The organism is Mesorhizobium neociceri (assembly GCF_013520985.1).
In the GTDB taxonomy this organism is placed as follows: domain Bacteria; phylum Pseudomonadota; class Alphaproteobacteria; order Rhizobiales; family Rhizobiaceae; genus Mesorhizobium; species Mesorhizobium neociceri.
Genome location: NZ_JACDTY010000015.1, coordinates 113,313 through 154,150 on the forward strand (window position 1 = coordinate 113,313; position 40,838 = coordinate 154,150).

Annotated in this window: 42 protein-coding genes and 2 pseudogenes; 20 read left to right on the forward strand and 24 right to left on the reverse strand. The window is 63.9% G+C overall.

The features are described 5' to 3' along the window. Nucleotides 1–553 precede the first annotated feature (553 nt). The 4 genes from H0241_RS25575 to H0241_RS25590 all read left to right on the forward strand — a co-directional run bounded on the left by H0241_RS25575 (nt 554) and on the right by H0241_RS25590 (nt 5,621). Entirely contained in the window at nt 554–2,095 is a 1,542-nt protein-coding gene (locus H0241_RS25575) for a DUF4153 domain-containing protein (RefSeq protein WP_181060615.1), read from the forward strand. Nucleotides 2,096–2,098: 3 nt separating this feature from the next. Beyond that, a complete protein-coding gene (locus tag H0241_RS25580; RefSeq protein ID WP_181060616.1) occupies nt 2,099–2,791 on the forward strand; it encodes a response regulator transcription factor in 693 nt (230 codons plus the stop codon). Next, the gene (locus tag H0241_RS25585; RefSeq protein WP_181060617.1) at nt 2,779–4,374 is read left to right on the forward strand and encodes a sensor histidine kinase; all 1,596 of its coding nucleotides are present in this window, start codon (nt 2,779–2,781) and stop codon (nt 4,372–4,374) included. The genes H0241_RS25580 and H0241_RS25585 overlap by 13 nt, the downstream gene beginning before the upstream one ends. 80 nt (nt 4,375–4,454) lie before the next feature. Further along, complete coding sequence (locus tag H0241_RS25590) at nt 4,455–5,621, forward strand: NAD(P)/FAD-dependent oxidoreductase (protein ID WP_181060618.1); 1,167 nt, start codon at nt 4,455–4,457, stop codon at nt 5,619–5,621. Nucleotides 5,622–5,831: 210 nt separating this feature from the next. On the opposite strand, the gene H0241_RS25595 is transcribed toward H0241_RS25590, so the two are convergent. The 4 genes and pseudogenes from H0241_RS25595 to H0241_RS25610 form a co-directional block, all read right to left on the reverse strand. Beyond that, nucleotides 5,832–6,323: an SRPBCC family protein gene (locus H0241_RS25595; RefSeq protein WP_235984473.1), complete on the reverse strand. Its 492-nt coding sequence runs from the start codon at nt 6,321–6,323 to the stop codon at nt 5,832–5,834. A gap of 42 nt (nt 6,324–6,365) precedes the next feature. Further along, the gene (locus H0241_RS25600; RefSeq protein WP_181060619.1) at nt 6,366–6,815 is read right to left on the reverse strand and encodes an SRPBCC family protein; all 450 of its coding nucleotides are present in this window, start codon (nt 6,813–6,815) and stop codon (nt 6,366–6,368) included. After that, nucleotides 6,812–7,126, reverse strand: a complete 315-nt coding sequence (locus H0241_RS25605; protein WP_210285077.1) for an ArsR/SmtB family transcription factor — start codon at nt 7,124–7,126, stop codon at nt 6,812–6,814. The genes H0241_RS25600 and H0241_RS25605 overlap by 4 nt, the downstream gene beginning before the upstream one ends. A 73-nt stretch (nt 7,127–7,199) precedes the next feature. Further along, nucleotides 7,200–7,626 (reverse strand): annotated as a pseudogene (locus H0241_RS25610) (GNAT family N-acetyltransferase). A gap of 168 nt (nt 7,627–7,794) precedes the next feature. Here H0241_RS25610 and leuD point away from each other — a divergent pair. From leuD to H0241_RS25640, 6 genes are all read left to right on the forward strand, one after another. Then, nucleotides 7,795–8,400, forward strand: coding sequence for a 3-isopropylmalate dehydratase small subunit (gene leuD / locus H0241_RS25615; RefSeq protein WP_181060621.1), 606 nt, complete (start codon nt 7,795–7,797; stop codon nt 8,398–8,400). Nucleotides 8,401–8,470: 70 nt separating this feature from the next. Next, nucleotides 8,471–9,424, forward strand: a complete 954-nt coding sequence (locus tag H0241_RS25620; protein ID WP_181060622.1) for a hypothetical protein — start codon at nt 8,471–8,473, stop codon at nt 9,422–9,424. 317 nt (nt 9,425–9,741) lie between these two features. Next, a complete protein-coding gene (locus H0241_RS25625) occupies nt 9,742–10,125 on the forward strand; it encodes a RidA family protein (protein WP_181060623.1) in 384 nt (127 codons plus the stop codon). Nucleotides 10,126–10,138: 13 nt separating this feature from the next. Continuing rightward, nucleotides 10,139–10,489 (forward strand): VOC family protein, encoded by a 351-nt coding sequence (locus H0241_RS25630; protein WP_181060624.1) that lies wholly within the window; start codon nt 10,139–10,141, stop codon nt 10,487–10,489. Nucleotides 10,490–10,575: 86 nt separating this feature from the next. Further along, nucleotides 10,576–11,679 carry a 3-isopropylmalate dehydrogenase gene (gene leuB / locus H0241_RS25635; RefSeq protein WP_181060625.1) on the forward strand — a complete coding sequence of 368 codons (1,104 nt, stop codon included), beginning with the start codon at nt 10,576–10,578 and terminating at the stop codon, nt 11,677–11,679. Then, nucleotides 11,672–12,166 carry a GNAT family N-acetyltransferase gene (locus H0241_RS25640; RefSeq protein ID WP_235984474.1) on the forward strand — a complete coding sequence of 165 codons (495 nt, stop codon included), beginning with the start codon at nt 11,672–11,674 and terminating at the stop codon, nt 12,164–12,166. Before leuB ends, H0241_RS25640 begins: the two co-directional genes overlap by 8 nt. Here the strand turns inward: H0241_RS25640 and H0241_RS25645 are convergent. The 3 genes from H0241_RS25645 to H0241_RS25655 form a co-directional block, all read right to left on the reverse strand. Continuing rightward, nucleotides 12,156–12,818, reverse strand: coding sequence for a DUF805 domain-containing protein (locus tag H0241_RS25645; protein ID WP_181060626.1), 663 nt, complete (start codon nt 12,816–12,818; stop codon nt 12,156–12,158). The genes H0241_RS25640 and H0241_RS25645 overlap by 11 nt on opposite strands. A 67-nt stretch (nt 12,819–12,885) precedes the next feature. Then, nucleotides 12,886–13,590: a DUF805 domain-containing protein gene (locus H0241_RS25650; protein WP_181060627.1), complete on the reverse strand. Its 705-nt coding sequence runs from the start codon at nt 13,588–13,590 to the stop codon at nt 12,886–12,888. 309 nt (nt 13,591–13,899) lie between these two features. Next, entirely contained in the window at nt 13,900–15,741 is a 1,842-nt protein-coding gene (locus H0241_RS25655) for a DEAD/DEAH box helicase (RefSeq protein WP_181060628.1), read from the reverse strand. 598 nt (nt 15,742–16,339) lie between these two features. On the opposite strand from H0241_RS25655, the gene H0241_RS25660 reads away from it, so the two are divergent. Together H0241_RS25660 and H0241_RS25665 are read left to right on the forward strand one after the other, a co-directional pair. Then, the gene (locus H0241_RS25660; protein WP_181060629.1) at nt 16,340–17,374 is read left to right on the forward strand and encodes an aspartate-semialdehyde dehydrogenase; all 1,035 of its coding nucleotides are present in this window, start codon (nt 16,340–16,342) and stop codon (nt 17,372–17,374) included. A 236-nt stretch (nt 17,375–17,610) separates the two neighbouring features. Further along, entirely contained in the window at nt 17,611–18,069 is a 459-nt protein-coding gene (locus H0241_RS25665; protein WP_181060630.1) for a GNAT family N-acetyltransferase, read from the forward strand. A 119-nt stretch (nt 18,070–18,188) separates the two neighbouring features. Here the strand turns inward: H0241_RS25665 and H0241_RS25670 are convergent. After that, a pseudogene (locus tag H0241_RS25670) lies at nt 18,189–18,587 on the reverse strand (ACT domain-containing protein); the annotation flags it as partial. A gap of 164 nt (nt 18,588–18,751) precedes the next feature. On the opposite strand from H0241_RS25670, the gene H0241_RS25675 reads away from it, so the two are divergent. From H0241_RS25675 to H0241_RS25690, 4 genes are all read left to right on the forward strand, one after another. After that, the gene (locus H0241_RS25675; protein WP_407941774.1) at nt 18,752–19,672 is read left to right on the forward strand and encodes a bestrophin family protein; all 921 of its coding nucleotides are present in this window, start codon (nt 18,752–18,754) and stop codon (nt 19,670–19,672) included. A 128-nt stretch (nt 19,673–19,800) separates the two neighbouring features. Continuing rightward, a complete protein-coding gene (locus H0241_RS25680) occupies nt 19,801–20,211 on the forward strand; it encodes a DoxX family protein (protein WP_181060632.1) in 411 nt (136 codons plus the stop codon). Nucleotides 20,212–20,231: 20 nt separating this feature from the next. Further along, complete coding sequence (locus tag H0241_RS25685) at nt 20,232–20,759, forward strand: SRPBCC family protein (protein WP_181060633.1); 528 nt, start codon at nt 20,232–20,234, stop codon at nt 20,757–20,759. A gap of 152 nt (nt 20,760–20,911) precedes the next feature. After that, nucleotides 20,912–21,175 (forward strand): YMGG-like glycine zipper-containing protein, encoded by a 264-nt coding sequence (locus H0241_RS25690; RefSeq protein WP_181060634.1) that lies wholly within the window; start codon nt 20,912–20,914, stop codon nt 21,173–21,175. Nucleotides 21,176–21,246: 71 nt separating this feature from the next. Here H0241_RS25690 and rpsP read toward each other — a convergent pair whose 3' ends face one another. From rpsP to H0241_RS25715, 5 genes are all read right to left on the reverse strand, one after another. Beyond that, nucleotides 21,247–21,648, reverse strand: coding sequence for a 30S ribosomal protein S16 (rpsP, locus tag H0241_RS25695; protein ID WP_112560130.1), 402 nt, complete (start codon nt 21,646–21,648; stop codon nt 21,247–21,249). 48 nt (nt 21,649–21,696) lie between these two features. Further along, complete coding sequence (locus tag H0241_RS25700) at nt 21,697–22,023, reverse strand: chorismate mutase (RefSeq protein WP_181060635.1); 327 nt, start codon at nt 22,021–22,023, stop codon at nt 21,697–21,699. A 7-nt stretch (nt 22,024–22,030) separates the two neighbouring features. Then, entirely contained in the window at nt 22,031–23,644 is a 1,614-nt protein-coding gene (gene ffh / locus H0241_RS25705) for a signal recognition particle protein (protein WP_181060636.1), read from the reverse strand. Nucleotides 23,645–24,026: 382 nt separating this feature from the next. Continuing rightward, complete coding sequence (locus H0241_RS25710; protein ID WP_181060637.1) at nt 24,027–24,986, reverse strand: CPBP family intramembrane glutamic endopeptidase; 960 nt, start codon at nt 24,984–24,986, stop codon at nt 24,027–24,029. Between the two features lie 245 nt (nt 24,987–25,231). Then, the gene (locus H0241_RS25715; RefSeq protein WP_181060638.1) at nt 25,232–25,702 is read right to left on the reverse strand and encodes a hypothetical protein; all 471 of its coding nucleotides are present in this window, start codon (nt 25,700–25,702) and stop codon (nt 25,232–25,234) included. Between the two features lie 254 nt (nt 25,703–25,956). Between H0241_RS25715 and H0241_RS25720 the strand changes: the two genes are divergently transcribed. After that, entirely contained in the window at nt 25,957–26,328 is a 372-nt protein-coding gene (locus H0241_RS25720) for a hypothetical protein (protein ID WP_181060639.1), read from the forward strand. Between the two features lie 88 nt (nt 26,329–26,416). Here the strand turns inward: H0241_RS25720 and H0241_RS25725 are convergent, their stop codons facing one another. The 9 genes from H0241_RS25725 to rplS form a co-directional block, all read right to left on the reverse strand. Further along, complete coding sequence (locus H0241_RS25725; protein ID WP_181060640.1) at nt 26,417–27,637, reverse strand: GGDEF domain-containing protein; 1,221 nt, start codon at nt 27,635–27,637, stop codon at nt 26,417–26,419. 65 nt (nt 27,638–27,702) lie between these two features. Next, complete coding sequence (locus H0241_RS25730) at nt 27,703–28,899, reverse strand: GGDEF domain-containing protein (RefSeq protein WP_181060641.1); 1,197 nt, start codon at nt 28,897–28,899, stop codon at nt 27,703–27,705. Between the two features lie 162 nt (nt 28,900–29,061). Continuing rightward, nucleotides 29,062–30,471, reverse strand: coding sequence for a 3-isopropylmalate dehydratase large subunit (leuC, locus tag H0241_RS25735; protein WP_181060642.1), 1,410 nt, complete (start codon nt 30,469–30,471; stop codon nt 29,062–29,064). 557 nt (nt 30,472–31,028) lie between these two features. Continuing rightward, the gene (locus H0241_RS25740) at nt 31,029–31,664 is read right to left on the reverse strand and encodes a class I SAM-dependent DNA methyltransferase (protein ID WP_181060643.1); all 636 of its coding nucleotides are present in this window, start codon (nt 31,662–31,664) and stop codon (nt 31,029–31,031) included. 59 nt (nt 31,665–31,723) lie between these two features. Then, nucleotides 31,724–32,533, reverse strand: coding sequence for an amino acid ABC transporter permease (locus H0241_RS25745; RefSeq protein ID WP_181060644.1), 810 nt, complete (start codon nt 32,531–32,533; stop codon nt 31,724–31,726). Between the two features lie 263 nt (nt 32,534–32,796). Beyond that, on the reverse strand, nt 32,797–33,597 hold the full coding sequence (locus H0241_RS25750) for a transporter substrate-binding domain-containing protein (protein ID WP_181060645.1): 801 nt from the start codon (nt 33,595–33,597) through the stop codon (nt 32,797–32,799). A 237-nt stretch (nt 33,598–33,834) separates the two neighbouring features. Then, nucleotides 33,835–34,332 (reverse strand): MarR family winged helix-turn-helix transcriptional regulator, encoded by a 498-nt coding sequence (locus tag H0241_RS25755; protein ID WP_181060646.1) that lies wholly within the window; start codon nt 34,330–34,332, stop codon nt 33,835–33,837. Next, nucleotides 34,329–34,757, reverse strand: a complete 429-nt coding sequence (locus H0241_RS25760) for an organic hydroperoxide resistance protein (RefSeq protein WP_181060647.1) — start codon at nt 34,755–34,757, stop codon at nt 34,329–34,331. Before H0241_RS25760 ends, H0241_RS25755 begins: the two co-directional genes overlap by 4 nt. A 156-nt stretch (nt 34,758–34,913) precedes the next feature. Then, on the reverse strand, nt 34,914–35,465 hold the full coding sequence (gene rplS / locus H0241_RS25765; RefSeq protein ID WP_142867183.1) for a 50S ribosomal protein L19: 552 nt from the start codon (nt 35,463–35,465) through the stop codon (nt 34,914–34,916). Nucleotides 35,466–35,791: 326 nt separating this feature from the next. Between rplS and H0241_RS25770 the strand changes: the two genes are divergently transcribed. Further along, nucleotides 35,792–36,544: a sulfite exporter TauE/SafE family protein gene (locus H0241_RS25770; protein WP_181060648.1), complete on the forward strand. Its 753-nt coding sequence runs from the start codon at nt 35,792–35,794 to the stop codon at nt 36,542–36,544. Here the strand turns inward: H0241_RS25770 and trmD are convergent. Both trmD and rimM read right to left on the reverse strand, forming a co-directional pair. Next, nucleotides 36,526–37,224, reverse strand: coding sequence for a tRNA (guanosine(37)-N1)-methyltransferase TrmD (gene trmD / locus H0241_RS25775; RefSeq protein WP_181060649.1), 699 nt, complete (start codon nt 37,222–37,224; stop codon nt 36,526–36,528). The genes H0241_RS25770 and trmD overlap by 19 nt on opposite strands. Beyond that, complete coding sequence (gene rimM / locus H0241_RS25780) at nt 37,221–37,820, reverse strand: ribosome maturation factor RimM (RefSeq protein WP_181060650.1); 600 nt, start codon at nt 37,818–37,820, stop codon at nt 37,221–37,223. The genes trmD and rimM overlap by 4 nt, the downstream gene beginning before the upstream one ends. A 118-nt stretch (nt 37,821–37,938) precedes the next feature. Between rimM and H0241_RS25785 the strand changes: the two genes are divergently transcribed. Both H0241_RS25785 and H0241_RS25790 read left to right on the forward strand, forming a co-directional pair. Then, nucleotides 37,939–38,877 carry a tyrosine recombinase XerC gene (locus H0241_RS25785; protein ID WP_181060651.1) on the forward strand — a complete coding sequence of 313 codons (939 nt, stop codon included), beginning with the start codon at nt 37,939–37,941 and terminating at the stop codon, nt 38,875–38,877. A 62-nt stretch (nt 38,878–38,939) separates the two neighbouring features. Then, complete coding sequence (locus H0241_RS25790) at nt 38,940–40,007, forward strand: TraB/GumN family protein (protein WP_181060652.1); 1,068 nt, start codon at nt 38,940–38,942, stop codon at nt 40,005–40,007. The last annotated feature ends 831 nt before the right edge of the window (nt 40,008–40,838 follow it).

Below are 40,838 nucleotides of genomic sequence, written 5' to 3' on the forward strand. Positions count from 1 at the left end.
TGCGCTGCCCCTTGTCTGCTCGTCCTCCTCCGCAGTTGCGGAAGGGCCCTTCCTCTCCCCCGTCGATCGGGGGAGAGGTGTCGAGCGAAGCTCGACGGAGTGGGGGTCGACCCTTGGGCGCAAAGCGAAGCGATGCTTGCGCTAGTGCCCTTCCTATGTCCGTTCGCGACGATTGCCAGGTGGTTCCCCACTCCGTCTCGGCTTCGCCGAGCCACCTCTCCCCCCTCCGGAGGGAGAGGAAGGGAGCGTGGCCGGGGCGGCGCCAACGTCCGGAAAGGATGGTAGGCTTGAAGCGCAGGTCCTGCACGAAAACTGCACATCTCTGCGGGAAACCTCCTCCGCTCCGCCCCGGCGCCTCCATGCGAGCCCGCGACAACAGCGGCATGCAACAGCGACGCACCCACCGTTGGTCCCTGCCTTATCGGCTGCGCAGCGAAAGCTGGTGGCTGGTCGACCCGCCCCGGCCCGAGGCCCGCCCTTGCCCGGAGGCAAGCCTGCTCCCTTTTATCCGCCCGCCCGCCGGCCGGATCCAGCCCATCAGGAAAGTCCGCGCATGACATCGACCTTCACGCCGACCTTTTGCAGTCGCTTCGGCGTCGCCGTCCTGCTCGCCGCGCTGGCGGATTTTTTCTTCTATGGCCAGCCCGCCGGGATCACTGTCCTTTTGTTTGCCATCGTGATTGCCGGTGCGGTCGTCGCTGTTCATCCTGCCGCCCTGAATTCCACCCGGCCCTGGCTCAAGCCTGCCGTCCTGTTCGTCGCGCTGCTGCCGCTGGCCGAGAATGTCAGCCCGCTGTCGGTCGCGGTCGCGCTTGCGGCGTTGGTCGTGTTTGCGCTGTCGCTAGCCGGGCGGCTGAGGCACGGCGTTGCCCGCATTGCCGGCCAGATCGCGCTGTTCCTGCTGGCGGCGCCGCTGCGCCTTATCGGTGACTTCTTCCGCTGGCGCCGAACGGTGCGACGGCTTGGCGGCCGCCGCATCCGCCTGACTGCTGTCATCGTCTGGGTCATGCCGGTGACGCTCGGCGCGGTGTTCCTGCTTTTGTTCGGCGCCGCCAATCCGGTCATCGATTACTGGCTGTCGCTGATCGACCTGATGAAGCTGCTCGACCTCATCCAGCTGGCGCGGATTGTCTTCTGGCTGTTCGTGCTCGCCAGTGTCTGGGCTTTGCTGCGACCCCGCCTGCCGCGCTTCCGGCCCCGCCTTCCGCGTCTGACACCGCCCGCAGCCGTGGCCGCACCGACTGCGGCAAAATCCGCCACAACGATCGAGGACATCGTCTTCGGCAAAGCCGCCATTCTGCGCGCGCTGATCGTCTTCAACGCCTTGTTTGCGCTGCAGACGGCGCTCGACGCCGCCTATCTCTGGGGCGGGGTCGCCCTGCCGGACGGGTTGAGCTACGCCGCCTATGCGCATCGCGGCGCCTATCCGCTGATCGCCACCGCGCTGCTGGCCGCCGGCTTCGTGCTGGCGGCGCTGCGGCCGGGCAGCGAAACATCAGGCGATCCGCTGATCCGCCGGCTGGTCTATGCCTGGGTGGCACAGAACATCGTGCTGGTCATCTCGTCGATCCTGCGGCTGGACCTCTATATCGGCGTCTATGCGCTGACCTACTGGCGCATCGCGGCTTTCGTCTGGATGGGGCTGGTGGCGGCCGGGCTTGCGCTGATCATTGCCCGCATCGCGCTCAGAAAATCCAACGAATGGCTGTTCTCCGCCAATCTTCTGACGCTATCGGCGACGCTTTATGCCTGCTCCTTCATCAATTTCGCAGCCCTGATTGCCAACTTCAATGTCGACCATTCTCTTGAGATGTCCGGCTCCGGCACCCCGCTCGATACCGAGTATCTGCGCTCGTTCGGCGCTGTCGCCCTGCCGGCATTGGACCGCTACTACATGCATCAGACCGGACATCTGACCACCTGGGTGGTCGACCTGCAAATGGCTGACGACTATCTCGCCGAACAGAAGCAGTGGCGCGCCTGGAGCTTTCGTGGCTGGCGGCTGGTCAAGGTTCTCGACAAAAGAGGTCCGCTCGTGCTTCCTCCTGCAGAACAACCTCTGCTGCCTGCCATACCATCCACACCGGACCGCTAGACCATGCCGCATCAGATTCTGGTCGCCGACGACGATCCGCACATTCGCGAAATCATCTGCTTTGCGCTGGAGAAGGCCGGGATGAAGACGCAGGCCGTGTCTGACGGCGCGGCCGCCCTGCAGGCGATCGAACGCCGCGAGCCCGATCTCGTCGTGCTCGACATCGGCATGCCGGAGATGGACGGGCTGGAGGTCTGCCGGCGGCTGAGACAACGCTCCGACGTGCCGGTGCTGTTCCTGTCCGCACGCGACGAAGAAATCGACCGCATCCTCGGGCTCGAAATGGGCGGCGACGACTATGTGACGAAGCCGTTCAGCCCGCGCGAACTGGTGGCGCGCGTCAACGTCATCCTGCGCCGCGCCCGCGCCGTGCCGGATCCCGCCGACGCGAGGGCCTTCGCGCATGGCAAGCTCAGCCTGGTGCCGGCCAGCCACGGCGCCAGTTTCGACGGCAAGGCACTGGCGCTGACGGCGATCGAATTCTCGATCCTGAAAGGGTTTCTGGCGCGGCCGGCGCATGTGCTGGGGCGCGACCTGGTGGTGGCCAGCGCCTATGCCGCCAACATCCATGTCGCCGACCGCACCGTCGACAGCCATATCCGCAACATCCGCGCCAAGCTGGCGGCGGCGGGCTGTCTCGATGCCATCGAGACCGTGCATGGCGTCGGTTTCCGGCTCGGCCGATGCGGCGCCTGAGCGACGCCAAATGGATCGGCACCAAATGGCGGCCAAGGCTGGCCACGGTGGTTCTCGCCATCCTCATCATGGTGCTGGCGCTGCCGCTGGTCGGCCTGTTCTTCTTCCGGCTTTATGAAAACCAGCTGATCCGCCAGACCGAGGGCGAGCTGATCGCGCAGGGCGCCGTCATTGCCGCCATTTATGCGCAGGATGTCCGCGACGCCGGCATTTCCCCGGACAAGCTCGGCGCGCCGGTTGAAGCAGAGAGCGACGATGCCAGCCGCAGCGACGACTCGCCTTACCAGCCGATCGAGCCGAGCCTCGACCTTGCCTCCGACTATCTGCTGCCGACCCGGCCCGCCGGCATCGCCGCCACCACCGATCCGGCCTTTGCGGTGATCGGCGCGCGGTTGTCGGGCATTCTCGACGCCACGCAGAAAACCACGCTGGCCGGCTTCCGGCTGCTCGATCCCAAGGGCGTTGTTATTGCCGGTCGCGATGAGATCGGACTGTCGCTCGGCGGTGTCGACGAGGTGCGAACAGCATTGTCCGGCCACTACGCCAGCGTGTTGAGACAAAGAATTCCCGACCAGCCGCCGCCGCCGCTCTATTCGGTCAGCCGCGGCACGAAGGTCCGCGTCTTCGTTGCCATGCCGGTCGCGGTCGACGGGCGGGTCGCCGGCGTGATCTATCTGTCGCGGACGCCGAACAACATCGTCAAACATCTCTATGGCGAACGCGGCAAGGTGACGCTCGCGGCCATCGCCATGCTCTTCGGCACGCTGCTGATCGCGCTGGTGTTCCTGCGCACCGTCAGCCGGCCGATCTACGCACTGATGGAGCGCACACGGCGCATCGCCGCCGGCGACCGCGACGCGATCCGGCCGCTCGACCATCACGGCACGCGCGAAATGGCCGAACTGTCCGCCGCCTTTCTCGACATGGCCGAAAAGCTGCAGGCGCGCTCCGACAGCATCCAGACCTTTGCCACGCATGTCTCGCATGAGCTCAAATCGCCGCTGACGGCGATCCAGGGCGCGGCCGAGCTGTTGCGCGATTCCGGCGAAGCGATGGACGCGGCCGAGCGAAAGCGGTTTTCCGGCAACATCGTCAACGACGCCGGAAGGCTTAACCTGCTGGTGCGGCGCCTGCTCGACCTGGCGCGGGCCGAGAACCTGGCGCCGAGCGGCGAAAGCACATCGCTCGATGCAGCGCTGGCCCTGCTGCCGGTGGATGGCCGGCTGGCGGTCGGCGTCGAAGCGGGTGGCACCATTAGCCTGCGCATCTCGGCCGAGAATGCGGCGATCGTGCTTGCCAATCTGATCGACAATTCGGCCAGGCACGGCGCGACGCAGGTTTTGCTGGCGGCGGCCACCATCGAGGGCAAGGTGACCATTGCCGTCAGCGACGATGGCGCCGGCATTTCGCCGAGCAACAGGGCCCGTATCTTCGAACCGTTTTTCACCACGCGGCGCGAATCCGGTGGCACCGGCATGGGCCTCGGCATCGTGCTGGCCCTCCTGAAAGCGCATGATGGCACGATCGCGCTGGTTGACTCCGGGCGCGGCACGCGCTTCGAGATTTCCTTACCGGCCGCGTGAGGTATGCGGGCGAAATGAATAGAGCATGATGTCGTCCGACTTCACACTTTTCGGCATCATGCTCAAATCGGAGAACAAGAGTGCGCTACGACATCGTCATCATCGGCGGAGCCATCGTCGGCTCCTCGGTCGCCTACTATCTGCGCGAGGAAGGCTTTTCCGGCTCGATCGCGCTGATCGAGCGCGATCCGCAATTCGCCCATGCGGCAACGACGCTGTCCTGCGCCTCCATCCGCCAGCAATTCTCGATCCCGGAAAACATCCGGCTGTCGCAGTTCACGCTGAAACTGTTCCGGCGGCTGAAGGAAACCTTTGGCGCGGATGCCGATATCGGCTTTCACGAGGGCGGCTATCTGATCCTGGCCGGCGAGGCCGGGCTGCCGATCCTAAAAGCCAACCACGAAGCGCAGATCGCCGAGGGCGCCGACATCGTGCTCGAGGACGCCGACCAGCTGGCGCGGCGGTTTTCGTGGCTGTCGACGGAAGGCATCAGCGCCGGCGCCTACGGCCGAACCGGCGAGGGCTGGTTCGACGCGCATGCCATGCTGATGCTGTTCCGCAAGGCGCTGCGCGCGAAAAAGATCGATTTCATCACCGCCGATGTCACCGGCATCGAGCGGCAGGGCGACCGCGTCACCGGCGTCACCCTCGACAATGGCGAAAAACTCGAGGCGGGCATCATCGTCAACGCCGCCGGGCCGAATGCCGGCAAGGTGGCAGCTATGGCCGGGCTAGCGCTGCCGGTCGAACCGCGCAAGCGAAACGTCTTTGTGTTCGAGGCGCGCGAAAAATATTCCGATATGCCACTGCTGGTCGACCCGAGCGGTATCTGGCTCAGGCCGGAAGGCTCGGTCTACATCACCGCTGGCGCCGAGCCGGAAGAGGGCGATGGTCCCGCTGATCCAGCCGATTTCGATGTCGACTGGCCGCTGTTCGAAGAGGTGATCTGGCCGGTGCTGGCAACCCGTATCCCCGCCTTCGAGGCGATCAAGGCGACACGCGCCTGGGCTGGCCATTATGACTACAACACGCTCGACCAGAATGCCGTCATCGGCCCGCATCCCGAGGTCGGCAATTTCATCTTCGCCAACGGATTTTCGGGCCACGGCCTGCAGCAGGCACCGGCGGTCGGCAAGGCGCTGGCGGAGTTGCTGGTGCATGGCGGCTACCGGACGGTGGATTGCTCGGCGTTTGGGTACAGCCGCGTGGCCGAGGGGCGGGCGTTCCGGGAATTGAACGTGATTTGAGCGCGGTCTTCCCTTCTCCCCCTGTGGGAGAAGGTGGATCGGCGCGCAGCGCCGAGACGGATGAGGGGTGTTGGAAGAAATGAGGCGTTGGCGACGCGGTCGTAATGCCAACTGTTGGATGAAGGTTTGCGCCAAGCTGGAGCACCCCTCATCCGACCGAGCTTCGCTCGGCCACCTTCTCCCACAAGGGGAGAAGGAAAGCACGCGCCTCTATGCCGCCGCCAGTTTTCCAGCCTCGACATACGCCTGCAGCCATCCCAGCACCCGTCCCCAATCCTCGGCATGTTCGGCCGCCGCCTCGCCCAGCCCGCCAAAGCCGCCATGGCAGATGGTGAGGCGTGTGCCTCCGGCTATCGGCTCCAGCAGGTAGGCCACCGTCGTCCGCCGCCGGCCAAGTGTCGGATGGTCCCAGTCATAGGCCCGCGTCTGCACGATCCGGCGCGGCGCCTGGATTTCGAGGAACTCGCCGCCGGCGGGATGGTCCTCGCCAGCAATGGTCCAGGCGACGACTTGCCACCGGCCGCCGATGCGCAAGTCAGCTGTCCAATCGACCATCCGGTAGCTTTCGGCGGAGCCCCACCAGCGCTCGACTTCATCCGTAATCAGCGCGTTGAAGACGCGCTCCGGTGGCGCGGCGATCTCGGCGCTTGCCATGACGGTCTCGCCATTGGTCATGCTTTGCGCCACCACTGGATCGTGCATCAGGGCAACCTCCCTAAGCGATTGTTTCGTTATCGAAACGAGTTAAGCCGCCTTTGATGCCGGGCGCGACAGGCCCTTGCCGGTTTCGAGCAGGCTCTTCAGGCTTGACAGCACCAGCGGCCAGCCATTGCCGACATGTTCCAGAAGACGGTGCGGACCGTCCGCGGCATGGGTGACGGCGAGCTTCATCATGTCGCCTTCCTGCTCGATGACGAAGGTGCAATGCGTGTAGCCATCGGCCTTCACGTCCGGCATGAATTCATTGCGCCATTTGATGACCAGACGCCTTGGCGGATCGACATCGACAATCTCGCCGCTGTCGGTGACGCGGCCGTCGGGATAGACCATCTTCCACGCCGAGCCTTTCTTCCAGTCGCTCTGCATCTGGGCGCCGAGGAAATATTGCAGGTGAAATTCCGGTTCGGTCAGCGCCTCCCAGAGCTTCTCTGGCGTGGTGCGGATATAGGTCACATAGACGAAGGCATTGCTCATGGCTCTTCCCTTTCAAGGCGCTTCTTCAAGTCGCTGAGGGCGGTCAGCCGTCCTCGTTCGAATTTGCCGATCCAGCGTTCGGCGATCTCGTTGATGGGAACGGAATTCAGGTAATGCTCCTTTTCCCGTCCGTTGCGGACGGTGGTGATGACGTTCGCCTCTTCCAGGATCGCCAGATGCTTGGTCACCGCCTGGCGTGTCATATCCGTCCGTTCGCACAGCGCGTTCAGCGTCTGCCCGTTCCTGTCATGGAGGCTATCCAGCAATTGCCGGCGTGTCGGGTCGGCGAGGGCGCGAAAGACGGCATCCATGCTCATCTGTTTAATATGCAACCAAATGGTTGCATGTCAAGAGGCGATGTCACAGCGAAGCGACCGCCTCACGTCAGCGCTTGCGGGAGAACCAGAAGGCATCGGCCATGCGCTTCATGCCGATGCGCTCGTAGAAGCCGACGGCGTCTGGCATCGAAATCAGGCTGATGGCGACCGACGGCCCAAGCTGCCGGCGCGCCTCGTCCATCAGGCCTTTGCCGATGCCAAGCCCTTGCGCCGATTGGCACACGGCGAGCTCTGAAATGTAGCACACCCCAGGAAAAGTCAGTGATGGCGCGGGCCACGCCAATCAGTGGTCGGCCTTCGACATTGAGCCGCGCCGTCAGCACCAGGTTCGCGCCGGAAAGCATCGCCTGCAGCCGGGCATCGTCTTCGACAGGGCGCGTATCGCCGAGCCCGGATTCCACCAGCACGCGGCGAAACTCGGCAATGCCGAGCCCAGGCTCGCTGGCATAGATGACATGTGATTGCTCGCTCATGTCAACCAGACTGCACCAGAGGGCAATGATTTCGAAGCTGTTTTTGCCCGAAAGCTCCTCGTCTTCGCATGGACCAAGGGCATGCACGAACAGTTGCCTTTTATTTGCCCGCAGCTTTGTGTAAACGGTGCGTCAGCAATCTCCCGCAACGAAATACGGGCAAAAGCCATGGACAAGTTCACCAAGCTCACCGGCGTCGCCGCACCGATGCCGATCGTCAATGTCGACACCGACATGATCATCCCCAAGGATTATCTCAAGACGATCAAGCGCACCGGGCTCGGCAGCGGCCTGTTCGCCGAAATGCGCTACTTGGATGACGGCTCGGAAAACCCCGACTTCGTGCTCAACAAGCCGGCCTACCGCAAGGCGCAGATCCTGGTCGCCGGCGACAATTTCGGCTGCGGCTCGTCGCGCGAACACGCGCCGTGGGCGTTGCTCGATTTCGGCATTCGCTGCGTCATCTCGACCTCGTTCGCCGATATTTTCTATAATAACTGCTTCAAGAACGGCATCTTGCCGATCACCGTCAGCCCGGAAGATCTGGAGAAGCTGATGGACGACGCCTCGCGCGGCTCCAACGCGACGGTGTCGGTCGACCTTGAGGCCAAGGAAATCCGCGGACCGGACGGCGGTGTGGTCACCTTCGACCTCGACGACTTCAAGCGCCACTGCCTCTTGAACGGCCTCGACGATATCGGCCTGACCATGGAAAAGGCCGGCGCCATCGCCTCGTTCGAGAAGAAGAACGCCGCTGAGCGCCCCTGGGCCTGACAAATACGATCTAGATGGATAGCCCTGCCGCTTCAGGCTGGGTTCGTGGGGGCTGAACGGAGGGACAGTCATGACACGCTCGCTTCTTGCCGGCACTTGCGCGCTGGCGTGGATGCTGATGCCGGTGGCGAGCTTTGCGCAAACGCAGACACCGGCCGCCACCGCCCAGAAGCCGGTCAACCAGCCGGCGGCCGACCAAGGCGCGACTGACCAGCAGGATCAAGACACCGGCAGCGACGACGCCGCAGCGGCCACCGATGACGACAGCCAGGCGCCAATCCCGTTCGAGGGTGGGCAGCTGACCATCACCCAGCAGGAACAGTATGGCGAGAAGGTTCTGGCCTATGACGGCAAGCAGCTGACCAGCAATTACGACGTGTTCTTCGACAAGGTCGTCAAGGTCGGCGGCGTCAACGTCGCGCTGGTCGACGTCGGCGATGGTGGCAACCAGTGCGGCCCGGCCACGGTCATCGTCTGGAAGCCGGAAGGCGGCGAGATCCAGAGCCTTACCGTCGAGCAGGACGAATGCGGCGCGCCGCCGGCGGCGGTGGCCGACAATGCCATCTATTTCGTGCCCTATCTCTTGCCGGGCGCTTCGCAGCAGGCGCTGCAGTGGTCGCCCACCGAAGGGCTGACGATTTCAGGCGATCTGACCTACGCACCGCAGCCCGGCACCGATTGGAAAGACATCGACCCCTCCAAGTACCAGAACGTCATCGATGCCTTCCACAACGAGGCTGTCTACAAGGCGGCGCAGACGCTGCTCGGCGACACCATGCCCGACATGGCGACCAGCCTTTTGGTCGGCGGCGGCACCGAAAAGACCGCGTCCGGCGCCTTCTATGCCAGCGGCTGCGTGCCGCATGATTGCGGCGGCAATGACGGCTTCATGGCGGTCGACCCGGCCAAGCACACGCTCTACTTCGCCCGTCGCGGCGACGATGGCCAGCCGCAGGCCTGGCCTGACGTGAAGACCTGGCCGGCGGATGTGAAGGAAGCAATGGACAAGGCGCAGGGGAATTAGGTTCGCGGACGCAGCGCATACGCGCCTTCTATTACGCTGCGATCCTTCGCGCCCCCCTCTGTCCTGCCGGACATCTCCCCCACTTGGGGGGAGATTGGCAGCTTCGGCGCCCCGCTCGCCTTGCGACGTTGGAGATTGGCGAAAGCCAGCGTGACGTCTGATCTCCCCCAAGTGGGGGAGATGGCCGGCAGGCCAGAGGGGGGCGCTGTCCCGCCAGCATCAAAGAGTCCTTTGCACCGTAAATCCGCGAACTTTGGCCTATGGCCAGATTGCCTCTTTCCTCGCAGGATGACGCCCTCAACACCGCGAGACGCCCCATGCGCAAACTCATCTCCACCGGTTCGCCCTTCGAAAAAACCGCCGGCTATTCGCGCGCGGTGGTGCAGGGCGACTGGTGTTTCGTGTCGGGAACGACCGGCTACGACTATGCGACGATGACCATGCCGGAGACGGTCGAGGCGCAGACGCGCAATTGCCTGGCCACCATCGCCAAGGCGCTCCAGGACGGCGGCTTCGAGATGGCCGATGTGGTGCGGGCGCACTACTACATCACCGACCAGGCCTTCGTGGATGTCGTCTTTCCGATCCTCGGCGAGGCCTTCGGCGACATCCGCCCGGCGGCGACGATGATTGTGTGCCAGCTCAACAAGCCGGAAATGAAGATCGAGATCGAAGTCACGGCGCTGCGGCGGTCGGTATGAGGAGGCCAAAGCCATGACGGTCCGCCGCATCGTCGCCAATATCGGGACACCGGACGCGGCAGCGGCGAAGCGCTTCTACCAGGACGTGCTTGGCCTCGACGTGCTGATGGATCAAGGCTGGATCGTCACCTACGGGTCCGACGAACGGATGCAGGTGCAGATCAGCTTCATGGCCCAGGGCGGCTCCGGCACGCCGGTGCCGGACCTCTCCATCGAGGTCGATGATGTCGACGCGGCGCTCGAGGGCATGAAGGCCGCCGGCTTCGCCGTCGAATACGGTCCGGCCGACGAGCCCTGGGGCGTGCGCCGCTTCTATGTGCGCGATCCGTTCGGCAGACTGGTCAACATTCTCTCGCATCGGTGATTGCGCTTCCCAACCGCAGGCTTGCGCACAGCCCGCTTGGCGTTTAGCAAGGCCGCGGTTTCTCCAAACAGCATTGGACGGTTCTGATGGCTTCGAAAAATCTTCTCCTGCTCGCCGGCGACGGCATTGGCCCCGAGGCGATGGCCGAGGTGAAGAAGCTGATCGCGGCTATGAACGCCAAGCTCGGCAGCGGTTTTACCACCGATGAAGGCCTGGTCGGCGGCTGCGCCTACGATGCGCATGGCGCGGCGATTTCGGATGCCGACATGGAAAAGGCGATGGCGGCGGATGCGGTGCTGTTCGGCGCCGTCGGCGGGCCGAAATGGGACAAGGTGCCTTACGAGGTGCGTCCCGAGGCCGGGCTGCTGCGGTTGCGCAAGGACATGGAGCTGTTCGCCAATCTTCGTCCCGCCATCTGCTATCCGGCGCTCGCCGCGTCTTCCTCGCTGAAGCAGGAGGTGGTCGAAGGTCTTGACATCCTGATCGTGCGCGAGCTCACCGGCGGCGTCTATTTCGGCGAGCCCAAGCAGATCATCGATCTCGGCAACGGCCAGAAGCGCGGTATCGACACGCAGGTCTACGACACGTTCGAGATCGAGCGCATTTCAGGCGTCGCTTTCGAGCTCGCGCGGACCCGCCGCAACCATGTGACATCCATGGAAAAGCGCAACGTGATGAAGTCGGGCGTGCTGTGGAATGAGGTCGTCACCCAAACCCAAAAGGCCAGATATGCCGACGTCAAGCTCGACCACATGCTGGCCGATGCCGGCGGCATGCAGCTGGTGCGCTGGCCAAAACAGTTCGACGTCATCGTCACCGACAATCTGTTCGGCGACATGCTGTCCGACATCGCCGCCATGCTGACGGGATCGATCGGCATGCTGCCATCGGCCTCGCTCGGCGCGCCTGATGTGAAGACCAAGAAGCGCAAGGCGCTCTACGAGCCGGTGCACGGCTCGGCGCCCGACATTGCCGGCCAGGGCATCGCCAACCCGATCGCCATGATCGCGTCCTTCGCCATGTGCCTGCGCTATTCCTTCGGCATGGTCGATGAGGCCGACAAGCTCGAAGGCGCAATCGCCGCGGTGCTCGATGACGGGTTGCGCACCAAGGATATCCTGTCCGAAGGCATGACCGAAGTCGGCACCGTCGCGATGGGGGATGCCATCATCGCCAAGTTCCTTGGCTGACGCGATAACGGTCGACGTCCGCTGGGCGACGACCGACGACGCCGAAGCGCTTGCCACCGTGCTTTGCGAGATGGCGGCGCACTACCGGCAGGCGCCGCTCGATCATGGCCGGGCGACGGCCACGGCACGAAAATGGCTCGGCGACGAAAGCCCGGCCTATCCGCATTTCGCGCTCGCCTTCGCCGGCGGCAAGGTTGCGGGCCTCGCTTCGGTGGCGATCGCGCATCCCGGCATCGATCTTGAGCGCCTGATGTTTCTGAAAGACCTGTTCGTGCGCGAAGAAGCCCGCAACGCCGGCGCCGGCCGAGCACTGCTTGGCTTTCTCGCCGATCATTGCCTGAGGGAAGGCATCGGCCGCATCGATCTCACCACCGAGGACTGGAACGAAGGCGCGTTGCGTTTCTACGACCGGCTCGGCGCCGAACGGCACGGGCAGAAGGTGTTTCTCAGGTTGTCGGGCGAGGTGCTGAAGGCAACTAAACTTTAACACCCGCCGGCATGACCCCCCAAGGGTTCTCGCCCACTTGAGACGGCATAAGCCCGAAGACCAGCAAAGCCACACCGCCGATAGCTGGGATGACGCAGAGCAAGACGAGCCAACCGCTCAGGCCGATGTCGTGCACACGCCGTACGGAAAGCGCGATCCATGGCAGGTTGCATGCCAATGCGAAGATAACGAAGGGTAGGAATCCGACCGACGTCTTGCCCGCATTGATGCCGAAGCCGTTGACGGCCAGATTGAAGAGTATCCCGAAGCCAAAAAGCGCTGCTAGGACAAGAATACAGCATAGCCAAAAGGCCCAGAATTCCTTGCGGCGGGCGCGTCCGTTGAAATTGAAATAGTTCACGCTCATCGTTCGTCCAAAATAGGCCCACAGTCCTGTAGATTCGGCAGACCGTGTTTCGACAAGTCGGCCCGGCCGTGGCGGTTGGCTGATGCTTGGCGATGGGGCGGGCGAGGCCGCGGCGACTATATTATGCGCCGTGCCATCGTCTGGCTGAAATTCGACGAGAGCGCCCTTGGCGGGAACCGCCGGCTGATCCAGATCGGCACGGGCAAAAATGTAGCGCTTGCCGTCGACACCGTTGATGTAACCGAAGTCCTGATCTTCATCGTAGTGGTAAATTGCACCGCGCATGCGATTCCCTCTGTTTAGCGCGCAATACTACCCAGGGTTGCTCGCAACTTCAATGCACGCGCAGGCCCTAAACCCGGACGCCCTGCGGAACAGGCCCCCACTGGTTTTCGTGGCCTTGGGTCGGGATCAGTCCGAACACGATTATGGCCAGGGTGCCGAAGGTCGGCACGAGAATCAGCAGGACGAGCCAGCCGGTCAGCCCGATATCGTGCAGGCGGCGGACGATGAGCCCAAGCCAGGGCAGGAACGTCGCCAGCACAAACAGGCCCCATACACCGATGGTCACGATCGGGCCGTTGCCGTCGTTGAAATTCCCGATCGTCTGGTCGGCGAGGGCGCCGACAAGACCGACCAGGATGAAGCTGACGGTCCAGAACAGGCAATAGCTCCAGAATTCCTTGCGGCGGGCGCGTTCGGCGAAATTGATGTAGTTGCGCGTCACGCCCCGCCAGAAATAACCCGGCAGTCCGCTATCGTGGATCGCGCCATCCTCAGCCAGGCGACCGAAATGCTGCGGGGCGGCTGAAGCGGCGGCTTTGGGCGGCGCGGCGCTTGCCGCTGGAGCAGCGGTGGCGGGACTGGCGGCCTGGGCGCGGATCGAGAAAACGTCGCGCGCCTGGCCGCTCGCCGGCAGGAACTCGACCACAGCGCCGTTGGCAATCACCGTATCGCGGCGCAGATTCTCGCGCGCGAACGTATAGCGGTTGCCGTCCGCCCCGGTGATGAAACCGAAGCCCTGGGCCTCGTCATAGTGCAGAACTTCGCCGCGCATCCGCCTCACCCCCGTGTTGGCACAGACTGTTCAAAGTTGCGACCGACTGCAAGGGGGTGGCTTCGCCTGTCCAATGTCGGCGCCGCCCCTCACCTGCCTGCCGGCATCCTCTCCCCGTAAACGGGGCGAGGGACGCTGTCACCGAAGGTTTCGCCAATCGCCAACGATGCAAGAAGGGCGCCGAAGCTGCGGCCAGCCCCTTCTCCCCGTCAATATACGGGGAGAAGTGCCCGGCAGGGCGATGAGGGGTGGCGCGGACCTCGGCGATTGGCACCAGCCCGACGAGAGTGCCTCTTGGTTCCGTTGAGACTAAACCGGCCGCTTCTTCGGCTTCTTGTTCTTCGGCGGTCCGGCCTTGTCGAATTTCGGCTTCCCGGCCCAAGGCTTTGCGTCACTCGCGGGGCGTTCCCGCTTCTCGAATTTCGGCTTGTGTGCGCTTTGGGGAGCTTCGAACGGCCGCTTGCCGCGATGCGGCTTCTTGTCGGGCTTTGGCGGCTGGTAGCCGGCACGCGACAGGTCGGGCGTGCCGTCCAGGCGCTTCACTGCGATGTTGCCCTGCAATTTCTTGTCGGGGCCGATGGCGGCGAGGAAGCGGTCGGCCCAGTCGGCTGCGATCTGCACGAAGGTTTCCTCCTGCTGCATCTTGATGGCGCCGATCTCGCGCTTGGAGATGTTGCCGGTGCGGCACAGCATCGGGATCAGCCAGCGCGGCTCGGCATTCTGCTGGCGTCCGATCGACAGCGAGAACCAGACGCTGTCGCCGAAATCGTCGCGGCGGCTGGGCGCTTCATCGCGGCGTTCGAACTTTTCGCCTGCCGGTCTTTCACGCGAAGGCGTGAACGGTGCGACATCCGTAAGTTCCTCGGGCGCCGAGCGGCTGGCGCGGCACTGGCGCACGAAGGCCGCCGCCACCTGTTCGGCGCCGTGTTTGGCCAGAAGCGCATCGATGAAGCCACGCTCGTCATCAGCCACCGGCTCGTCGAAGGCCGGATCGGCAAGGATGCGCTCGTCGTCGCGCTTGATCACGTCGTCGGCAGAGGGCGGGCTCGCCCATGTCGCCTTCAGCCCTGCATTCTGCAAAAGCCGTTCGGTGCGCTTGCGGGCGCCGTTGGGCACGATCAGGGCGCTGACGCCCTTGCGTCCGGCGCGGCCGGTGCGGCCGCTGCGGTGCAGCAGCGTCTCCGGATTGGTCGGCAGATCGGCGTGGATCACCAGTTCGAGATTGGGCAGGTCGATGCCGCGCGCCGCGACATCCGTTGCGATGCAGACCTTGGCGCGGCCGTCGCGCATCGCCTGCAGCGCATGGCTGCGCTCGTTCTGGCTGAGTTCGCCCGACAGCGCCACGACCGAAAAATTGCGGTTGTTGAAGCGTGCCGTGAGATGATTGACGGCGGCGCGGGTGTTGCAGAACACCAGCGCGTTCTTCGCCTCGTAGAAGCGCAGCACATTGATGATGGCGTTCTCGCGGTCGGGGTAGGCGACATTCAGCGCCCGGTATTCGATGTCGAGATGCTGCTTTTCCTCGCCTCCGGCCGAGATGCGCACGGCATCGCGCTGATAACCCTGCGCCAGCGTTGCGATCGAGCGCGGCACGGTGGCCGAAAACATCAGCGTGCGGCGCTGGGCCGGGGCGGCGTCGAGGATGAATTCGAGGTCCTCGCGAAAGCCGAGGTCGAGCATCTCGTCGGCTTCGTCCAGCACCACGGCCCTAAGCGCCGACATGTCGAGCGAATTGCGGGTGATGTGGTCGCGCAACCGGCCGGGTGTGCCGACGACGATGTGGGCGCCGCGCTCCAGCACGCGCCGTTCGGAGCGCATGTCCATGCCGCCGACGCAGGAGGCAACCGTCGCGCCGGTCGGGGCGTAGAGCCACTGCAATTCGCGCATCACCTGCAAGGCGAGTTCGCGGGTCGGCGCCACGGCCAATGCCAAAGGCACTCCAGCCGGGCCAAAGCGCTCGGCGCCTTCCAGCAGTGTCGGCGCCAGAGCCAGGCCGAAGGCGACGGTCTTGCCGGATCCGGTCTGCGCCGACACCAGCGCGTCGGCCTCGCCGAGCTCCAGCACCGCCTTCTGCACCGGCGTCAGCTCGACATAGCCACGTTTTTCCAGCGCCTCTGCCAGCGCAGGAACGATACCTCTAAAATTGGACATCTTCTTCTTTCGGAATTCGGGGCCTGGGCTCATCATGGAGCACATGCCGGGGCTGACGCCACGCCAGCCAAACAATATTTCGGCGTTCGTACTTCTTGCGGCCTCTATTGTACAGAGCAAGCGGCACTGTCTTCCCTTCTCCCCTTGTGGGAGAAGGTGTCGCCGCAGGCGACGGATGAGGGGTGTTCCAGGGAACGCCAACGTCTCACTCCGCTGGAACACCCCTCATCCGTCTCGGCGCTTCGCGCCGATCCACCTTCTCCCACAAGGGGAGAAGGAAGAGCCTCGCCGCAATTGACTCCTGATGCAAACCGCGTAAAAGCCGGCATCGAACGGGATCATTTTCGATGCGCGGCCTTCTGATGGCGCTTCTTGCATTCGACTTCCCCGGCCACGTCAGTGGGGCCGGGCGCGTTCGCGCGTCTTACCGTTCAACCAAAACCGCATTCTTGGCCGAGAAAACTGGCAAAACCACCACCAAAACGGTGTGATTCCCTTGGCCTAACCACCCTCTCCCGGGTCCGGCCCGGGGGACGAAACCCGCATTGGCCGGCGGGTTTTCTCCAAAAACCAAGCGGAGAGGGACAGGAGATTTCGAATGAGTTTCAAGGTTGCGGTAGTCGGCGCCACGGGCAATGTGGGCCGCGAAATGCTCAACATACTGGAAGAGCGCGGCTTTCCGGTAAGTGAAGTGGTGGCACTGGCGTCGCGGCGCAGCCAGGGCACCGAAGTGTCGTTCGGCGACCGTACGCTGAAGGTCAAGACGCTCGACCAGTATGATTTTTCCGACACCGACATCTGCATCATGTCGGCCGGCGGCAATGTCTCCAAGGAATGGTCGCCGAAGATCGGCAAGCAGGGCTGCGTCGTCATCGATAATTCGTCGGCCTTCCGCTACGACCAGGATGTGCCGCTGATCGTGCCGGAAGTGAACCCGGATGCGATCTCGCTGTTTGCGCGCAAGAACATCATCGCCAACCCGAACTGCTCGACGGCACAGCTGGTCGTGGCGCTGAAGCCGCTGCATGACTTCGCCACCATCAAGCGCGTCGTCGTCGCCACCTACCAGTCGGTGTCGGGCGCCGGCAAAGAAGGCATGGACGAGCTGTTCACGCAGACCCGCGCGGTCTTCGTCGCCGACCAGGTCGACGTCAAGAAGTTCACCAAGCGCATCGCCTTCAACGTCATCCCGCATATCGATGTCTTCCTCGATGATGGTTTCACCAAGGAAGAGTGGAAGATGGTCGCCGAGACCAAGAAGATGCTCGACCCCAAGATCAAGCTGACGGCGACCTGCGTGCGCGTGCCGGTGTTCATCGGCCATTCGGAAGCGGTCAACATCGAGTTCGAAAAGCCGATCACGGCCGACGAGGCGCGCGACATCCTGCGCGAGGCGCCGGGCTGCCAGGTCTTGGACAAGCGCGAGGACGGCGGCTACATCACGCCGCTCGAATCGGCCGGCGAGGACGCCACCTTCATCTCGCGCATCCGCGAGGACTCGACCATCGACAACGGCCTGTCGATGTGGATCGTCTCCGACAATCTGCGCAAGGGCGCGGCGCTCAACGCGGTGCAGATCGCCGAGCTTTTGGTCGAGCGCGGTCTGATCCAGCCGAAGAAGAAGGCGGCATAGTTTTTCGCTCACGGGCCGTATCGCCGCTGCCGCGGCGGGCCCTCCGCGGGGGCGCCGGAAAGCCGGCGGCCCGCAGTCGCGGGCTCGGCCTTCGGCCGGGCAGCCTCTTCCTTCTCCCCTTGTGGGGTCCGAAGGACGGGGCGAGACCCGCGGCTCGACCCTGGGCGGTGGATCGGCGCGCAGCGCCGAGACGGTTGAGGGGTGTTCCAGCGGAGTGAGACGTTGGTGTTGTCTTCATGACTAGCAGTCAGCCTGTGGATATCGCGCTGCGCCCTGCCACCGCTTCTGACGCCGCCGCCATCGCCAGGCTCATGCGGGCAGCGCTTGGCTCGTTCGACTGGATGCCGGTCGTCCATACGCCAGCTGAAGACCTTTCCTTCATCCGCGACATCGTACTGCCCCGGCAGCAGGTTACAGTCGCCGAGGCCGGCGAGAATATCGTCGGCTTCATCGCCGTCAGCAGCGATTGGGTGGAACAGCTCTATCTCGATCCGGCCTGGACGGGGCAAGGCATCGGCAGCCGGTTGCTGGTGCAAGCGACCGCTGCGCTGCCGGTGGTGAAGCTGCATTGCTTCCAGGCCAACACCGGCGCCCGGCGCTTCTATGAGCGCCACGGATTCGTTGCCGAGTCGTTCGGCGATGGCGCCACCAATGAGGAAGGCCTGCCGGATATTCTCTACGTTCGCAGACGCTGATCAAAAACGCCTACGCTTCACTCGGGATCGAGCAAGGCATCGAGATGGTCACTCTCCGATGACATGCGGCCGCTTGCGATTGCCTCAACGTCATCGCGCTGTAAATCCTTGGTCGCGAATGATTGCCTGGCTAGTTCCCGCAACAGCTCCATCGCTTCCTCTGCCCGGTCGGCAGGCACAAACAGATGGTCGTGATAGAAAGCCGAGACCGGATTGACGCCCATGCCGGCGGCAGCCAGCCGGGTGGTGATGGCGGCGAGGAAGCCGACGGCTTCCAGCGACGAATGAATGTTCAGCGTGATCATGCGGCAGCGAAACGAAGCAGTCAGCCCGGCTACCCTTGCAGCGTCCTCGGTCACGATCAATGTCAGACCCTCGCGCTCGCGAAAGACCATGACGGGATCGAGGCCTTCCGGCTGGGTGGTTCCAGGCGTGAGCGTGGCGAAGACGTAGATGTCCGGCAGCAAGTCCGGCGACATCGTCGCCAGCAGTTTTTTCAGATCGGTCTCGCCGTTCATTGCTTTCCTCGCCGGATGGTAACAGGCACAGTCCTTCAATATCCGCGGCCGGTCGATACCGATAGCCGGCACAACCGCGCAGACGACATAGCAATGTCGCTGGCGGTTGAGCCAACCGGGGCTGCCGCATCGCACAATCGGCGAGCTGAGGACCAGCGCGGTCCGTGAAAGGCCTTTCGATGATCGTTCGCCCGCGCCCGACATTCCTGCAGCTCTTCTTCGTCATGCGCGGTTCTGTGGTGCCCCGCATCCTGCCGCAGATTCTCGGCTTCGCGCTTTATTCCGCGGTCATCCTTGTGGTGGCGCGCGAGTTTCATCTCGATCTCGGCGTCTTCAACATCACGCCTTTCGGCTTGGTGGGCGTTACCTTGTCGATCTATCTCTCGTTCCGCAACAACGCCGCCTATGACCGCTGGTGGGAGGCGCGCAAGTTGTGGGGCGGGCTGGTGGTCGAAATCCGCAACCTGGCGCGCGCCACGACCAGCCTGGTCGCGGAGCGAGCCGAGCAGCGCGCCTTGCTGATGGAGGCGCTTGCCTTCTGTCATTTCCTGCGTGGGCAATTGCGCAAGATCGACAGCACCAAGGATGCCCGCGCCTTCATCGAAGCCGAGGCGGACACAGTTGCCACCTTCTCCAACCCGGCGGACGAGATGGTCCGGCGCATGGGCCGGCGCGCCAATGCAAAGCGCCGTGGCGGCGAGGTCGACCCGATCGGCTTTCGCATTCTCGATGAAAGGCTGGCATCGATCACCGCCATCCAGGCCGGTTGCGAGCGGATCGCCGGCACGCCGTTGCCCTTTGCCTATACGCTGCTGGTGCACCGCACCGCCTACATAGTCTGCCTGCTCCTGCCCATCGGGCTGATATCGACCACCGGTTGGGCGACGCCGCTGTTCACGGCGCTGATCGCCTACACCTTCTTCGGCCTCGACGCACTCTCGGAAGAGCTCGAGGATCCGTTCGGCACCGAGGCCAACGATCTCGCGCTCGACGGCCTCTGCCGCGTCTGCGAGATCTCGGTGTTCGAGGCACTGGGTGAGACGCCGCCGAAAATGATTCCGGCCGAGAAGTTTTACTTTTCGTAGGCCTCGACACACGGGTGGCCGACGCCACGGTGGGCCAAAAAGAATCCAACCTTGTAGGATCGCCGCCGCATGCCGCGTCCTTGGTTCGAAGCTGGCAAACGGCTCCAACCATCAAGGAAGGGAACACTATGAGTATTTCTCAAACCGCGCCTGTCTCGTCGGGCGCCCTGTGGACCGGCCGCGTGCTCAGCGGTCTCATCATCCTGTTCATGATCTTCGATGGCGTCATCAAGCTGCCGCCGCTCGATGTCGTCACCCAGACCATGGTGCCACTCGGCTGGCCGGCCGACGTCAACGTCGCGCGCCTGCTCGGTATCCTCGGGCTGATCTCGACGGCGCTCTATGCGCTGCCACGCACTTCGGTGCTCGGTGCCATCCTGCTCACCGGCTATCTCGGCGGCGCCATCGCCACCAATATGCGCGTCGGCAGCCCGTTGTTTTCGCACACGCTGTTCGGCGTCTATCTCGGCATCATCCTGTGGGGCGGCCTGTATCTGCGCGACCCAAGGGTGCGTGCCCTGATCCCGTTCAGCCGCTAACCCAACAAGAGGAGAAAAAGATGCTTGCCACCATCCTTATCGTCCTGGTCGTATTGATCGCCGCGTTGCTGATCTATGCCGCGACACGGCCGGCCGGTTTCACAGTCAGCCGCTCGACCGGCATCAAGGCGCCACCCGAGGCGATCTTTCCGCTGATCAATGATTTCAGGCGCTGGACCGTCTGGTCGCCCTACGAAAAGCTCGACCCGAACATGAAGCGCACGCTTTCCGGCGCCGAAAGCGGCAAGGGCGCGGTCTATGCCTGGGAAGGCAATGCCAAGGCCGGCATCGGCCGCATGGAAATCACCAACTCGGTGCCGTCGTTGCTGGTGGCGCTGATGCTCGACTTCGAAAAGCCGTTCAAGGCCAACAACACCGTCGACTTCACCCTGAAGCCGGCCGGCAACGAAACGTCAGTCACCTGGGCGATGCATGGCCGCTACCCCTTCATCGCCAGGCTGATGGGCGTGTTCATGAATTTCGACAAGCTGGTCGGCAAGGATTTCGAGGCCGGGCTCGCCAGTTTGAAAGAGGCGGCTGAGAAGTAAAACGTCAGGAATTTCAATAGGCTCTGCGGTGATCGACATGAATATGACCGGCGCAGATATCGAGATCTCTCACGTCTTCGGGATCAAATTAGCCGTCTGAGAGTTAAAACCATGGCGGCGAGGACGGCGATCCGCGTGAGAGAGGAACGACAATGAAAAAAGCGATTATCGTAATGGTGCTGGCGACCGCGCTCGGCGCGTGCTCGCAAACCGAAAAGGGTGCCGCGGTCGGCGGCCTCGGCGGCGCGGCGGTTGGCGCTGCGGTGGCAAATGATCCGGTTCAGGGCGCCGTCGTCGGCGGTGCCGTCGGTGCCGTAGCCGGCGCGCTGATCGGCCATGCCAGCGAGAGCGGCCAGTGCCGTTATCGCGACCGTTATGGGCGCACCTACATCGACCGTTGCCCGCAAGGCTATTGAGCGGACGCTGATCCAAAAAGCAAAACGGCGGGCACAGGCCCGCCGTTTTGTCGATGCGACGAAGCGAATGCTTATTCGGCGGTGGCGGCTTCCGCTTCGGCCGGGGCAGCGGCAGCGGCGGCAACGGCGGCGGCTGCGTCTTCCTGGGCCTTCTTCAGCAGAGCGGCGCGTTCCTGCGCCTTCTTGCCCGGCTCGGCCTTCTTCGGGTTGGAGCGGGCTTCGCGCTTGAGGAGGCCGGCCTCGTCGAGGAAGCGCAGCACGCGGTCGGTCGGCTGGGCGCCGTGCGACAGCCAATGCTTGACGCGGTCGGCGTCGACCTTGACGCGCTCGCCGTCCTTCGGCAGCAGCGGGTTCCACGAGCCGATCGACTCGATGAACCGCCCGTCGCGCGGCGAACGGGCGTCGGCGATGACGACGTGGTAGTAAGGACGCTTCTTCGAGCCCGCACGGGCCAGTCTGATCTTCAGTGCCATTTCATTTCTCCTAAAAGCTCTGATTCATTAATACGGTATGGCTAATACTTAGCCGGCTTTGCTTGCGCCGTTGGACGCGGCGATCTGCTCGTGATGGCGGATCACTTCGCGGACGACGAAGTTGAGGAATTTTTCCGCGAAATCGGGGTCGAGATGGGCATCCTTCGCCAGCTGGCGAAGGCGGGTGATCTGCTCCTGCTCGCGCGCCGGATCGGCCGGCGGCAAGCCATGCTCGGCCTTCAGAACGCCAACCGCCTTGGTGCAGCGGAAGCGCTCGGCCAGCATGTGGATGAGGGCAGCGTCGATGTTGTCGATCGAGGCGCGATAGCCGGCCAGGATGGTGCGGGCGTCGGCCATGTCCCTTTCTTCGTTCATAGCGTCCTCACTTCTTCTTGCCCAAACCGGGCAGCCCGCCGCCGCCGAGGCCGGGAAGCCCCGGAAGTTTCATGCCGCCGGGCAGGCCGGGCAGGCCACTGCCGGGAAGACCACTGGGCAGGCCCTTCATGCCGCCAAGGCCGGCGGCCTGCGCCTGCTTCTGCAAGGCTTCGAGCTGCTTGGGGTCCATCTTGGACAGATCGGGCATGCCGCCACCCATCATGCCCCCTGGGCCACCCATTCCGCCCGGCATCATGCCGCCGAGGCCCATCTTGGAGGCCAGGCCGCCCATCATGCCGCGCATGAGGCCGCCGCCTTTGCCCTTGCCGCCCATCGCCTTCATCATGTCGGCCATGCCGCGATGCATCTTCAGGAGCTTGTTGATTTCGGCCGCGTCGGTGCCGGAGCCGGCGGCGATGCGCTTCTTGCGCGAATGTTTGAGCATGTCGGGATTGGCGCGCTCGGCCTTGGTCATCGACGAGATAATGGCGAGCTGGCGGCCGAACATCTTGTCGTCGAGGCCGGCGGCGGCCATCTGGTCCTTCATCTTGCCCATGCCGGGCATCATGCCCATGATTCCGCCCATGCCGCCCATTTTCGACATCTGCTGAAGCTGCCCGGCGAGGTCGTTCAAATCGAACTTGCCCGACTGCATCTTCTTGGCCATCGCCGCCGCCTGCTCGGCGTCGATGTTTTCGGCGGCCTTTTCGACCAGCGAGACGATATCGCCCATGCCGAGGATGCGATCGGCGATGCGCTTGGGGTGGAATTCCTCCAGCCCGTCCATCTTTTCGCCGGTGCCGATCAGCTTGATCGGCTTGCCGGTGACGGCGCGCATCGAAAGCGCGGCGCCGCCACGGCCGTCGCCGTCCATGCGGGTGAGCACCAGGCCGGTGATGCCGACACGCTCGTCGAAGCTCTTGGCCAGGTTAACGGCGTCCTGGCCGGTCAGCGAATCCGCGACCAGCAGGATCTCGTGCGGGCTCGACACCTTCTTGATGTCGGCCATCTCGACCATCAGCGGCTCGTCGATATGGGTACGGCCGGCAGTGTCGAGGATGACGATATCGTGGCCGCCGAGCTTGGCTGCCTGCACGGCGCGCCGCGCGATGTCGAGCGGGTTCTGGCCTGATATGACCGGCAGCGTCGCGACTTTGACCTGCTCGCCGAGCTGGCGCAGCTGCTCTTGTGCTGCGGGCCGCCGCGTGTCGAGCGAGGCCATCAGGACCTTCTTGTTCTGGCGCTCGGTCAGGCGCTTGGCGATCTTGGCCGAGGTCGTCGTCTTGCCGGAGCCCTGGAGGCCGACCATCATGATGACGACCGGAGCCGGCGCATTGAGGTCGATGGCGACGCCCTCGGCGCCGAGCATGTCGACCAGCTCGTCATGGACGATCTTGACGACCATCTGTCCAGGCTTGATCGACTTGACGACGGCGGCGCCGACGGCCTTCTCGCGCACCTTGTCGGTGAACGAGCGCACCACTTCCAGCGCTACGTCGGCCTCGAGCAGGGCACGGCGTACCTCGCGCAGCGCCGCCGAGACATCAGCCTCCGACAGCGCGCCGCGGCCGGTCAGGCCGTTCAGGATGGAGCCAAGGCGCTCTTGCAGGGACTCAAACATTGGTCAACCCACCGCGCAACAGCGCCTTGGACTCGCAATGATCCCTGTCGAGCCGATGGCCCTCCACGCCTCTTGTGCGCTCCTGCAGCGATTCAAACATTCTGTTTCCTTTTTCTCAGGCACCCGGATGGTGCCCGAGAGGTAGTGCGTTCGCCCCGTTCATCCAAGCAAAGCTCAAAGCCAAAAAGCACCCGGGGGCGCTCAGCGCTGCCGGGTGTTGGCCTCCAGGATCGATTTACAGCACTTGGCCTCAAAGAGGCTTTGGCGTCCTGGTCGGCTTGCTCGGAGGGATACTCGTCGCGGATTTTGGGGGCTGTAGACAGGAAATCGGCCGAAGAGTCAAGACAAAGGCGGCTTACCGGGTCTCTGCGCCGATCCTGGCTCAGTTCACCGGGGCTGCATCCCGAAGGTCCGCCGTGACCTTCAGCGGCGAGCGTGGGTGCAGGAGCAGCAAGATCGTCAGCAAGGTGCAGACGATGCCGATGGCGGCGATGATGACCGCATCCGTCGTCGTCCAGTCGGGGCCTTCCAGCGGCTTGGCGTTGAACAGGGCGAAGGAATTGTAGCTCTCCTGATGCGAGATCAGCAGGAAGCCGGTGAGATTGTTACCGAGATGGGCGCCGAAGGCGGCGCCGAGGTTGCCGGTGACATAGACCACCAGCGTCAACAGCAGGGCGAAGGCGGCGATCGAGGCCAGCACGCAGGCGTTGATGGCGAGGCTCGAAGCCGGACTCCAATGCAAGGAGGTGAACAGCAAAGTGGGCAGCAGCGCCCAGACGTACGGGCTCTCGAAGCGCTTGGCCAGGCCGCGCAGCAGATAGCCGCGAAACAGCATCTCCTCCGACGAAGTCTGCAGCAGCGCCAGCGCCATGATCGGGACCAGGAACAGCAGCCAGGTCGACAGGCTGATCGTGCCGCGCGCAATCTCGGGCTGCAGGCAGTAAAGCAGGACTTCCGAAAGCGCCGATGTGATCAGCACCGCGATCAGGCCCTTGAGGAAGCCCGGCCAGGAGACGCGGCGGCTGGCGCCGAAGAGCGCGGTCAGCGGCTCGCCATGGACAAAACGCATGGCAAGCCACAGGCCGAGCCAGATGCCGGCAAACGAGGTGAGCGCGGTGAGTATCCCGATCGGCGAGGCCAGAAAGCCCGGTAACGGCCCGCGCGGATCGCCCGGCAATAGATGCCAGATGATGGCGAGATAGGTGCCGCCAAGCACCACCACCAGGGTGATCGCCACCCAGAACAGGATGACGATCGCCGTTCCGACTATCAGGCGCGGCAGGCTGGTCTTTTCGGTGGCCGTGTTGCGATAGCGCTCGAAGGCGGTTGGATCTGATATCACGCGAATTCCTCTGCCGAACGCATCGGGTCGCATGATCTAGGAGATTGGCGTCTTGCGCGCAATTGCTCCTCACCCTGGCGAAATCCTGCGCGAAGAGTATCTCGCGCCGCTTGGGCTGAAGCCGTACACACTTCAGGTCAGGCCGAGCTGAGAATGAGAGCGGAGCGTACTCTTCGTAGGTGAACACCGGCAGCGCAGGACGCTGCTATTCGCAGGCCGGCCCACTTGAATATCAATACACCCAACTAGCGCTTGCAGGTCTGTGGCGTCGAGCCCCTCTTCATCACCAGCGCCTCGCGCCCGTCGATCACGATTGCGTCATGCGACGCCGCTTCCTGGTAGCGGCTGGACTGGTTGACGGGTGATGCCGCAAACTCCTCGGTCGTGGCATCCGGCCTCACCACGCGCAGCGCCGTGCCGAGGTTCTGGATGGTGATCGTGCCGCCATTGCCGCATCTGTAAGTCGCCGTGCCGACAGCAGACCGCGGCGCGGTAAGGTCGGTGACAATCTTGGCTGGCGGTGCGGCAGGCGTTGCCGCAGCCATCGTGGAAGCCGGGTGCGCCACGGGCGCGGTGGACTGCTGAGCCGGAGCGGGCGCGACAGTGGGTGATACGGTATTCACCGCCTTGGGCGCGGTGGTCTGCGGCACGCAGGCTGCGGCAGTCAGCAAGGGGATCGACAAAAGCGTCACCCGAAACGTCCGGCGTAACGCCATATGGTCTCCTCCTGCGCGGCAAACTAGCCGCGACATTCCGCCAAGATCAAGCTCACCCAGCGTCAGTGCAGTTGCGTGCGTCGCCGGCCGATGGTGCGGGCAAGCATGGCCGAAAGATGACGTCGGGGTTTTCCATCCCGTCGGATATTAACCATGTTTGACGAGAGATCGCCGCTGGATGCACCTACCCTCTTAACAAAGGTTAATAAAAGGTTAATTTCCGATTCGAACGGGTTCAGAGCAGAGAGGACACCATGCTTTCGAATTCAGGAAGAACGCGCCTTGCGGCGCTTGTGCTGGCGGCAGCCAGTCTCGGCTTCGCCGCCCCGGCAATGGCCTGGTCGCGCCATCATGACCGCGTCTATGCCGATTCCTTCGGCAATCTCGTCATCGACAGCGCCGCCGGCTACAAGCGCATCATCGTCGGTGAAGGCAAGCTGGCCAAGAAATTGTCCGACTACACCAGCGCCGGCCAGCCGGAAGCAGAACCGGAAGTCCTTTATGAAGATGAGGCGGATCACGTCTCCAGACGTGGCTGCTATCAGCCGCCGGTGTTCGTGAAGGGTCGCTCCTATATGTATGGCCTCTCCGATGGCGAAATGCCCAACCTCAGCCCTTGCCGCTAGAGCATGATCCCGAAAAGTGGGAACTGGTTTTCGGAAAAAGATCATGCTCCAACAAAGAGCTAGATCAGTATGGCGATTCAACGAAACGTCATACTGATTTAGACCAATCGGTATGGCCGGCCTTTGTGGCCGGCTGCCGCACGACGGTTAGCCCGGTCGAGACGCGGACGCAGTTGCGGCCTGATCCCTTGGCCAGATAGAGCGCGTCGTCGGCGCGCCGCAAAAGGTCCGAGAAATATTCTCCCGCATGAAGTTCGGCGACGCCGAAGCTGGCGCTGCAGCGGTGGTCGGCCGGCAGGCCCTCGATCGGCAAGGCGCCGAAGGCGCTGCGCGTGCCCTCCGCGAACAGCCTTGCAGCGGCAAGATTGGTGCCCGGCAGGATGATGGCGAACTCCTCGCCGCCGATGCGGCCGGCGACATGATGGTCGGCAGCGGCATCGTGCAGGAAAGCCGCGAAGATCTCGATGACGCGGTCGCCGGAGGCGTGGCCGAAACTGTCGTTGATGCCCTTGAAATGATCGAGATCGGCAATGACCAGCGCCACCGGCACACCCTGGCGCGTGGCGTCGCGCAGCGCCAGCTTGGCATGGCGCTCGAAGCCGCCGCGGTTGAGCAGCTGTGAGAGCATGTCGGTTTCCGACCTTGACGTCGCCTCGGCCAGCACGTCGCGAACCAGCACGGCCAGTATCAAAAGCGCAAGCGCCAACGCGAAGACGGTCCCCAGCGACTGCGACACCAGGGCGTAGCTGCTCTGCAGATAGGACTGCGGATTGGCGCCCCACCCACCCAGAGCGCCGGCAATGAATGGCTTTGAGGCGAACTGCACCGCACTGGCGGCCAGAACAGCCATCAGAATGGTGTCCAGCCACCCACGTCTTTGCCTGGACGACCAGACGATGGCCAGCCCGACAAATTGCATGGCGGCATAAGGAAGCTGGTAGGCCATCATGCGGACAAGCGATTGCCGCGGCAGGTCCTGCACGAAATAGACGGCGACGGTGGCGAAGACCAGGAATAGCAGCATTGGCACCCAGGGCGGCGTCACATCGTATTTGCGGGCGAGCCCGCCATTGAAGGCAATGGTGGCGGCGAGGAAAACAGCAAAGGCGGCGACAACCGGGGGCCGCGCATTGGCGAAGGCCGGGATGCTGAACTCGATGACGCAATAGACTATGCCCAGGACATAGCCGAACGCCAGCCAGCGCGCCGCCGCACGCCCGACGCCGTGAACGGCGATCGTCATGAACGCCGCGGCCAGCAAGCCTGCGACGCACATGTTGATGACCAGAATGACGTCTGCGCTGCTCATGGCCCCTTTCGCGCTCTGGCCAGCAGCAAATCACCGACGGGCGAAAAAGACGTTAACGCGGCACCTTAGCTGGCGCTGCCGGAATCCGGAATGAACACCGTTTCGGCCCGCTCATAGGACAGCCGTACGCTGTCGCGGCCATTCTTCTTGGCCTTGTAGAGGGCCTCGTCGGCGCGTCGCATCAGCGGCTCCAGCCCTTCGTCGCCGGTGCGTGCCGCGACGCCAAAGCTCGCAGTCACCCTGGTGCCCGGCGGCAACCCGTCGACGCTGCCGGCCGAATAGTGCGTGCGCACGGCTTCGGCAAACAACCGCGCCGTGGCAAGATCGCTCAGCGACAAAAGCACGGCGAACTCCTCGCCGCCGATGCGGCCGGCAACCGCGTGTGTGCCAGCGGCCGCGCGAAGCTTGGCGGCGAAGTCGGCGATCACCTGGTCGCCCGCGGCATGTCCGTATTTGTCGTTGAGCGCCTTGAAGTGATCGAGATCGGCCAGCACCAGCGCGACCGGCACCCTGGCGGCGGCGCAATGCTGCAGCACAAGCAAGGCGCGCTCCTCAAAACCCCTGCGGTTGAGCAGGCCGGACAGCGGGTCGGTATGCGTCTCGGTCTTTAGCGCCTTCATCACGTCGAGGGCGGCGGCCGAGAACAGGCTGAGCGCGATCAGCAGCGACAGCAGCGCGTGCGTCAGCAGCGCCGTTGTCCAGTAGGACGAGCCGTAGAACCCGTCATAGCTGGTGAAAGGCCCGTGCGAAATGACGACGAGCAGTGTGCGGCCGATGAAGTTCAGCCCGGACAGCAGCGACAGCACGAACAGAATCTTTTCGGTCGGGCCGTTGCCGCGCACGGCGCGCAACTCGGCGGCGACCAGCAGGCTGAGGCCGCCAAAGCCGAAATTGATGGCCAGGATGCGCCAGGTGAGATCCGGCTGGACGAACAGGAACCAGCAAAACGCAGCCAGCCCGCCACCCGCCAGAATTCCGATGGCGATATAAGGCACGCGCCTGCCGTAGCGCGAGATGATCGCGCCGACGAGACAGCAGGCGGCGAAGGTGAAACAGAGGTTGGAGACCAGCTTGGTCAGCACCATGCCGACGGGCAGGGTAAAATACTGCAGCAGGAAGCCGGGCGCGGACATGCCATAACTAGCGCCAAGCACCGCCAGATAGGGCCGGTGGCGCTGATAGAACCACAGCACGAGGAACGCCGCGCCGAGTGCCAGCGCGATCGTCGGATTGAGCAGCGCAATGAACAGACCGGTGTCCAAAGGACGGTGACTTCCCCGCTTGACGTCAGGGAAGACCTTAGAACCCAAGCCCCAACAAGCGGTTAAGCCAGAGCGAATATGCGGGCAGAGCCGATGAAAAAAGGCCCCGGACGGCGATGCGATCCGGGGCCTGGTATGAACTATGAGTCGCGTGCCGGAAAACTATTTCCAGTCGCGGATGTCGACGAAATGGCCGGCGATCGCCGCCGCCGCCGCCATTGCCGGCGATACCAGATGGGTGCGGCCCTTGAAGCCCTGCCGGCCCTCGAAATTGCGGTTCGAGGTCGAGGCGCAGCGCTCATGCGGCTTCAGACGGTCGTCGTTCATGGCCAGACACATCGAGCAGCCCGGCTCGCGCCAGTCGAAACCGGCGGCGATGAAGATCTTGTCGAGACCCTCGGCTTCCGCCTGTTCCTTGACCAGGCCGGAGCCCGGCACGATCATCGCATCGACATGCGCACTCACGGTTTTGCCTTCGACCACCTTGGCGACGGCGCGCAGATCCTCGATGCGGCCATTGGTGCAGGAGCCGATGAAGACGCGGTCGAGCGTGATGTCGGTGATCTTGGTGCCCGGTGTCAGCCCCATATAGTCGAGCGCGCGGATCTTCGAGGTGCGCTTGTTCTCGTCCGTGATCTCTTCCGGATTGGGAACGACGCCCTGCACCGAAACCACGTCCTCGGGCGAGGAACCCCAGGAGACGATCGGCGGCAGCTTGGCCGCGTCCAGCACGATCACCTTGTCGAAATGCGCGCCTTCGTCGGACTGCAGCGTCTTCCAGTATTCGAGCGCTGCATCCCAGGCAGCGCCCTTCGGTGCCCGCGGCTTGTCCTTGACATAGGCGAAGGTCGTTTCGTCGGCGGCGATCAGGCCGGCGCGCGCGCCGCCCTCGATCGACATGTTGCAGATCGTCATGCGGCCTTCCATCGACAGCGCGCGGATCGCCTCGCCGGCATATTCGATGACATAGCCGGTGCCGCCGGCGGTGCCGATCTCGCCGATGATGGCGAGGATGATGTCCTTGGCGGTTACGCCTTCCGGCAACTTGCCGTCGACGCGCACCAGCATGTTCTTGGCCTTGCGCTGGATCAGCGTCTGCGTCGCCAGCACATGCTCGACCTCGGATGTGCCGATGCCATGCGCCAGCGCGCCGAAAGCGCCATGCGTGGAGGTGTGGCTATCACCGCAGACGATGGTCATGCCGGGCAGCGTAAAGCCCTGCTCCGGGCCGATGATGTGGACGATGCCCTGGCGGATATCGTTTTCGGAATAATATTCGACACCGAAATCCTTGGCGTTCTTGGCCAGCGCCTCGACCTGGATGCGGCTTTCCTCGTTCTTGATGCCGAACTTGCGCTCGGGCGAGGTCGAGACATTGTGATCGACCACGGCCAGCGTCTTTTCCGGATGCCGGACTTTTCTCCCGCTCATGCGCAGGCCTTCGAAGGCCTGCGGGCTGGTCACTTCATGGACGAGGTGGCGGTCGATGTAGAGCAGGCAGGTGCCGTCGTCCTGGCGGTCGACGACATGGTCGTCGAATATCTTGTCGTAGAGGGTGCGCGGTGCGCTCATGTGCGTAAATCCGTCGATTTGAAAAAGGGGAAGGGCAGATGCGCCGGAGGCTTTCGCCCGGCGAAAGCGGCCTAGCTAAGTCGGCTGGTGAGCGCGCCCGAAACGCGCGCGGAGAAGCGCGACGGCAGGCGTTTTCTGTCCTGCAACACGAAACCCTTATAGGCCGGATCGCCAAAAAGCTCTTCCATGGCGTGGCTCATACCAATGTTTTGGCTTTTCGGCAATTGGCGCGTGGCTGGGCAGAACTGGGTTCCTCGCCCTCACTACTTTACCTTCGGGGGAGGAACGGCACCAAGGTCGGCGAAGTCGCGCCTTTCCTCTCCCCCGTCGATCGGGGGAGAGGTGTCGAGTAAAGCTCGACGGAGTGGGGGTCGATCTTTCATCGGAGCAATGCTTCCGCCTGATTCCCGCATGCCTGAGACTTGCTCGCCTGGTTGTGCCTGTCTTGCGGCGGCGCGTATCGCGAACGCCTTCCCCCACTCCGTCGCTGCTTCGCAGCGCCACCTCTCCCCCTTCCGGAGGGAGAGGAAGGGCGCCAAGGTCGGCAAACTCGCCGCTCAAACCACCTCGAACACAAACGTCTTCACCAGCGCGTCCGGCTCGGCGATGGCATAGCAGCGGAACCATGGGCTTTGCTCGACCGGCCGCCATTTCCCCGCCTGCTCCAGTTCGTCGAACACCGCCTGGAAGCCGCCGCTTTCGAAGACCTGGTCGCGCACGGTGAAGATGGCGTGGCCGCCTTTTCTGGTGATGCGGACAAGCTCGTGCAGGCCGGAGGCCGGCGCATGGCTGATGGTGAACACGCCGGTCGAGAAGAAGGCACGGAAATGCCCGTCGGGCCACGGCAGCGGGCCGCCGAGCATGGCCTGTTTCAAATCGCTATAGGCATTGCGGCCGCCGGCGATCTTCAGCATGTCGTCCGATAGGTCGAGCCCGGCAATGTCGTGATAGCCCAGCGCCTTGAGTGAAGGGCCCGACATGCCGGTGCCGCAGCCGGCGTCGAGCAGCGAGCCTTCGCCCGCCGGCACATGGCGCGCCACCCAGGCGGTGATCAGGAACGGCAGCAAATAGCCGAGCGAGGCGGTCTCGCTGTCATAGGTCGCGGCCCACTCCGCATAGGCCTTGGCCAGCCCTTCCGGCGTGTCGGCCGAATAGACGGAGTCCAGCGCCGCATTGGCCTTGTCGACATTCATCGCCTGCATCCTCCCGGCACGATCTGTTCTTGGATCGTAGCCGTGTCCGTGCCTGACTTCTATTCCTCCTGCGCCCGCCGCAGTCGCTGCTCCAGCGCCCGCAGCGCCAGCGACAGGCCGACGGTAAGGATGAGGTAGATATAGGCGACGATCGAATAGGTCTCGAAGAAGCGGAACGAACCGGCGGCGTAGATCTTGCCCATCTGCGTGATGTCGGCGACGCCGAGCACCGAGACCAGCGACGAATCCTTGACCATGGCGACGAAGTCATTGCCGAGCGGCGGCAGGATGGTGCGGATCGCCTGCGGGAAGACGATCAGCCGGAAGCGTTGCGCGCGCGAAAGCCCGAGCGCCTTGGCCGCCTCGATCTGGCCCTTCTCGACCGACTGGATGCCGGCGCGAAAGACTTCGGAGATGAAGGCGGAATAGCCGATGGTCAGTGCCATGACGGCGCGCCACAACAGCGAGACATCGCGCACCAAAAGCTCGCCCATCAGGCCGGCGTTTTGCAGCGGCGCGGTCAGCGCGTTCCATGCCGCGACGAAAGCCGGTGCGCCGGCAAAGGCGATCCAGAACAGCAGCACCAGGATAGGCACGCCACGGATGATCTCGACATAGAAGCGGGCGATTTGCCTGAGCCAGCGCGACCCCGACAGCCCCATCAGCGCAATGCCGAGGCCGATGGCTGACGCGAGAGCGAAGGCGACCACGGTGACAAAAATGGTGATGCCGATGCCTTTGGCAACAGTGGCGAAAACCTGGGCGTAGAGATCGCTGGCGGCAATGTAGAGCGCGGCCACGACAGCGAGCACGATCGCGGCGGCAAGCCACCAGGGGAAGTCGGATTTTTGAGTGGAGGCGGGGGGCATCAGGCGACGCCAACGAGGTAGATAATGCGCGAAGCAAGCGCCAAGGCACCCCCCTCTGGCCTGCCGGCCATCTCCCCCTCAAGGGGGGAGATTAGCAGCTCAGGCGCCGCTGCCCACTCTGTGACGTTGGAGATTGGCGAAAGCCAATGTGACATCCAATCTCCCCCCTTGAGGGGGAGATGCCCGGCAGGGTAGAGGGGGGTGTTCAAGCGCAGAGTCCGCGCGAATTCCTGCGCATCACTCCAGGCTCGCGCCAAGATGGCCTACTGCCCCATCTTGTAGTCGAGAAACCACTTCTTGTTCAGCGCTTCGAGCGTGCCGTCGGCCTTCAGCGCCGCGATCGCCGCATTGACCGGTTTCACCAGATCCGAGCCTTTCGGGAAGATGAAGCCGAAATCCTCGGTGCCGAGCGGGCCGCCGATCAGCTTGAGCTTGCCTTCGGAGGCGTCGACATAGCCCTTGCCCGCGGTGCCGTCGGTCAGCACGACATCGACATCGCCGGACTTCAGTGCCTGCACCGAAGCGCCGAAAGTTTCGAACTGCTTGATGCGCGGGTTCTGCTCATTGCCGTCGAGCACGCTGTAGACGGCGGTGTAGAACGGCGTCGTGCCGGCCTGTGCGCCGATCAGCCCATCCTTGAAGTCGGCAAAGGTCTTGGCGTCGGTGAAGCGGCTTTCGTCGCCGCGTACCAGCATGAACTGCTCCGAACGCATATAGGGGTCGGAGAAATCGACCTTCTCCTTGCGGTCGTCCTTGATGGTAATGCCGGTCATGCCGATGTTGTACTGGTTGTCGGAAACCGCCTGGATCATCGCATCCCAGGAGGTGTTCTGGTACTCGACCTTGAAGTTCAGCCGCTTGGCGATCTCGTCCATCGCGTCATATTCCCAACCGATCTGCTTGCCGGTCTTGGCGTCGATGAACTGCAGCGGCGGATAGGCGTTTTCCGTCACCACCACCACCTTCTTGCCGCCGAGATCGGGCAGCGCATCGGCCGCCCATGCGGCGACGGGCGCGAGGAAACAGGCCGCGAGGGCGGCCAGCAGCAGCTTCGATTTGGTCATGACACACTCCAGGATGACAAGCCCGCTTGCAGCCGGGCTCACATGAAAATCCAGGCGCGACTTTAGCCGTCCGCAGGCGGCTTGCAAGCCGGTCCGGTGCTCAGCGCCCGGTGAAAGCGGATTCCAATGCCTTCAACCGGCGCGGTCTTAGAACGCCTCGCGGTCGGCATTTATTCCGTGATCCCGCGACGACAAACTAGGCCGCTCGCGGGCACAAGGAAACCGTCAAACGACGGGTCAGGATGTTGACGTCGCGTCACGCAACTTGGCGACAAATCCGGTCAAGGTCCGGTGCAACGATTTCAGCTCCTCGACCTCGAGCGGCATGGCGCAGGCAAGGCCTGCGGATACATCCTTGATGCGCGTGCGCAGCGCCTGGCCTTGTGCCGTCGGTTCGACCAGTACGCGGCGCTCGTCGGCCGGATCGCGTCGGCGGGTGACCAGGCTGCCTGCTTCGAGCCGCTTGAGCAACGGCGTCAGCGTCGCAGAATCCAGCCCCAGCGCCTCGCCGAGCTCGCCGACCGTGCTCGGCGCATGCTGCCACAGCGCCAGCATCGCCAGATATTGCGGATAGGTGAGGCCGAGCGGGTCGAGCAACGGCCGGTAGAGCTTGGTCATCAGCCCGCTTGCCGAATAGAGCGCGAAGCAGAGCTGCTGGTCGAGACGCGGAACGGCGATCATCCCGGCGGTGTCCGCCGGGACTTGGTTGACTCTGGTTTCGGTCTTCGTCGTCATGCTGCCTTTGCCGGAAGCGCCACTGTCGAAAGCTCAACCTCGATATTGCCCTCGATCGCATTGGAATAGGGACAAATCTGATGCGCCGCCGATACAAGCGCTTCCGCCGCCGCCTGATCAAGGCCTTTCGTCTCCGCGGCGAGCGCGACACCGAGTTTGAAACCTTCGCCATTGGGAAGCAGGCTGACGGTGGAGGTCACCGACGCATCGGTCAGCGGCAGCTTCTGCTTGCGCGCGACGAAGCGGATGGCGCTTTCGAAGCAGGCGGCATAGCCGACCGCGAAAAGCTGCTCGGGATTGGTGGCGCCACCCTGTCCGCCGAGTTCCCTAGGCAAAGCGAGGTCGACCTTCAGCAGGCCGTCGCTGGTTTCGCCATGACCGGCGCGGCCGCCGGTGACGCGAGCCTGTGTGGTGTAGAGTGCCATGTCGTATCTCCAATTTGTTTGTGCACGATTATTTAGTACACAAGATAACATGCGGTCAACGGCCGCGGCCGAATTTCTCAGCCGGCAATCGTTCACAGTCTGGTGAAACGAAAAAAGGCGGCCGAAGCCGCCTTTTCAAAATCCTTGGTCGAGATCTTACTCGGCCGGGGTCGCTTCCGCGGCGGCCTTGGCTGCCGCCTCAGCTTCGTCGGCGGCCTTCTTCTCGGCGGCTTCCTTGGCGGCCGTCTCGGCGGCCAGCGCCTGGGCGGCAGCGACCTTCTCGGCTTCGATGCGGGCCTTCTCGGCGTTCAGCGCATCGCGCTCCTCATCGTTCAGCTTGCGGGCGCGCACGCCGGTGTTTTCCGAAATACGGGCCGACTTGCCGCGACGGTCGCGCAAATAATAGAGCTTGGCGCGGCGCACCTTGCCGCGGCGCACGATCTCGACGCCTTCGACCATCGGCGAGAAGACCGGGAAAACGCGCTCGACGCCTTCGCCATAGGAGATCTTGCGGACGGTAAAATTTTCCTGGAAGCCGGCGCCGGAGCGGGCGATGACGACGCCCTCATAGGCCTGGACGCGGGTGCGGGTGCCTTCGGTCACGCGGACCTGGACGCGCACGGTGTCGCCGGGCTGGAATTCGGGAAGCTTGCGCTTGGCTTCGATCTTGGCGGCCTGTTCGGCCTCGAGCTGACGGATGATATCCATCTCAATAGTCCACTTCTTGTTCTTCCGACAGTCAGAGCGTCCGACACTCGCCTTGCAGTTCCATTGACCGCTCGGCTATGCCCTTTGTCTCCGAGACATCTGTCGTCTGGACATCGGGCAGGGGCGACTACACCGTCATTGTTGACGGGTCTGGGAGATTTTTCTCGCCAGTACGGGCGGGCACATACAGCTATTTCGCTCGCTTGTCACGCCTTGGCCCTGTCTTTTTTGGTCGCATGCCACCACGCAATCGTCCAGTGCAGGGTTGCGCCGACCGCTCAAGCTTCCTAAGCCGGAGGAAACATACGTAGTCCGGCGCCATTGTCATGTCAGTTCTCGACGCAGTCCTGCTGTTCCTGGCGGGCTTTCTCTCAGGCTCAGCCAATGCGGTCGCCGGCGGCGGCACGTTCATCACCTTCGGCGCCATGACGCTGGTCGGCGTGCCGCCGATCGTCGCCAACGCCACCTCCTCGGTGACGCAGTTCCCGGGCTACATCACCTCGACGCTCGCCTACTGGACCGACATCAAGCATTTCTGGCGCGGCGCGCTGCTGCTCTGCCTGATCTCGGCAGCCGGCGCGCTGGCAGGTGCCTTCATCCTTCTGGCGCTGTCCAACCCGTCCTTCAGGGTCATGGTGCCGTGGCTGCTGCTGGCCGCCACCGCGCTATTCGCCGCCGGACCTTGGCTGAAACCGGCGCCGAAGGCAGGGCATGAGGCTGCCGTCGGGTCGCTCGTCGGGTCGCTGGCGCAGTTCCTCACCGCCATCTATGGCGGCTTCTTCGGCGCCGGCATGGGCGTGATGATGCTGGCGACGCTCGGCTTGACCCAGTCCGGCGACTATCACCGGCTGAACGCCCTGAAGAACATGCTGGCCGTGGTCATCGCGGCGGTGGCGATCATCGTCTTCGTTTCCGGCGGCGTCGTTGCTTGGCCGCAGGCGATCGTCATGATCCCCGGTGGCGCACTCGGCGGCTATGCCGGTGTATGGATCGCCAAGCGCGTGCCGCAAAACGCGGTACGCGGCTTCGTCGTCGCCGTCGGCCTGTTTCTGGCCTTTTATTATTTCGCCAAGGGGTGAGTAGCGAGCAAATCCGGCCGCCTCTCCTTGGTCAGCTTCTCAGACTCTACGCGACGCCATGCTGCGATCTTCTTGTGATTGCCGGACACCAGCACGTCGGGAATCGGCCTGCCTTCGAACTCCTGCGGCCGTGTGTAGTGCGGATGTTCGAGCAGGCCATTCTCGAAGCTTTCCTCTTCACCCGACACCGCATTGCCCATGACGCCGGGCAACAGCCGCACCACGGCGTCGAGCAGCACCAGCGCCGCCGGCTCGCCGCCGGAGAGGATGAAATCGCCGATGGAGACTTCTTCCAGGCCACGCGCCTCGATCAGCCGCTGGTCGACGCCTTCGAAGCGGCCGCAGACGATGACCGCGCCCGGCCCGACGGCAAGCTCGCGCACACGCGCCTGCGTCAGCGGTTTGCCGCGCGGGCTCATCAGCAGTTTTGGCCGCGGATCGCCGGCCGGCGAGGTATGGTCGATCGCTTTGGCCAGCACATCGGCGCGCATCACCATGCCGGCGCCACCGCCGGCCGGCGTGTCGTCGACCGTGTGGTGGCGATCCTCGGCGAAGTTGCGTATCTGGACCGCTTCCAGCGACCATGTACCTGCCTCGAGCGCCCGCCCGGCCAGCGACACGCCAAGCCCGCCCGGGAACATCTCGGGATAAAGCGTCAGCACCGATGCCTTGAACGTCACCGGTTGCCCCCGGCGTCCTTGGGCCCGCGCGGCCGGCCCTTTGCATCGAAGCCTTCTTCTCGCGGCGCCTCGCCATCCTCGTCGTCGACCAGCCCGGCCGCCGCCGGATCGACGCGGACAAAACCTTCGGCGACCGCCACTTGCGGCACGGCGGCCTGGGTGAACGGGATCAGCACGCCTTTGCGCCCGCCGAGCGTGACGTCGAGAATGTCGCCGCCGCCGAAATTATGCACGGCGACCACCTTGCCGATGACCGCATTCGCATCGTCGCGGACCTCGAGTCCGACGAGGTCGGCGTGGTAGAACTCGTCCTCCTCGCCATCGTCCGGCAGCATCGAGCGGTCAACGAACAGCTCGGTTCCGGCCAGCGCCTCGGCGGCGTTGCGGTCGGCAACGCCCTTGAAGCGCACCACCACGACGGTGTTGGCCGGCCTTATGTCGATGATCTGGAAGGCGCGGCCGTCTTTGGCATAGAGCGGCCCATAGTCAGCCAGCGCCAGCGGCTCGCCGGTGAAGGTCTTCACCCGCAATTCGCCCTTGATGCCGTGGGCGGCGCCGATCACGGCCATCTGGACGGGGTTTTGGGGCTTGCTCATGGCTGATGTCCTTTGCCCTGCTCTAACGCCCTCCCGGCGTCATTTCAATGATCGCCGGTGGCCATTTCAATGACAGGTTCTTCACCGCTTCCTAACCCGGCTGTCTGACAATGGCCGCATGCAGGAATTTCTCATCCCGGCAAAACCCGACCTCCAGGCAGCGCGCGAGAGCTGGCTGAAGATGCTGGCGCGCGAACGCCGGCTGTCTCCGGCGACGGTCGAAGCCTATGAGCGCGACACGCGCCAATTTCTTCATTTCCTGACCGGACATTGCGGCGGCTCGCCCGGCATTTCCGACATCGCCACTTTACGCCCGGCCGATCTGCGCGGCTTTCTCGCCGCACGGCGCAACGCCGGCGCGGGCGCCCGCACGCTCGGCCGCGGTCTGGCCGGCATTCGCTCGCTGCTGCGCTTCCTCGAACGGCGCGGCCTTGCCAACGCCGCCGGAGCCGCAGCGCTGCGCGCGCCGCGTCAGCCGAAATCGCTGCCCAAGCCGCTGACGGCGAGCGATGCCAGGCATGTCGTTTCAGTCGAGGGCCAATTGGCGGAGGAGCCCTGGATCGCCGCCCGCGATGCCGCCGTGCTGACGCTGCTCTATGGTTCGGGCCTGCGCATTTCCGAGGCGCTTGGCCTCAGCGCCGCCGATCTGGCATCGGAGGCCGACACCGTGCTGCGCGTCACCGGCAAGGGCGGCAAGACCCGGCTGGTGCCGGTGCTGCCGGTGGCGCTGCGCGCTATCGCCGAGTACCGGAAACTCTGTCCCTATTATCTCGACCCGAAGGGCCTGCTGTTTCGCGGCGCCCGCGGCGGACCGCTCAATCCGGCGATCGTCCAGCGCGACATGGCCAAGCTGCGGTCGGCGCTCAACCTGCCGGATACCGCCACGCCACATGCCTTGCGCCACTCCTTCGCCACCCATCTGCTTGGCCGCGGCGGCGACTTGCGCACCATCCAGGAGCTGCTCGGCCATGCCAGCCTGTCGACGACGCAGGTCTATACCGGCGTCGACACCGCAAGGTTGCTCGAAATCTATGAGTCCGCGCATCCAAGGGCGTGAACCCTTCAAATTTGCGGCGCCGATTAACCGTTTCGCCGCTTTTCGGTCCTAGAAAGGCGATCATGAAACGCGTCATCGCCATCGCCGACCGCGCAGCCCTTGCGTCGCTGAAGCTGCTCGTCGCGCTTAATGCGCTGTTTTTCCTGTCTTTCCTCGTCGTGCTGCTGCTCGCCGCCGGCAAGGCGCATGCCGAAGCCCCGGTCTGTGCCGGCTCCGATCTGCTCTCGGCCCTGCAGAAGGACGACCCCGCCACCTATGCCAGGATCGAGGCGCAAGCGGCGGCGACGCTGAACGGCAAGGGCCTGTTGTGGAAGCTGGAAAAGGCCGGCGAAAAGCCATCCTTCCTGTTCGGCACCATGCACATGACCGACCCGCGCGTGACCGCGCTGCCGCCGGCCGCCAAAAAGGCTTATGACGCCGCCGGCACCATCATCATCGAAACCACCGACGTGCTCGACAAGCAGAAGATGATGGAGGCCATGCTCAAGGAGCCCGAGCTGATGATGTTCACCGACAGCACGACGCTGTCGTCGCTGTTGTCGCCGGAGGATGCAGCGGTGGTGAACAAGGGGCTCGATGCGCGCGGCATTCCGCCGGCGACCGTCTCCAAGATGAAGCCGTGGCTGCTCTCGGCAATGGTCGCGCTGCCGGTCTGCGAGGTCGCTCGCCAGGCTGGAGGCGCGCCGGTTCTCGACGTCAAGCTGGCTCAGGACGCCAAGGCTTTGGGCAAGCCGGTGGAAGGGTTGGAAACCGCCGCCGGCCAGCTCCGCGCCATGGCCTCGCTGCCGCTCGCCTTTCACATCAAGGGGCTGGTTGAAACTTTGAAGCTCGGCGACAAGATAAACGACATCAACGAGACCATGATCGTGCTCTACCAGCGCGGCGACACCGGCACATTCTGGCCGCTCCTGCGTTCAATGTCCCCAGGCGAAGAGGACGACGCTGCAGGGTACGCCGCCTTCGACCAGGCCATGATCACCGACCGCAACAAGGTGATGGTCGACCATGCCCAGCCGATCCTGGCAAAGGGCAACGCCTTCATGGCGGTCGGCGCCCTGCATCTTCCCGGCCCCGAAGGCCTGGTCGAGGATTTTCGCAAAGCGGGCTATACTGTCACCGCCGTCGACTGATCTGCGCGTCCCCTTGCCTGCCGAATCACGCAAGGCTCGGTTGTGTCTGGATCCGCAGCTGATTCGCGGTCCGAAGACCGGTTGGCCCTATTTTTGGCGAAAAAGCACAGGTAAGCTCCTCTTCGCTCACTCGCGATTGATTTTGCGGGGGAAATACAGGCCGCCGAGCGGTTGCGAATCAGAATTTTCCTGCGTTCGGCAATTTCCAGGCCTAGTATGAAACCCGTTCAACGGTTGCGCGTTGATGGGTGTTGTTTGATGCTTTTCATCCATGGAGGACACTTTTATGGCGAACCCTAACGACCCAGGCTCAGCGCCCAAATCGGGCGGTGGCAGCGGCTGGCTGATTGCGCTGGTCGTCGTCATCCTTGCGATTGTCGCGTACTATGTTTTTGGAAGAAGCGGCGAGCATCCGGCACCCGCCGAGCCGCCGGCAGCCAGCACACCGGCACCTGCGCCTGCACCGGCTGAGCCGATGAAGCCCGCCGAACCGGCTCCTGCGCCAGCCCCGGCACCCGCGCCTGCGCCTGAGCCCGCTCCGGCACCAGCCCCGGCTCCCGCGCCTGCTCCGGCCCCGGCGCCCGCACCGGCCCAGTAATCAGGCCACTGAATTCAACGACGAACGGCCCGCTGCAAAGCGGGCCGTTTTGTTTTGGGGGGCTTATTGGCGAGCGCTGCGATCCTTCACCGCCCCCCTCTGTCCTGCCGACGTGTCGCAACTTCCTCGTCGCCCTTAAATATGGATCGGCTTGAAGAACGTGGCCAGCGCCGCTTCCTTGACCGCTTCCGACATTGTCGGGTGCGCGTGGCAGGTGCGGGCGAGATCTTCCG

Coding starts and splice junctions, on each gene's coding strand:
- H0241_RS25645 (WP_181060626.1), bottom strand. CDS start 12,818: ATGCGCGGTGCAATTTACCACTACGATGAAGATCAGGACTTCGGTTAC.
- ffh (WP_181060636.1), bottom strand. CDS start 23,644: ATGTTTGAGTCCCTGCAAGAGCGCCTTGGCTCCATCCTGAACGGCCTG.
- H0241_RS25620 (WP_181060622.1), top strand. CDS start 8,471: ATGACACGCTCGCTTCTTGCCGGCACTTGCGCGCTGGCGTGGATGCTG.
- H0241_RS25700 (WP_181060635.1), bottom strand. CDS start 22,023: ATGAACGAAGAAAGGGACATGGCCGACGCCCGCACCATCCTGGCCGGC.
- H0241_RS25690 (WP_181060634.1), top strand. CDS start 20,912: ATGAAAAAAGCGATTATCGTAATGGTGCTGGCGACCGCGCTCGGCGCG.
- H0241_RS25715 (WP_181060638.1), bottom strand. CDS start 25,702: ATGGCGTTACGCCGGACGTTTCGGGTGACGCTTTTGTCGATCCCCTTG.
- H0241_RS25655 (WP_181060628.1), bottom strand. CDS start 15,741: ATGTCCAATTTTAGAGGTATCGTTCCTGCGCTGGCAGAGGCGCTGGAA.
- H0241_RS25600 (WP_181060619.1), bottom strand. CDS start 6,815: ATGAGCAATGCCTTCGTCTATGTGACCTATATCCGCACCACGCCAGAG.
- rpsP (WP_112560130.1), bottom strand. CDS start 21,648: ATGGCACTGAAGATCAGACTGGCCCGTGCGGGCTCGAAGAAGCGTCCT.
- H0241_RS25580 (WP_181060616.1), top strand. CDS start 2,099: ATGCCGCATCAGATTCTGGTCGCCGACGACGATCCGCACATTCGCGAA.
- H0241_RS25750 (WP_181060645.1), bottom strand. CDS start 33,597: ATGACCAAATCGAAGCTGCTGCTGGCCGCCCTCGCGGCCTGTTTCCTC.
- H0241_RS25680 (WP_181060632.1), top strand. CDS start 19,801: ATGAGTATTTCTCAAACCGCGCCTGTCTCGTCGGGCGCCCTGTGGACC.
- leuB (WP_181060625.1), top strand. CDS start 10,576: ATGGCTTCGAAAAATCTTCTCCTGCTCGCCGGCGACGGCATTGGCCCC.
- H0241_RS25770 (WP_181060648.1), top strand. CDS start 35,792: ATGTCAGTTCTCGACGCAGTCCTGCTGTTCCTGGCGGGCTTTCTCTCA.
- H0241_RS25660 (WP_181060629.1), top strand. CDS start 16,340: ATGAGTTTCAAGGTTGCGGTAGTCGGCGCCACGGGCAATGTGGGCCGC.
- rplS (WP_142867183.1), bottom strand. CDS start 35,465: ATGGATATCATCCGTCAGCTCGAGGCCGAACAGGCCGCCAAGATCGAA.
- H0241_RS25585 (WP_181060617.1), top strand. CDS start 2,779: ATGCGGCGCCTGAGCGACGCCAAATGGATCGGCACCAAATGGCGGCCA.
- H0241_RS25785 (WP_181060651.1), top strand. CDS start 37,939: ATGCAGGAATTTCTCATCCCGGCAAAACCCGACCTCCAGGCAGCGCGC.
- H0241_RS25740 (WP_181060643.1), bottom strand. CDS start 31,664: ATGAATGTCGACAAGGCCAATGCGGCGCTGGACTCCGTCTATTCGGCC.
- H0241_RS25755 (WP_181060646.1), bottom strand. CDS start 34,332: ATGACGACGAAGACCGAAACCAGAGTCAACCAAGTCCCGGCGGACACC.
- H0241_RS25625 (WP_181060623.1), top strand. CDS start 9,742: ATGCGCAAACTCATCTCCACCGGTTCGCCCTTCGAAAAAACCGCCGGC.
- H0241_RS25725 (WP_181060640.1), bottom strand. CDS start 27,637: ATGAGCAGCGCAGACGTCATTCTGGTCATCAACATGTGCGTCGCAGGC.
- rimM (WP_181060650.1), bottom strand. CDS start 37,820: ATGAGCAAGCCCCAAAACCCCGTCCAGATGGCCGTGATCGGCGCCGCC.
- H0241_RS25760 (WP_181060647.1), bottom strand. CDS start 34,757: ATGGCACTCTACACCACACAGGCTCGCGTCACCGGCGGCCGCGCCGGT.
- H0241_RS25605 (WP_210285077.1), bottom strand. CDS start 7,126: ATGGATGCCGTCTTTCGCGCCCTCGCCGACCCGACACGCCGGCAATTG.
- leuC (WP_181060642.1), bottom strand. CDS start 30,471: ATGAGCGCACCGCGCACCCTCTACGACAAGATATTCGACGACCATGTC.
- H0241_RS25745 (WP_181060644.1), bottom strand. CDS start 32,533: ATGCCCCCCGCCTCCACTCAAAAATCCGACTTCCCCTGGTGGCTTGCC.
- H0241_RS25665 (WP_181060630.1), top strand. CDS start 17,611: ATGACTAGCAGTCAGCCTGTGGATATCGCGCTGCGCCCTGCCACCGCT.
- leuD (WP_181060621.1), top strand. CDS start 7,795: ATGGACAAGTTCACCAAGCTCACCGGCGTCGCCGCACCGATGCCGATC.
- H0241_RS25685 (WP_181060633.1), top strand. CDS start 20,232: ATGCTTGCCACCATCCTTATCGTCCTGGTCGTATTGATCGCCGCGTTG.
- H0241_RS25720 (WP_181060639.1), top strand. CDS start 25,957: ATGCTTTCGAATTCAGGAAGAACGCGCCTTGCGGCGCTTGTGCTGGCG.
- H0241_RS25595 (WP_235984473.1), bottom strand. CDS start 6,323: ATGCACGATCCAGTGGTGGCGCAAAGCATGACCAATGGCGAGACCGTC.
- H0241_RS25790 (WP_181060652.1), top strand. CDS start 38,940: ATGAAACGCGTCATCGCCATCGCCGACCGCGCAGCCCTTGCGTCGCTG.
- H0241_RS25630 (WP_181060624.1), top strand. CDS start 10,139: ATGACGGTCCGCCGCATCGTCGCCAATATCGGGACACCGGACGCGGCA.
- H0241_RS25575 (WP_181060615.1), top strand. CDS start 554: ATGACATCGACCTTCACGCCGACCTTTTGCAGTCGCTTCGGCGTCGCC.
- H0241_RS25650 (WP_181060627.1), bottom strand. CDS start 13,590: ATGCGCGGCGAAGTTCTGCACTATGACGAGGCCCAGGGCTTCGGTTTC.